Here is a 57,671-nt window from a genome sequence, read left to right as displayed (position 1 = left end):
TTCGGGATCGACTACAAATTGAATTCCACCTACCGGATGATGTTTCCAATATTTATATTCCACCTTCCACTATACAACCTTTAGTTGAAAATGCCGTGCAGCATGGTCTGAAAAATGTAGCAGATTATGCGAAGGTTGAAATATTGATGGAAAAAGTAGAAGGTGAGTTAAAGGTTTCCATTCGTGACAATGGCATAGGATTTCCCAAGCATATTTTGCCTATTGTTAGTCATAAGCCATTAGTAGGTGACCAAAGTGGAGGTACTGGTATTTACAATGTAAATCAGCGGTTAATCCAGCTTATTGGTGAGTCTGCTCGTTTACATATTCGAAATATACCTAGTGGTGGTAGCGAAGTAAGGTTTTCGATTCCAATTCCAAATGAACATGAAAAGGGTCTGGTGATGGGATGAATATTCGTACGATGATAGCGGAAGATGAATTAATGGCAAGAAGAGAATTGCTTTATTTATTACGAGATGAGAAAGATATAATTCTAACACCACATGCAGAGAATGGAGAACAGTTGATTCAATTATATTCCGAGCATCAGCCTGATTTAATTTTTCTAGATGTGGAAATGCCAGGTTTTACTGGGGTGGAGGCTGCTCGTTATATTACAGAGCAATCAGCTCAATCAAGTGTTGATACACCTATGTTTGTATTTACAACCGCTTATGATGAATATGCCCTTGATGCTTTTGAGATTGAGGCAGTAGATTATTTATTGAAACCCTATGATGAAGTGCGGTTTAAGAAGGCTATGACACGAATCCGGAAAAGTTTGTTAAGTAAAGGAAAGAAAACGGAGAATAAAGTAGGGAATAATAACCCAACTACTGCGAAGCTCCTAGTAGATGACGGGGAGCGAATGGTTGTACTTTCTCCAAATTCCATTTATTATGCTGTTCCTAATAATCGTTTGTTGGAAATACATACAAAAGATAAGGTTATCATGAGTAGGATGACTCTACAGGAGTTAGAGAATAGACTATCTGGGCATATGTTTTTCCGAGCGCACCGGAGTTATTTAGTTAATCTTAATCATATTTTAGAGATTACTCCGTGGTTTAATGGGACTAGTAATCTCACGATGAAGGATAAAAAGGGGACAATTATACCTGTAAGTCGGTCTGCAAGCAAAAGTATTTTGAATACGTTTAAGGTTTAGTTACGGGTAGAGTTATTATAAAAATGAGAGTGTTATAAAATAAATGTTAAAATTACACAATTTAGGAAGGAGTTATCAACTTTCTGTAGAATAAATAATTAATATTTACTATATTTAAAATTTTCGGAAGTTAGTAATTCAATAAAAGATAAATTAGGAAGGGGGAGTATGATGAACTTTGGAGATAGAATTAAACACTTCCGAACTTTAAATAATCATACTCAACAAGAAATGGCGAAAGGTATATGTTCTATATCATATTTGAGCAAGATTGAAAATAATGTAGTAAAACCCAATGAAGAGATTATCGAACTATTATGTACTAAATTAAATATTACGAAAAATGAACTTATAACAGAGGAAGAGCTATCTCAAAAAATGCAGACAGAATTAATGGAGTTAAGCTATTTAATTCGTCAAAAAAATCCTAATGTATTATCAAAATATGATGAAATAATAAAGCGATTCAGTAACTTAAATTCACCACAATCTGAATTAGTTAAACAGGTTTTTGGATTTCGTATTGCCTTATATAAGAATGATGGCACAAAAGCTACCTTTTACTATAATGAAATAATAAAAAATTCGACGTATCTACCCGATTGGATAGATTCTTATTACAATCGTTTTTGCGGGCTTTATCACTATATGTACGGCAACTTAGAAGAAGCAAAGTTTTACTACAAAAAGGCTGAAGAGAGCACTTCAATTGAGGAAAAAGAAGAGATTTATTATCAATTGGCACTAGTTTATAATAAACTTCGCGAACTTGGTCTGTCTACCTTTTATTTGCTTCAAGCACATGAGCTTTTTGTTAAAAAAATGGATTATGATTCATGCACTAATTGCAATATGTTATTAGGTATTAATTATCGAAGAATGGGTGAATACCAAAGAGCAATAGAAACCTTCAAAAAAATAATTCAGAAACCATCACCTAATACGGAAGTGGATTTAATAGGGAAAGCTTATCATAATCTTGGTCTCATCTATTCTGATTTGAGAAACTCTGAAAAAGCAATTAGCTGTTATGAGGAGAGCTTAAAGATAAAGAGTCATCCAGAATTAAAAGTAAATACTATGTATTTACTTTCTAAGGAATATTTACTACAGATTGATCGAAAGAACGCTATAAAATGGTACAAGTTAGGGAAAGAAGCGGCTCGAAAATTTAAAAATGAAGCATACATCATAAAATTTAATGTATTACATTATGAGATACTTGATTTAGTAAAAACAAGTGAATATGAACATTATATGACCAACGTTGCAATTCCCTTCTTTGAAAAAATAAAGGAACGACAGACACTTTCCGAATATGTTCAAAAACTAACACTTTATTACGAATCCATAAGGCAATATAAAAAATCATATTTATTATTAAAGGAGGTGAATAATTATGAAAAAGATTAAAAGGCTGACTTTTTTATTTTGTAGTTTAGTAGTTTTATTTGGAGTTTTCAACATCACTAATCCATTATCTTCTGATGATGACTATCCAGATCCGCTTAAGCCGTACTATGAAAAAGAGGTATAAGTAAGAAAGTATTAAATAGCAAAACAAAAGCAGGATAAGAACAATTGTTCTTATCCTGCTTTTGTTTTAGGTCATTATTATCACGGATTTTAATAGATAAATTTATATTGATATATTTTTTTCAAATAAGTAAATTTTGGGTTATTAAGTAAGGGAAAAACGATTTTTTTTCCCAATATCCAATGGCAGGGAAAACAAGATAGGTAATAGAATCTAATATTTAAGCTAGGAATAATAAAAATTCTAGTTAAATATATCTAAGGGGTTGTTAAATAATGAATGATCGGTTGTTATATCCTTTGTCATATAGTCAACAGTCCTTATGGTTAGATCTTCAAATGAAACTTGCTTCTCCTCATTATAACGAAGGTGGAGAAATTTATATTAATGGTTCACTAGATAAGGGACTTATTTCAAAAGCAGTAAACTATCTTATTGCGAATCATGAGATACTTCGAACTAGGATTATTAATAAATCGGACAATCCTATGCAGTACGTAGCAGAATGGAATGAGAAAGATATTCCATTCTATGATTTGACTTTATACTCTGAAGAAAAGCGTACAGAAGAATTAAATCGTATATTACATAGAGAATCGAGGTATAAGTTTGATTTTGAGAAAGAAAATTTTTTCCGTTGTACATTAATACAGCTTGAAAAGGAAAGATTTGTTTTTACTATAGTTGTTCATCACATCATTGCAGATGGTATTACCACTGGTCTAATTACTGATAAGCTATCGGAATACTACAACACCTTACTAAAAGGAGAAGATATAGTAGAAGGCCAAAAGGGTATCACTTTTAAAGATTTTGTTTATAGAGAGAGGGAATGGGTAGGAGGAAAAATTGCAGCGAAGCAATTAGCTTATTGGAAAAAAACATTAGATGGCTGTAGTAAACAATTAAAGTTACCCACTGACTTTGAACGTCCACAAAAAAAGACATTTGTAGGAAATAAAAAATATTTTACAGTTGAACCTATATTGTTTAACAAGCTAAAGGATTTTAGCCGTAAACAAAAAGTAACGCTAAACATGACCATTTTAGCTGGTTTGAGTACTCTCTACCATTTCTATTCAAATCAAAACGATATTTTAATAGGTACTCCAATAGCGAATCGGAATTGGGGTAACAATAAGCTCTTTGGTCATTTTGTTAATCCGGTGGTAATAAGGACTGATTTCTCACTTAATCCAACATTTGAAGAGTTAATTAAAATTACCAGAAAAAATACTTTTGCTGGCATAGCAAATCATAAATTACCGTTTATTAAAGTCGTAAGGGATTTAGGATTAAAGAGTGAAGGGTACTATACACCACTCATCCAAGTTATGTTTACATTTCTAAGTAAGATATTACCAAATAGCATCAACCTTGGGGGAATTGAGCATTTTTGGAAAATCCTAGATGCTAATACTGCAAAATTTGATATAGATATTACCTTTCAAGAATTTGAAAAAGAATTAACTGTAGTAATGGAATATGACACGTCACTCTTTAAACAAGAGACAATAACCAAAATGTATTACGATTTTGAAACCCTGTTAATGCGATTAATAAGTAATCCAGACAGAAGAATATCAATCATATTGGATGAATATGAAACGCAGAATTATTTAGACAATAAATTAAATTATATTTTCTAGGTACTCGGAGGGATAACATTGCCAAACCGTATTATGAGAAAGAACTCCAAAGAATATCAAAAAGTTATTTATGATTGGAATAATACTCAAACTGAACTAGGTAAAAGTAAATGTATGCATACATTATTAGAAGAACAAGTGTTGAAGTTCCCTACACGACCAGCTGTTGTGTATGAGGACGAAGTAATTACTTTTAAACAATTAAATGAGAAAGCTAATCAAGTTGCACACTTTTTGCAAAAAAGTGGTGTCCAAGTAGAGACTAGTGTAGCCATGCTTATGGAACGATCGATTGATATGATAATAGTATTATTTGGAATCTTAAAAGCAGGTGGGCACTATGTTCCTATGGATTTAGATTATCCACTGGAACGTCAGAGGGTAATTTTAGAGGATAGTCAATCAGATTTTATTGTTACACAAAGTAAATATAAAAGTAGATTTACGGATGAAAATAGAAAAGTTATTTGTATAGACGAAATTGAAAATAAGCTCTCTATGGAGAGTGATAAAAATTTGTCTATGGACGTGAAACCAAGTCATTTAGCCTATATTATATTCACATCTGGTTCAACTGGACGACCAAAAGGGGTACAAATCGAGCATGAATCTGTTTTCTATTTTTTCCATTCCTTTAATAGTAATATCTACAGACCTTCAATTGGTAAGATGAATGTAAGTTTAAATGCTCCTGTTGTATTTGACGCTTCAGTGAAGCAGATTGTTAGTCTTTTTTATGGTCATACGCTACATATCATCCCTAATAGTGTCAGAAAAAACCCAGAGCAATTCGTAACATTTATTAGAGAAAATTCAATTAACTTATTAGACTGTACGCCGTCGCATTTAAATGCGTTGATTCAAATGGGCCTATTAGACAACGAGAGATTTGTACCACAAATTATTTGTGTTGGTGGTGAGCCAATTGATAAGAAATTATGGGAAATTACTAGTAAATTTAGTAAAAGTGAATTCTATAATTTCTACGGTCCTACGGAATGTACGGTGAATTCTACTTTTGCACTAATTGAGGAAGGAAACGAACCTACTATTGGACGGCCTAAGGAGAATGTTAAAACGTATATATTAGATGGGCAGCTAAATCCTTTAGACATCGGATCTGTAGGGGAGTTATATATTGGAGGGAAGGGATTGGCTCGTGGATACACCAATATGGAGCTTACGAAAGAGCGGTTTATTAATAACCCGTTCTGTATAGGTGAGAAGATTTATAAAACAGGAGATTTGGTAAAATACACGAATGATGGTCAAATAATCTATATTGGTAGAAGTGATACACAAGTTAAAATAAATGGGTATCGTATTGAGCTTAATGAGATAAATGAGAAGATAAAAAGTCATTCCTTCATTAAAGATAGTGTAGTTCTAGATTATGTGAATAGTAACGGAGTTAAACGTATAGCAGCTTACTATATCTCGGATGGACCCTTGGAAATAGAAGAACTAAAGAACCATTTAAAGAAACATTTACCCCGTTACATGACACCAACTAGGTGGATAAAAATAGCCCGTATCCCCATAGACGTAAACGGAAAGGTTGATAAAAAATCACTTGTTAATCTCCTGTCTGAGTCACAAACAGAAATGGAATGGGATAGTGAATCTATTCCAAAATCTAAGATGGAGGTGTATCTAGCTAATATCTGGTGTAATATACTGGACCTTAATGAAGTAAATCTTCATACAGATTTCTTTGAAGAAGGAGGGGATTCGATATTAGCAACACAGGTTATATCTCAAATTAGAATGGATTTACAAATTGAAGTACCTGTAGAAACATTATTTGAGTATTCTACCATTGATGAGTTTTCCAAAATGGTAGAAACCAAATGCAATAGTAGTGTGATAGAGAATACAGAAATACCATTAGAAAATTTTAGACTCTCCTATGAAGATTATACATTATCCTATTCTCAACGAAGATTATGGTTTTTAGATAAGTTACATCCAAATAGTTCAGTCTATAATGAGTATTTTGCAGTTGAAATTAAGGGTACTTTAGATATATCAATAATGGGAAAAAGTCTTCAAAATGTAGTAAACCGGCATGAGATTCTTCGCACGACATTTTCTGAATTAGATGGGGAGCCTTATCAAGTAGTACACGCTAATCTGGAAGTTAAATTAAATGAGATAAACTTATCGAATATAGAAAATAATGACGCGATCGCAAAGGAGTTAATGGAAAAAGAAATAAGTACTGTATTTCAGTTGTCGGAAGGTCCATTAATTCGCTTTAATTTGATGAAAATGGCAAAAGATATCCATCTATTCTTTATTTCTGTTCATCATATTGTTTTTGATAGATGGTCTATGAATGTCCTTATTAGGGAGATAAGCGAGTTTTATAATTCAGCGTTAAATGGTAGAAATGCCGGTTTAGATCCTATTTTAATTCAATATAAGGAATACAATGCATGGAAAGAGCGTTGGTTTAATGGAGATAGAATGAAAAGTCAATTGGATTACTGGAAAACAAAACTATCTGGAGAGCTTCCCGTATTACACCTACCGACTGACTATTCACGTAAAAATATTCAAACTTACAAAGGTGCACGTGAAAAGATAAAAATACCTAACTCTGTTTTCAATGAGATGAAGAATCTGAGCATAAGGGAAAAGGTAACTCCTTTTATGAGTCTTCTAGCTGCATTTAACATATTATTGAATCGGTATACTAACCAGACCGATCTTCTTGTAGGAAGTCCAATTTCAAATCGAAATCATAAAGAATCTGAAAACTTGATAGGGTTTTTTGTTAATACAATTGTCTTTCGTACGGATCTATCGAAAGAACAAACTTTCAAAGAATTAATGTCTCAGGTCAAGAATTACGCGATCAATGCCTATTCTAATCAAGATTTACCATTTGAAAAGCTCGTTGAGGAGCTAAATCCTAACAGGGATTTAAGTCATTCACCAATATTCCAAGTTATGTTTGCATTTCAAAATACACCAATGTCCTCCTTCCATCTTACAGGTTTACAAACACATCCTTATGAAGTTACGAATAAGACAGCAAAATTTGATCTGACTCTATTTATTGAAGACGATGTCGATGGCATTTGGGCTAAATTTGAATATAATAGTGACTTATTTAAAAGAGAGACTATTAAGCGATTATTAGCTAATTATCTCTGTATATTAGAATCGATTATTAATCAACCAGAGAAAAAGATATCGGAGCTACAAATTCTTCCAAAGGATGAAAGAAAGCTACTAATGAAATTTAGTAGGGGAACAAATGAGGAAAATAATTATAGTAGCATTCACCATATACAAGGACTATTTAAGGATCAAGTGAATAAATTCCCTAATAATGTTGCAGTAGAATGTGAGAATAAGCAACTAACGTACAAAGAACTAGATGAAAAAAGCAATCAGTTTGCAAACTATTTAAAGGAAATGGGAATAGGAAAAGATTCAATTGTATCAATAAATTTAGAACGATCCATAGAACTTATCATAACAATTATGGGGACATTAAAAGCTGGCGCTGCTTATAACTTAATTGATATAAATTATCCTACCGAGCGTGTAAAGTATATGGTTATAGATTCGCATTCTCGTATTCTAATTTCTAATCATAGCAACATATTTAATGAATCAGAGCTTGGTGATGCGTTAATGGTCTTATCGCATAATAAATTAAAACAAGAAATAAATGGGTACTCAACGAAGGAATTAGCTTTACGGTATGATCCGGAAAGTCTTGCTTATATTAATTATACATCTGGTTCAACTGGTATGCCAAAAGGAGTAATGGTCACGCATAAATCATTATCTAATTACCTACACTGGGCAGTACATCATTATTACGATACAGGTGGATTTGGTTCAGTAGTGCATACTTCGATTAGCTTTGATTCTACTATTACAGTATTATTACCGCCTCTTTTAATTGGAAAAAAGGTAGTCCTAATACCGGAATCATATCACTTATATGAGGTATCTAAAAAACTGATGGAATATAGGGGAAGTAGTGTCTTGAAAATGACCCCATCCCATCTGAAAATTATCAATGAGGAAATTCCTTCTGAAGAACTTGTTGGACTTACTAACAAGATAGTTCTTGGAGGGGAACCATTACCAAAAGGAGTAGTTGATCATTGGAAAAAGTATTCTCCAAAAACTATTCTTATTAATGAATATGGACCAACCGAAACAGTGGTTGGTTGCTCAACATTTACTGCATCGGATTATAAGGGCAGTTACGATTATATCCCCATTGGAAAGCCTATAACAAATTCTAAATTGTATGTATTAGACAAGCTATTGAACCCAGTTCCAATTGGTGTGCCTGGGGAGTTGTATATAGGTGGAGTGGGAGTGAGTAAGGGTTATCTCAATAAAAGTACATTAACAAAAAACAGTTTTATTCACAATCCGTTCAGTACAGATGCTAGAGATAGATTATACAAAACTGGTGATATCGCTAAGTTTCAGGAAGATGGTAATTTAATTTTTTTAGGAAGAGAAGATTCACAAATTAAGATAAGAGGTTACAGAATTGAGCTTGGAGAAATCGAGGAGAACATAAGAAATTATTCTGCTATTAAGGATGCTATCGTAACGGTAGGTAAGGATTTTATGAATGAAAATGAATTGTTGGTTTACCTAGTGATAGAAAATAAAGATCCGTTCTCTATAACTGAATTAAAAGACTATTTGAAGAAATGTCTACCAGACTATATGGTTCCATCAAAATATATGATTCTAAAAGACTTACAACTTACGCCAAACGGAAAACTAGATTTAAAACGACTTCCTAAATTTGAAAGAATGGAACAAATTAATTCCAAATATATAAAACCCAGAACTCCAGAAGAAAGAACGATTGCGGACATATGGAGGGAAGTTTTAGGAGTACAATCTATTGGAATACATGATAACTTCTTTAAATTGGGAGGGCACTCCTTATTAGCAATCAAAGTTGCAACAAAGATAAACGTAGAATGTAACACAGATATTTCATTAATTAAACTATTTGAATCTCCAACACTTAAAGATTTAGCTGAAGAAGTATATAAGATCAGGAACACAAAACAACAGGTTCATTCGGAAGTTAAAATTGGTAGGATTTCTAGAAATCAGTTTGTTAGAAGATCAATTCAACGTTAGTTAGGAGGATATATATTTATGGATTTCAATGAATTGCACTTTGAAGTACCTGCATCTTATGCCCAAAAAAGATTGTGGTTTATCGATCAATTGAATCCTGATAAACCTGTATATAATGTTACGTTTGCATTTTCCTTAACGAACAAATTGGATATATTAGCACTTGAAAAAAGTATAAATAAAATTGTAGAGAGGCATGAAATTCTTAGAACTACTTTTATACAAAGGGACGGTGAGCCTTTTCAGTCAATCTCTCCATCTATATCTGTCCCATTCAATGTAGAAGACTGTACATTTTTTTCTCAAAGTCAAAAAAACGATAAATTGATAGATACTTTACATGGCGAATCACGGAAATCTTTTGACTTAGAAACGGGTCCGTTAATAAGGACTAAGTTATTGAAGATGGATAAGGAGCACTTTGTATTAATTATCGCTTTGCATCATATCATTTTTGATGGTTGGTCAAAAGAGATATTTCTCAACGAACTATCCGAGTTTTATAACATGTATACAGAAGGTTTAGAAACGGAAAAGTCGGAATTACCAATACAATATGCTGATTATTCAGTGTGGCAACATAATTGGCTTCAAGAAGAAAACATGGATCATCAATTGACATATTGGAAAGAAAAGCTTAGTGGAGAGTTACCTGTCTTAAACCTACCCTTGGACTATGCCAGACCCCGTGTTCAATCATTTGAAGGGGCTAAAAAGCAGATTGTATTATTGAAGGAAGTAAAAGATAAATTAATGCATTTCAGTAATCAAGAAGGTTGTACTTTATTTATGACACTCTTGACAGCCTATAAAGTATTTTTATATCGCATAACTGGACAAAGAGACCTATTAATTGGCTCACCAGTAGCGAACAGGAGTCAAAAGGAAACAGAAGACTTAATTGGCTTTTTTGTAAATACACTTGTTTTCAAAACAAGTATTGAGGAAAATAATACCTTTAAACAGTTAGTTCGGAAAGTTCGAGAAACATCTGTAGAGGCTTACCAACATCAAGAGTTACCATTTGAAAAATTAGTAGAAGAATTACAACCAAATAGGGACATGGGCCATTCCCCTTTATTTCAAACCATGTTTGTTATAGAGAATCAATCTCATTCCTTATTAAATTTAGCTAACATTAAGAGTGATGCCATTCCCATTGATAATGGTACCTCAAAGTTTGACTTAACCTTATTCGTTGATATTAATGAAGAAACAATTAACCTGAAGTTTGAATACAGTTTAGCAATTTTTAAAGATGAAACGATAGCCATTTTGTTGGATAGTCTAAAGACTCTTATAGAAGGAATTGTTGAAAATCCTAATGAGTTAATTTACAAGCTTCCAATCGTTTCGGAAGTCTATAAAGAAAAGCAACATAATCAATGGAGTAACCAAATTCAAATAGATCAAAAGGCAAAATGCATTCATCGATTATTTGAAGAACAGGTTATGAGAACTCCTCATCATGTAGCTGTTACCTATGAAAATGAAAGACTAACATACCAAGAATTGAATGAAAAGGCAAATCAACTAGCTCATTATTTAATAAAGCAACGGGTAAAAAAAGATACACCTGTTTGTGTATATATGGAGCGCTCAACTGATGTAATTGTTGCGATAATTGGTATCCTAAAAGCCGGTGGATGTTATGTTTTTCTGGATCCAGATCTGCCAAATAAAAGATTAGATATGATAATAGAGGATACAAGACCAGCATTAATTCTTACTAATAACTACACCATGATTCAAAATAGAATTGATTTTAACAGTGAAGTAGTGCTAATAGACAAGGAAGAATTGACTCATGAAACTACAGAGAATATTAAAGAAGCAGATTCTCTACAGCAATTAGCTTATGTTATTTATACCTCTGGTTCAACAGGAAGACCAAAGGGCGTGGCAATAGAACATTCACAACTTCTTAATTATTGTCAAGGTGTTTCTGGAAAAATAGATTTTCATAAAGATAGTAACTTTGCAATGCTTCAATCTTTTGCTGTCGATTTTGGTCATACAATGTTGTTTCCACCATTATTAAATGGCGGAAACATACATATCATTTCTAAAGAACTAATTTTTGAACCTAATTTATTATTAGATTATTTAAGTGAAAAAGAAATAGATTATTTAAAAATAACACCAACACATTATGCAGCATTACAAAATAAAGAAAATAATATTAGATTACTCCCTAGAAAAGCACTTATTTTTGGAGGGGAGCCACTTAGTAGAAAGCTAATTCAAGATTTACAGTTATTAGATTCTTCATGCACAGTATTTAATCATTATGGTCCATCTGAAACAACGGTTGGTGTATTAATTTATGAACTAACAAAAGAAGACATCCATAATACATCGTTACATGTACCTCTGGGGAAACCGATTCCGAATACACGGGTATATATTTTAGATGAACATTTACAGCAAGTTCCTACTGGGATACCTGGACAGTTATATATTGCTGGAGATTCGGTGGGAAGGGGATACATTAACAATAAAGACCTGACTAATCAATATTTCCTGTCTAATCCTTTTGAAGAACATTCAAGGTTATATAAAACCGGTGATGTAGTGAAGTATCTACATAATGGAAATATAGAATTCGTAGGAAGAAATGACAGACAGGTAAAAATTAGAGGACACCGCGTGGAATTAAATGAGGTAACCGCTGTTATACGTAAACATAAACAAATAAAGGATGTTGTAATAAAAACAGTTGGAGAGCAAGATAAAGAAATTGTTGCTTTCCTTGTTATAGATCAGGATAATCCATTGGATATTTCAAAGCTACAACATTATTATAGGGAAATTTTACCTGAATATATGATTCCAACAAGATTTATTGCTCTGGAAAAACTACCATTATTATCGAATGGGAAAGTAGATATAAAGTCATTAGAAGTTCCAGAAGAAAGTATGGAAAAAAATACGTCTAAAACCAAACCTAGAAATTCAACGGAACAACAGATTCATGAACTAATTAAAAAACTATTGGATAAAAATATAATAGATATTCATGATAATTTTTTTGAACTCGGTGGCCATTCCTTATTAGCTATTAAGTTCGCTTATCAGTTAAACGAAACCCTCGAAATAAATATACCAGTAAGGTGGATATTTGAGTATCCAACTATTTTTAGGTTGTCCCATCAGATAGAAAAATCTAAAGAAATACTTACTAAAAATAATAATTTAGAGATGATTCCAAGAGTAAGTCGAAGTATTCCACAAATGCTTTCGTATGACCAAAAGCGTATTTGGTTTATGGATAATTTAGAACCAAATAGTTCTTTATATAACGAATATTTAGCTTTAAGCATTAAGGGTTCATTTGAAATAGATATTCTCGAAAAAAGTATAAATCGAATTATCGATCGTCATGAAATTTTACGTTCAACCTTTGAGGATAAAGATGGGGAGCCACAATTAATAATACATGAGAATATAAGAATTGATATTGACTTTGTTGATTTGTCAAACCGAGAAGGAAATGTAATTTTAGATCAATTAATTATAGAAGAAATTGATAAACCTTTTGATTTACAAACGGGGCCATTAATACGGTGCAAGCTTATAAAAGTAGGTGAATTAGATTATAAGCTTGTCATTGTTATTCATCATATTATCTTTGACGGTTGGTCAATCAATATTTTATTAGATGAATTATCTATTATTTATGAGGAAATCCAAGCAAAAAAAGAACTTAGCTTACCTGAGTTATCAATCCAATATGCGGATTACTCTAACTGGCAAAATAATTTGTTTTCAGAGGAAAAACTTAGCGAAAAATTAGGGTATTGGGAAAAAAAGTTGGGTGGAGATTTGTCGGTTCTAAACTTACCAACAGATTATCCTCGCCCAAGTCTACCAAGCTATCGGGGTTCCAAAAAGAGGCTAAGACTTTCAAAAGAATTTAAAAATAAGTTACTTGAAATTGGAAGAAAAGAAGAAGCCACACCATTTATGGTGATGTTGACAGCTTTTAAAGTTTTACTCTATCGATATACAGGTCAAACAGATCTTCTTATCGGTACACCGGTTGCTAATCGTAGTAGAAGAGAAATTGAAAACTTGATTGGCTTATTTGTTAATACATTGGTCGTTCGTTCTGACTTAACACAGGAAATCAGTTTTAATGAATTACTGAGGCAGGTAAAAGAAACTACCCTTGAAGCTTTAGCTAATCAAGATTTACCTTTCGAAAAGTTGGTAGAACAATTACAACCAAATCGAGATATCAGTCATACACCAATTTTTCAAACCATGTTTGTATATAACAAACCAACCAATTCTTTACAAATAGGAGATGCACACTCTACTCCATACAAAGTAAATAGTAAGAATGCTAAATTTGATCTTACTCTGTATGTAAATGAAGAAGATTCAGGGTTGGATATCATATTGGAGTATAGTACTGATTTATTTAAGGATGAAACAATTACAAGAATGGTTCATCATTTCCAACAGTTATTAATAAGCATCTCAGATTACCCTAATGATAGTATCGGAACCTTAAGTCTATTATCGAAACAAGAAAGAAACAAACTGGTATACGAATGGAATCAGACAGAGGTATCGATTCCGAATAATGCTTGTTTACATGAACTAATAGAGAAACAAGTAGAACAAAGCCCAAATGCAGTTGCAGTCAGAATGGGGAGTAATTATATAACCTATTATCAGTTAAATAAGCGAGCGAATCAGTTAGCTAATTACTTAAGAGGATTAGGAGTCCAAACTAATATGCCGGTTGGTGTTTGCCAACACCGTTCCATTGAGTTAGTAGTTTCTCTTCTAGGCATTATGAAGGCTGGGGGGGCTTATGTTCCGTTAAATGTTGAAGGGCCAGAATCCCGTAATTTATCTATTCTAGAGGAATCAGGTGCCAGAATATGTTTGATAAACGAAGATATAAGGGCTAATAATTTAGCAGACATCAAGTTAGTAAATATAAAGGAAGCAAAAAGTGAATTAGAAAAAGAAGACAGCGGAAATTTATCCCTCGGGCAAAAATCTAATAGTTTGGTTTCTGTTTATTTTACTTCTGGTTCAACAGGGAAACCAAAAGGAGTAGCAAATCTTCATCAAGGATGGGTCAATAGGATGCTTTGGATGCAGCAGAGATATGGCTTACGAGAGGGAGAAGCAGTATTACAAAAGACCACCTTAACATTTGATGATTCCGCGGTAGAATTCTTTTGGACGTTGATGTTTGGTGGATGTATTGCACTAATGGAACCGGAATTACACAAGGACCCTAAAGCTATATTAGATTCTATAATCGATAATAGGGCTTCCTTTGTACAGTTTGTACCGAGCATGTTAACACTTTTTCTAGATGAGATATCTGAAGAGAATAAAGATAATCTTACATGCCTAAGAGAGGTCATATCCAGTGGGGAAGCTTTAATGCCTTCAGTAGTAGAAAAATACTTTTCAAAATTAAATGTAAATCTAAACAATCAGTGGGGAGTTACAGAAGTTTCAATTGATTCCACGGTTTATACAGTTAAGCCCAATCAAACCTTCCCAAAACATGTAATACCTATAGGTAAACCAATAGCAAATAACACTATCTACATCCTTGATAAGCGATTACAACCAGTTCCAGTTGGAGTTCAAGGAGACATCTATATTGGCGGAATTGGTTTGGCGGATTCGTACATTAATAACCAGGAAAAGACAAAGGAGTCGTTTATTGAGAATCCTTTTGTCCATAGTCAAAAGATGTATAAAACCGGGGATAGAGGATACTTTCTCACAGATGGTAATATTGTACTTTTGGGAAGAGAAGATGATCAAATAAAAATTAATGGCCAACGTGTTGAAATTGGTGAAATTGAAACAACTATCTCTAGCTACGAAAAAGTTAATAACTGTGCTGTTGTTGCAGTCAAAAAAGGAAGTAAATATGTATTGAATACCTTTTATACATTGGAAAATAGGGAGTCTATCGAGGGTTCTATAACACCAATTACAAATCATGAATTCAGAACATTCCTAAAAGATAGACTACCAGGGTATATGATACCCCATCATTTTATTTTGATGGAGGAACTTCCAGTGGGAACTAGTGGGAAAATTGACCGAAAGAGTTTACAGAGATTAGAAAATAAACATACGGAATATAACATGGATTTTATCGCTCCACAAAGTGAAATAGAAGCGAAGGCAGTGCAAATCTGGAAGGATATTTTAGAAGAAGAAATCGTAGGTGTTACAGATAACTTTTTTGAATTGGGTGGTCACTCATTAGATGCTGTAAGGGCAAATAAGAGAATGAATAGAGAATTAGGAATAAATATGCCTTTAATTGAATTTTTTAGAGATCCGACCATTAAGTCTATCTTGGACAATGCTTTAGTGTGGAAAGAAGAATCATTACCTCAGCTTTCTAGAGTATTAGAAGAAAATAAAAGGTACCCATTATCTCATGCACAGTTAAGACAATGGATTCAACATAAATTTGATCAGCAAAATGCTTTAGGATTTAAATATGTTGCAGAAATCAATGATGAAATCGATGTTGAAGCAATGAAGTTGGCTTTTAGGGAATTGGCCAAAAGACATAGTACATTGCGGACCATTTTTGAAGAGCATGAAGGCATACCATATCAAATGATAATGAATGTTATTCCAAATGAGTTAGAGTTTTACGATTTATCTTCTTATATGGATGAAATTAAGTATGCCAAATTTAAGAACCTACTTAATGAGTACTTAGCTACTCCATTTGACCTCGCAAAAGGTGGGCTAATTAAATTAAGACTATATAAGTTAAACGAAAAGCAATATGTATTGGTACGGAGAATTCACCATATTGCTTGGGATGGTTGGTCGCACAATATCATGATGAGAGAATTAGAGCATTACTATCAGCTATTTAAGGTAGACAAAGGTTTAGAAATGAAATCACCATTCCCTTATCAGTATGTGGATTATTCAGAATGGCAAAATCGACTTCTGTTAGAAGGGAAGTTAAATCATCAAAAAGATTATTGGATTAACAAACTAAATGGTTTTAATAGTCCTCCTAGATTGTCAAATGATGAAAATTTGGTGTTTGAGAAAATGGAACCACAGTTATTATCTTTAGATTCGGACGAAACGAAAACATTGAATGAAATATCAAAAAAATACGGTGTAACTCCTTATATGACTCTTTTAACGGTCATTAAAATGTGGATTTCCAAAGTAACAAAAGAGACGGATATAACGATTGGCTCACCATATGCAGGAAGAACGCAGCCAGAACTTGAAGAAATTGTAGGAATACTTAATAACCCTGTCGTATTACGGACTAATCTATCAGGAAATCCAAGTTTTATAGAGGCTCTGCAAAGAGTAAAGGAAACTGCATTAAACGGACAGGAAAATCAGGATTTCCCATTTGATATAGTTATCGAAGAACTGAAAAAAGGTAATTCGTTATATAACATTATTTTCATTTGGCAGAATGCAAGTGAAGCATTCCCTACCCTTGATGGGATGAGATTAAATCATTTTTCATTAAAGGACTACTTGGAAGGAGAAGATGTGCTAACGGAGTTACCAGAGGATCCATCTGTTCAATACGACTTATACATTCAAGTTACATCAAAAACAGAAACAAAAATAAAAACTTACTATAATTCTACTCGTTTTAGTAGTCAAACTGTGGAACGTTTTTTACAGGAAATTTATTCTACTTTAAAACAAGTATTGGAAAACCACCAAATTAGAGTAAACCAAATTGACTTAACGGAACAAGTAAATCTTGATGCAATTTTTTAAGAAGGGAGATTTATAATTGGATTATCTAGTGAAAGAGAATATTAGTGAACTGCAAATATTGCCTGTGACTCAAAGTAACCAGATATTTAAACAGTCTGATAAAGAATGGATCCTAATACAATATGAACTATCAGGTAAAGTCGATATTAACCAATTACAATTAGCATGGGACAAGGTAATAAAGTTTACTCCAATTCTAAGAAGTGTATATAAGGAAATTCAAAACAAATATTTTCAAATTATCTTAAAGGAACTGCCAAATGAAATAATCTACTATGATCTACATCAATGCCATTCAGAAGAAAAACATCAAAAGATAGAAGAAATGAATGAGCAAACTGTTCTAGTCATGGACATAGACAAACATGCCCCTATGAAACTTATACTTTATTACCTAGACAAGGAAGAATATGTTTTACAGTTACAAGTGAATTCTAAGTTACTAGATGAGCAAAGTATTCAAATCATTTTAGAAGACTTATTCAAATTTTATAGAGAAAACGATGGGTATGATAGCCAAAAAGACCATACTAGAAGCTCTTATAAAGAATATCAAAAATTTGTTTCTGAACAAGATTGGACAAATGGTAGACAGTTTTGGGACAGAAAAACCGAATCTATTGTTAATACATCTTTTTCAATAGAGCGTTTTTCAAAAAATAAAGTATCGTACAGGAATAGAAATAAGTCTAGACCTATTAGTGGGAAGCTCTCTCAAAAGTTTTCCAACTTAACAAAAGATGAAATATCAGTAATCTTACAAAGTGCGTGGGGAATACTATTACATTTATATAGCGGTGAAACAACAGTAGGTTTCCATGCAGCTACGAGTTGTAGACCGAATAGTATTCCTGATAGCGAAGGAAATATTGGATTGTTTTCACAACATGTACCTGTGGAAATGACAATCTACGGAGAAGAAAGTATTGTTGAAGTCTTGGATAGGATGAGAGGCCAATTACAGAAGATAAACAGGTATTCTTTTATCCCTGTTAATGAAGGACAACCAATCCATCATGAGTCAATAACTAGTTTGGTAACGATGAGTGAGTTTAAACCGATTGTTTTTGATGATGGAAAAATAAACGTACATCTTAAGGATATTATTAGAACGTGGCAACCTCCATTAGTACTTGAATTTAAGCGAGAACAAAATGAAGTACAGCTTCATTTTTCTCCACTATTGTATGATGAAAAAATGATGGAGAACATGCTAGCTCATTTCGTGACAATAATCAAAAAGTTAATAGAACAACCCAATGATTTCATAAAAGATATTTATATTCTATCTTCAGAAGAGGAACGATTGCTCTTTAGTTTTAATTCATGTTCAAGTGATTCAGTTCCTAAGAAATTTGCTCATCAAATAATTGAAGAAATGGCAGTTACTATTCCAAATAAAATCGCTATTGTAGAGAAATCAAGAAACATTAGTTATAAAGAGTTGAATGAAAAGGCCAATCAGTTAGCACATTGGTTTAGAGAACATGGGATAGGACGGGATGATCTTGTTGGAATATTCAGTAGCAGAAACATAGAAATGGTCATTTCTATACTAGCCACACTGAAAGCAGGAGCAGCTTATGTTCCATTTGATCCCGATAGCCCTGATACAAGAATACAAACGATGATAAAAGACTGTAATTTAAAAATAATGATGGCAACGAATTCGTTGTTGGAAAGAACCGTCAGCCTAATAAAAAACACAAAAACAGATACTATTTTTTGTATGAAAGGTCTTACGCCAGATGACACCATTACGGATTGGGGAAAACTTCAAAATTATTCAGTGCAAGATCCTACATGTATAAATAAACCGCAAGATCTGGCTAACATTTTCTTTACTTCTGGTTCAACAGGTAAACCAAAAGGTGCAATGGTAGAACATAGGGGAATGCTGAATCATTTGTGGGCAAAAATTGATTTGCTTGAATTAAATGAGGATTCAGTTGTCTCTCAAAATGCATCTCATTGTTTTGATATTTCAGTTTGGCAATTCCTTGCTCCATTAATGGTCGGAGGGCGTCTTCATATATATGAGAACAATATATCGAATAATCCATCCTCCTTATTTAAAAGTATTAAAGAAGATCGGATTACGGATTTAGAATTAGTTCCTACCATGATGGAAATGATGATTTCTACCATTAAAGATTATTCACCCCTTGATAAGAGTCTCCCTGAACTGAAGAATCTTATTTCTACGGGAGAAGCATTAAGTGCCGATTTAACCAAGGAGTGGTTAAGTACTTATGAAGGTCTACGTATAATAAACGCATACGGTGCTACTGAATGCTCAGATGATACAAATCATGAGGTTATTCAAAATCAACACGAAATTTCCAATACTGTACCTATAGGAAAGGTCATCCCAAACATGAATGCTTATTTACTAAACAGATATCTTAAGCCTGTTCCAATTGGATGTGTGGGAGAGATTTGCTTTTCGGGGATAGGAGTAGGAAGAGGCTATATAAATAATCCTGTTCAAACTAGAAAGGCCTTTATTGATAGTCCATTTTACTCGCAAGATCGATACAAGACACTTTATCGAACTGGTGATTTAGGGCGGTTTCTACCTGATGGAAGAATAGAATATCTCGGGCGGCTAGACCATCAAATAAAAATTAGAGGGCATCGAATAGAATTAGGAGAAATTGAGGCTGTTTTAATAAACCATGAAGATGTCCAAAAGAATCTTATTGTCAATCATCCTACTAGCAATGGAGAAAATAGTATTTGTGCATACATTGTAGCAGCTAAAGCGTTACAAAAAGATGATTTAACAAATTATCTGAAAGGCCAATTACCAGATTATATGGTCCCGGAACATTTTATTTTCATCGAGGACTTCCCGTTAAATGAGAATGGGAAAATTGATCGCAAAAGACTTCCTTCACCAAAGGATGTAAAAATTAATCGAGTAATCATGGAACCTCGTAATGATTTTGAGAGAACATTAACTCAAATTTGGTCTGATATCCTTGGAGTGTCCCAAGTTAGTATTGATGATGATTTCTTTAATCTGGGTGGTAATTCTTTAAGAGTTGTTCAGGTAAGAACTAGAATCAATGAAACGCTTAAGTTAAAGGTAGAGCTGGATAGCTTGTTTCGGATATCTAAATTAAAAGACTTGGCAGTTCATTTATCGGAATTGAAGGAAGAAAGTACCGAACCTATAAAGATCTCACCCGCACCTAAAAGTAATTATTATTCATTATCTAATGCTCAGAAGAGGATATGGTTTTTACACCAAATGAACCCTAAAGATACTTCGTATAATACTTATGGTAGCTATGAATTAAAAGGCGATGTAAATATTTCGCTAATTGTAAAAGTATTTAACCATTTAGTAGAGAGGCATTCTAGTTTAAGGACAGTATTTAAGATGGTTGATGGTAAACCAGTACAACAAATTAAAGATAATCTGACGATCGATATTCCTATTGTGAATCATATGCATCTAGATGAGAAGAAGCAAGAAATAGCACTATTGAAACTTGTAGAAGAGGCAGCGAGTAAGCCATTTGACCTTGAGAAAGGACCGTTAATAGACGGAATGGTTGTTAAGAGGGAGAAAGATTCGTTTATTTTGCTCGTTAGAATGCATCACATTATAACAGATGGATGGTCTTGGAAGATATGGGAAAAAGAGTTCTTAGAATGCTACAATGCCTACAAATATAACCGTTCAAGTCTTAGCAAACCTTTGCAGATTCAATATGTTGATTTTGCACATTGGCAGAGTACTTCCTTAGAGAATGGAGATTTCTCTAGTGATGAGGATTATTGGCTAGAAAAACTATCTGGTGAGTTACCTATACTTGAATTGCCTACGGATTATCCAAGACCACCTATACAAACTTTTGATGGTAAAACAAAGAGTATAGAGGTGAACAAGGAAACTTTCCAACAACTAAAAAACATATGTAATGAAACAGATAGTACACTTTATATGTCTTCCATCGCAATATTATCCGTATTACTAGCTAGGATTAGTGGTCAAAAGGACTTTATCATTGGTTCGCCTGTAGCAGGTAGACCAGAAATGGAATTGGAGAACTTAATTGGTCTTTTCATTAATACATTGCCGATTAGGTTACAGATACAAGGTAACCCTAAATTTAAGGACTTTCTCAAACAAGTAAAACAAGATCTCTTAGAAGCATATAACCATCAAAATTATCCTTTTGATGTATTAGTTGAGAAAATTAATCCAGATCGTGATTTGAGCAGAACACCAATATTTTCAGTGTTATCCCAGCTTAATCATTATGAGGAGAAAAATGAGGCTAGAGACTTTTCTTTTAAATCTATTTCATTTGAACGGAATACAACCAACTTTGACCTAGTTATTAATTTCTTAGATTTACAAGATAATTTAAAAATAGACATTCAATACAATGTAAATTTATTTAAAGAGTATACTATTGAACGAATGTTAACAAGTATCCAAGCCCTCATAGAGGAAATTGTTGAGAATCCAGACAAGCCAATTTATCACATTGGTCTAATTGATAGGGATCAATATCAACTCCTTGATGAATGGAATAACACAACTAGAGAACTTGATAGGAATGTATTAACCCATCAATTATTTGAAAGACAGGTTAGAAAGATACCAAATAAAACTGCGGTAATCTGTGATGGGCAAACATATTCTTACAAACAGTTAAATCAAAGGGCTAATGGAATCGCCCAATTGTTAAGGGGATATGACGTAAAAGGAGAAAATGTTGGTATTTGCACGGAAAGGTCAATTTATATGGTAGAGGCCATATTAGGAATCATGAAAGCTGGAGGAACATTTATACCTATTGATCCTACTCTTCCAGAAGAACGCAAACAATATATTATGCGTGATGCCAATATGAAATTAATCGTTACAGATTCTAATGAAATAATTTCAAACGGTGGATCTCCAATTACCATATTGAATATCCAAAACTCTCAACTACCTAGTGATCCATTCGTGAATTCTAAAATGGTTAGATACTCAGACCCTGCTTATGTAATCTATACATCAGGCTCCACTGGGAATCCTAAGGGTGTGAAAGTATCCCATCTATCCTTAGTAAACTTCCTGTTATCCATGAATGAAAAGCCTGGCATGAATGAGAATGATACATTACTAGCTGTTACAACATTTTCTTTTGATATTTCAATTTTAGAGATTTTATTACCATTGATAGTTGGTGCCCGAATCCAAATAGCTACCACAGAACAAACAAGGAATGGCGAATTATTAGCTGAATGTGTTGAAGAGTCTAAAGCAAATATTATGCAAGCAACCCCTGCTACATGGCGTTTATTACTTAAAGTTGGTTGGAACGGAAGTGACTATTTAGAAAAAATTCTCTGTGGTGGGGAAGCATTATCTGAGGATTTAGCAGAACAACTGATAACTAGGTGTGGTACCTTGTGGAATATGTATGGACCAACTGAAGCTACAATCTGGGCAACTATTAAAAGAATAGATAATAGTACCAATGTTAACATTGGTAGCCCAATAAATAATTACAAAATCTATGTACTAGATGAACACTTACAAAGAGTTCCTATTGGAGTAAAAGGAGAACTTTATATAAGTGGACTGGGAGTTGCAGAAGGATATTTAAATAAAGAACAATTGACCGAGAATACCTTTATCCATAACCCTTACGAAGAAGAAACGTCACATTTACGACTATATAAAACGGGTGATATTGTTCGATTAAATTCAGATGGTGAATTGGAGTATTTTGGTAGAAAGGATTTTCAAGTCAAATTAAGAGGATACCGTATAGAGTTAGAAGAAATTCAAAAAGTGCTATTAGGAATACCTGAAGTTTTAGAGGCTGTAGTACTGGTAACTAACAAAAAGGACGGAAATGAGCTGGAAGCGTATGTCGTGAAAGGAAACGAGATAAGTGAGGAAAAGATTCGTCAAACATTAATGGACAAGTTACCAGTATATATGGTTCCTGCTAGGTTTATAGAAATGGACAGTATACCGGTGAATAGCAATGGAAAAGTAGACCGGAAGAAATTGTCAACATATAGCCAAAAGATGTCGAAGAATACTTTCTATAAATCCCCAAGGAGTTTAATAGAATTTAAACTAATTGAAATTTGGGAAGATATATTAGGAATAAAACCGATAGGGGTTGATGACAATTTCTTCCTAATTGGAGGTCACAGCCTTAAAGCTGTAGAACTCATAAACCGAATCTATAACACATTTGGAATCAAGCTACCATTAACACTGTTATTTAAATCACCAACAGTAACGGACTTAGCCGTGCACATTAACAAAGGTGAGGAATTAGAAAGTAATAGTTTAGTCCAATTACAAAAGGGAACAAAGGATCTGGCACCGTTATATTTAGTTCATCCTCAAGGAGGAGGAGTTCTGAGTTATTATCACCTATCAAGGGCTATAGGTAGTGATTATACAGTTTACGGGCTACGAGCCATTGGTCATGAAACAAATGATAGACCTCTGAATACGATTGATGAAATGGTAGATAGATACCTTTTAGAGATAATAGAAAATAATAAAACCGGTCCTTATTATTTAGCAGGTTGGTCAATGGGTGGCGTTATTGCATATGAATTGGCAAATAGACTTGAACAATTAGGGAAAAAGGTTGGTTTATTGGGGCTGATTGACACACATTCAGTTTCAAAGCTAATTGGAGAAGAAAAAGAGGACAGGGGTTTTAGTTCCCCCCTAATACAATATGCAGCTTTAATGGGAATCGAAGAAGACTATAATCCATCTCTTAGTGAAACAGAGGGTTTAAAAATTCTACTATCTCATTCGATAAAAACAGGTTATTTGCCAAAGGATGCCAATATTTCTGATATGAAGCAAAGGGTGGATTTGATGATTAGTGGTTACCATGCATTAACAGAATATCAGCCTACTCAAAAGATTAAAAGTGATATAAATCTGTTTCGGGCAACTAAAACAGATAGGCTACCAATAGTGGAAGCTGAAGAATGGATCGATCACACGGATGGGAAAGTCCAAGTACATGATATTGACGGAACACATGATACGATTATCGGTACTCCACATGTATATACCATTGCGGATAGTTTGAGAGAATTATTAAAAAAGGACCAATCAAGGTTATCAAATATGGAGGTTATACGATGAATAGCAAAATATTAAATGTAAGTGTTAATGAGAATGTTAGGAATATGGATTTGCTAGTAGGTCATGGTTCCTCCTTTGGAACTTTTGGTGAATTGCTCCAAGGTGTTTTAGAGGAAACTCCTGCTGATTTCTTAGTTACTTTTCCAATTGATTTATATTCATATGCGGCCTTTACAGTAAGTCAAAATACAGATGATCTATCCGTAATACCAGCAGAAAAGAAAAAGTCAGTAAAACTTGCAAAGTTAATTTTAAATCATTACGGACTTCCATTGCGTGGTGAGCTGAAAATAAGAAGTGATATCCCGATTGGAAAAGGGTTAGCAAGCTCTTCAGCGGATTTAGTAGCAACAGCTAGAGCAATTGAAAATTGTTACGACTTTGTAATTCCCAAAGAGCAACTTGAAAAATTTCTATATGACATAGAACCTGGTGATGGTGTTATGTATGATGGTATTATTTCATTTTACAATAGGGAAGTAAAATTAATAAAATATTTAGGCTCATTACCCTCCTTGGTCATAGTAGGGTTTGATGAAGGTGGAATGGTAGACACAAGCGAGATAAATAACAATCCAAAACCATTTACATTATTAGAAAAAAAAGAATATAAAACATTACTAATTCAACTAGAGCATGCAATAAATAGTAGAAATTTAAAACAAGTAGGGGAGGTGAGTACGAAGAGTGCTATCCTAAATCAAAAACTTATTCCTAAAAAACACCTTGATAGTTTTGTAGAAATATGTAAAGCAGTTGATGGATTAGGAGTTGTGGTAGCCCATACGGGAACTTATATCGGGTTACTTCTTTCTTCGGAGGATAGACGATATAGCAGCCAGTTGGAGCAAGTACGGAATATGTTACAAAACCTTGTTGGAGAGTTACCAACAATATTTCATTCACTGGAATTTTAAAATTAGGAGGTGATAGTTTGATTACGAAACCAAAGTTAAGTAAGACAAATAAAATATTAGACGCGATTGGTAATACTCCAATTGTTCAATTAAGTAACCTATTTCCAGACCATAGGGTTATGGCCAAATTAGAAGGTATGAATCCAGGGGGAAGTATGAAGGACCGTGTTGCTTACTATATCATTGAAAACGGCATTAAATTAGGTTTAATAAATGAGGATACTCACATCATTGAAAGCTCTTCTGGAAATCTAGGTATCGCTATTGCAATGGTAGCTAAAATTTACAAACTTAAGTTTACATGTGTTGTTGATCCTAAAATTACAAGTACTAATGTGAAATTACTGAAGTTATTAGGGGCAAATGTAGTAATGGTAACGAATAAGGATGATTACGGTGGTTATCTTCATACCAGAATTGAAAAGGTGAATGAATTAAAAAATACTCTCCAGAATAGCTATTGGATCAATCAGTATGCAAATGAAAATAACTGGAAGGCACATTATTATGGAACTGCAACGGAAATGGTACAAAGTGAACATGAAAATATTGATTACTTTGTTACAACTGTAAGTACAACTGGAAGTATATTAGGATGTGCAAAAAAACTGATGGAACATTCGCCTAATATTAAAATAATTGCAGTGGATGCAGTAGGGTCCGTTATTTTTGGAGGAAAACCTGGTGATAGAATACTTCCAGGAATCGGATCAAGTAGAGTTCCAGAACTATTGGATGTTAATGTAATTGATAAACTGATATATGTAAATGATGAGGAATCTATTAATGGTTGTTATGAACTCTTAAAACAGGAAGCCATTTTTGCTGGAGGTTCGTCGGGATCTGCTATAGCAGCAATCCAAAAATTGAGTGCTGAAATTCCAATAAATTCAACTATCTATACTCTTCTTCCAGACAGGGGAGAGCGGTATATGGATATTGTATATGAACAAATGCTTGAATAAGTATCTTGATCTTCTTTTAAGGTGAGCTATGTAAACGGCTGTAACCAGAACTATGGAGCGAGTAGAACGGTTTTAGATGTCAGAATTATTAATATATTTAGATTGATTAGTGAGTTTTCAATAATATAACAAAAATAGGAGGTTTTAATGATGACAGTTATTAATAAATCGGAATATAAAGATAAATTGAGGGAGGTTATTACAGAAATAACAGGAATAAAAGATTTTAAAGATGATGATGTATTTACGGAATTAGGTATAGATTCTTTGACGGTACTTGAATTAATTCAAGAAATTGAGGATGAATTTGATATCCTTATTCCAGAAGAAACTATAGAAGAATATTTTACTGATTTTAATAGTGTTTATCAAAATATTATGAAACTAATGGATGAAAAAGAATAATATGGCCTATTAGTCTACTTGCTCTCATAATTCAAATTAATTTTTTTTCATTATCTAAGATTGAAAACCTGAAATAGAACTATATGTTATATGTTCATAATAGACTATATGAAATGAGGTAACTACTTTGTTGTATTTAAGTTCTCAAGATATGGAATCGATTCAGTTAGATTGGGTCAAGAATATAGAAGTCATAAAAAATACAGTTCAACTCCTTGGTAAAAAGCATTATGATCAACCTATTAAACCCTATTTAAAATTCGAGAATATTAGTAATCGTATTATTGCAATGCCAGCGTTTGTAGGAGGGGAAATAAACAAAGCAGGAATTAAGTGGATAGCTAGTTTTCCTGATAACATTAATATTGGTAAGAAACGTGCTCATTCAGTTACTATTTTAAATAGTGTGGAGACTGGTGAACCGATAGCGATGATAAATTCTCCTAAAATTAGCGGCATTCGGACTGCCTCCGTTAGTGGGTTGGTAATTAGTGAATTTCAAAAAGTTCGTAATAAAAAAGATATTACTCTAGGAATAGTTGGCTTTGGTCCAATAGGTCAACTGCATTTGCAAATGGTAACCACATTACTAGGCGATTCGATAAAGAAGATAAAATTATATGACTTATTACCAATTTCATACGATAATATACCCGAGAAAAGTAGAAAAAAGGTTGAGGTTGTAGAACAATGGGAGGATGCTTACGAAGACTCAGATATATTTATAGCTTCGACAGTTTCCGGTCAAGGCTATATCGATAAGAAGCCAAAAGATGGGGCATTATTACTTAATGTGTCATTACGCGATTTTTCTCCAGAGATTCTAAATTATACCAAATCAATAATTGTTGACGATTGGGAAGAAGTATGTCGTGAAAATACGGATATTGAAGTGTTTTATAAAAAGAATCTATTAAGAAAAGAAGAAACAAAATCAATTATAGAAATCATCTGTGAAGGAAAAATAAAAGAGTTTCCTGAGAACGATTCAATTATGTTTAACCCTATGGGGATGGCGGTATTTGATATAGCTATGGCTAGTAATTACTATGAATATGCTAAACATAATAAAATTGGAAAACAATTAGAATAAATCATGGGAAACTGAATCGGAAAAACAATAAAGCGGTAAGTATATAGATTTTACTTACCGCTTTACTATCAAGACACACATGAATCCTGAACCCAATCAATAAGAATTTATTTAGCTAGCCCTTCTTGTCTTACGCCTCCTATCCTAATCTTTTTGTACGCAAAGAATACAAATCCACATACTGACATTATTAATAATCCTGATGTTAAAAATACTCCACTTACCTCTATCCAAATGGCTAAAAGTGAGCCAATGGTTGGTGCGATAACCATCGCCCCGTTTACTAAGGCATTAGCAGAACTTGAAACTCTTCCCATTAGTTGTTGTGGTGTATGCAGCTGTAGTAAATATCCATAGCAGACTGAAATAGTTCCAATAGAAAGACCAATAATAAACCATATGGCTAACCATAAGGGAATTATTCTTGGAAGATAACCAAATCCTCCTAAGCCGGTTAAAATAAGCATTATACCTAAGAACAAAGCAGATATGGTTAGTATATTTAAATGGTTATACTTTCCACTCCACTGACCAATGGTTATGGCGCCAACCAGAGCACCCACTCCCACAATACTGATAAATATTCCGAAAACACTATCTTCTATTCCCATATCTTTTGCAAGTAAAACACCCAAACTATCAAATAAATATACTATAAAAAAAACAGTTCCGTTAAACAGAATAAGTATAAGAAGAGTCTTTTTATTTGATATAAATACAAGCCCTTCACGTAAGTCTTTCCAAAAGCCTTTAAATATTTTGTTCTTCTCTGTGGTCTCTTGTTTCTCCTTCTCCATTTTAGGAAGGAAAAGTAATAAGAGTGCGGATACTGTGTAACTAATAGAGTCAATTAAAAATGCCATCTGAGGTGTTGTAAATAGTAGTAAAGCACTTCCTAAAGCTGGCCCTATAATTTTGGAGCCATTTAAGGAGAGTTGACTTAGGGAACTTGCTTTTAATAATTGTTCTTTTGGAACAAGGAGTTTGATTGCACTTTGCCTTGCTGGATCAAAAAATGTTGTAAAGGTACCCCTAAATACAATTAGTATAAGTACTACATAGAAATTAGGAGCAAAAATTAAACAAAAAACTGTTAATGCTCGTAATAAATCTGAGACAATCATAACTGTTTTTAAAGGTAGTTTGTCGACGAATACACCAGTAAATGGACCAAGAATTAAACCAGGTAATCCAATCGAAATGGTTAATGATGCTAGTGCACCTGGTCCAAGCTCCCAGGAATAAGCGAATAATACTAGTAATGCAGTAAAGTCTAACCAGTTACCTAAATCGGAAATTACTTGTGCTGAAAAAAGGATACGAAATTTCTTTAATTTTAAAGGTTCAAATAGTGTCTTTTTCAAACTAATCACTCCTCATTATTCGTTTGATTAGTCAAAAAGTTTGATTGGGTAATCAATTTGATTGACTAATCAAATTTTAAAACAAAACAGGTATATTGTAAAGTGTTTTTCGGAATTTATTTGATAATTTATTCAATTGCCACAAATAGAAATTATGATTATAATGGTTTCATAAACCCTTTTAATTGGAGTTGTAAGAAGTGAACGAATTTGCTACGAAAAAAAATAGTAGAGAATTAAGGAAAAATATAATATTACATGAAGCAATAGCTCTATTTGCTGAAAAAGGATATTTTGCAACGACAATTTCAGATATTGCTAAGGAGGCTAATGTAAGCTTCGGGAGTGTCGCATATTATTTCAATAATAAAGAGCAGTTATTTGTAGAGGCGGTTACTGCTCCTTTCGCTGATGTGAAAAGATTGTTTGAGATGATTAATGAGGTAGAAGGAACACCTATCCAGAGAATTTCCAAAATGGTAAACAAGCAATTTATATCATTAACAGAACAACGCACACCTTTTCGCTTAGTACAATATGTTATTGGGCAAAAAGAGTTATTTCCTGAACTGGTAGAAAGAATTCTTCTGTTTTTTGATGAGTTAAAGGAAATTGTAAATCATACCATTGTTGAAGGGCAGAAAAAGGGGGAGCTAATAGAGATAGATCCGAATGTCGTATTTTCATCATACTTTTCCTACTTAAATGGTGTAATGCTAACCATAATGGATGAACCCTATCATCCAATTTGGAATGAGTTTGTATTACAAGGTATTAGATTGTTTGGACCTAGAGAGAATGTTATGGATCATTATCAAGAATGGATTCGTTAATGTGTTGAAACGTATTTGAGAGGGTGTGAAAATGTTAAAGGTTTATGCTGTGAAAATACCTGAAGAAATCAATGAAGAAGATTATCAAGTCCTTTTATCCTTTACTTCAATAGAAAAAAGAGAAAAGATAAAAAAAGTGAAACATAAGCAAAGTCTGTATCAGACCCTCATTGGAGATATAGTAATTAGGTTAATCATCCTGGAAAATAAAATAAGACTTTCAAATGAAGAGATTGATTTTGAATACAATCGTTTTGGTAAGCCTCGTTTAAAAAATGAAAGTAGTTTTATGTATAATATCTCCCATTCAAATGAGTGGGTTGTTTGTGTTGTTGATTCATGCCAAGTCGGAATAGATATTGAATACAAAAAGCCAATTGAGTTAAGGTATTTTGAGAAAGTATTCTCATTAGAAGAATTAATAGACATTAGGTCTAAGAATCCTTTCAATCAGCAAGAGTATTTTTATGATCTTTGGACCTTAAAAGAAAGTTATATAAAAATGATAGGAGAAGGCTTCTCCTACCCCGTTAGTTCTCTTACAGTTAAAAAAAATTCTTTAGTTGATATTCAACTAGTTAATTCAATTAACAACAGTAATCCATACTTCAAACAATATAACATTGATCCGAATTATACATTGTCTGTATGTGCTGAAAAAGAAGATTTCCCTAAGGAAGTAGTAATTTGGTCATTTTCTCGCATATTAGAAATATTAGCCTTTAGCAATACTAATTTATAGATCAGCACCTATAGTTTATAAGGCGTTCAAATAGAGCGCCTTTCTTTTGTACGTCAAGACATGGTGTCTATCTAGGTGGTGAAACTTCACTGTGGATGTAGTTCACATCTACTAGTCACTAGAGAAGCGAAAGGTACTTATCGAGAGGTAAGGGATGAAGGAAAATGTATTGATATGCTATATGATTGAAAGCGGTATTGGTGGGCTGACCTAGATGGAGCATAACAGGATTTTCAATAAAACACAGAGAATAGTAATTGTGATTTCAAAAAGAAGGGGAGGACATAAATGGAGGAATACTATTGGGATACTCAATTGGAGTATCTCAAAAGAACGAGAGATTTAAATTATAATGATGACTATTTAGAGTTTTTAGTAAGTAGAGTTTGGAAGATTTCTAAACCGGTACATATTATTGATTTCGGTTGTGGATATGGGTACTTGGCACTAAAATTATTACCGCTCTTACCAAAAGGATCCAAATATACAGGAATCGATAAAGGCCAACAGCTTATTAATAAGGCGATAGAATATTTTAAAAATCTACCTTATGAATCTGAATTTTTTGTAGCGGATTCGAATGAGATAGAATTAGAGGATAAGTATGATATTGCCGTTTGTCACGCTTTTCTATTACATATGTCCGAGCCAAAAAGTATGCTTCTAAAAATGGTAAACTCAGTCGTTAATCATGGAATGATAATTTGTTTTGAACCACATTGGATTTCGGGGATGTCGTCATATGAACTCGAAGGTTATGAACAATCACAAATTGTACCACTTGGTATACTACAGAAATTGTTCGAAGAGAGTTCAAGAAAAGCCGGATTGGATGGCAATATCGGAGTAAAATTACCTCAATATTTGTATGAACTTGGTGTGAAGAACATCGAGTGCAGAGTCAGCGATAAGGTGAATATCCTCCATCCTGATATGAATCAACAAGATAAGCAAAAATTGTTTTCTTCTCTTAAAGAAGAGGGCATAGGCGGGGAGCCTGTGAGTGAAGAACAGTTTATTGAGCGTTTATTAAAACGCGGGATCTCATTTAAGGAGGCACAGGATCAGTATGAGGCTGAACTCTTGTTTTCTCAAGTGTTTAACATGGATTCCTCTTTAATTTACGCCCCTAGCATGAAAATTACTTATGGAGAGATAAGAGGACAGTAACTAATTTTATTGGAGATAGGAGAAGAGGATGGAATCACTATTATTAGTTATGATTTTTGCTGGTGTATTTGCAATATATGATGCATTAAGGAAGGTTAATAATAACCTTCTTGTACAGACTGAAGAGATTAAGAAGATGCGAAATGAATTAGTAAAGAGTAATAGAAAGTATTAAAAATAGCAGGCGAATTGTTTTATTAATTCACCTGCTAAGAATTTTACTTACCTAGTTAATGGTCTTGGTGGTCTAACCGTGTCGTTACTAGCTACAGCAACCATTATCTCCACAGAGTTTTCACCGTATGTGACTGTTACTTTGGTGATACCAGGCGCTATACCTGTGATTGCCCCTGCTTCAGCTGATGCTATGTTTTCGTTAGATACTTCATATGTTGCTAATGCAGTTACATCTTTTTCTTTGCCATTTGCATCTACTTCTTTAATAGTTACATTACCTGTAGTGCCTACGTTTACTAGTATGACATCTGTATCTGAAACTAGTGACACATCTCCAGGTTCTGGGTCGCCGTCAACTACAGTTACATCTACAGTTACGGAATTATCACCGTAGGTAATCATTACCGTTGTTTCACCAGCGCCAACTGCTGTAATAACTCCTGCTTCAACAGTTGCAACGGATTCATCAGCTACAGAATAAGTTGCTTGAGCGGTTACATCTTCATTAGTAGAATCGTCGCCAATTGTAGTAGTTTGAGTTACTACAACTGAAGCTTCTTCCCCTTCTTTAAGGCTCACTTCTGAAGGATTGACAGATAGGCTAACTACTGGTTCTTCCTCTTGTTCAATTTCAAATTCTGCCATGCCACTATTTCCTGCAGCATCATCTACAAGAACGCTAACTTTTTCAGCACCTTCTGGTAGATCAATTTCAAATGAACCATCTTGGTTTAGTGTTAACGGTACAGCATTACCCTCAACGCCATCACTAGTAACTATATAAGACGCGCTAAGCTTAGTGTTTAAGTCATATTGAAGTCCATATGGCGTTAGGACATCAATATAATCAATGTATTTATCTGTTACTTGACCTGAAATTTTGCTTTCATTCACTTCCCCTGAAATTTCAGGGTCAGTTGATTTTACAAAAATTGGACCAACATAATCACCAATAACACCTTGTGCCGCTAGTGCTGTAAAATCAACGGTATATAAACCATCAGGAATATTAGTTAAGCCTTGAGGTGGAGCCCAAGGTCTGTATTGTCCTGTGATGCTTAATTGGTAAGATCCTGCGCCTAAGGAATTACCAGCATGTAGGTATCCGATATAACCATCGCCATAATATCCATCTGCAGGGTCTTCAATATTCCAAAGTTCAATATAGTTTGTTCCGACATCGCCAGTAATGGTAAAGTAAAGCATTGCTTGATCATTTACTCCATCACCATTAAAGGAAAGATCGGTTTCAGTGATCTCCATGTCTCTAATTTCCGTTGCTGCTTCTCCACCAAAATCTGCTGCAAATGGTAGGGATATATTATTTTCTCCACCATTAACATGGATATAGCCTAAAAACTCGTCGCCAATATTAGTATCTTGTGCACTTACTGTAAGTGTTACGTTTAATAGCTGTTCACCATTTGGTGCTAATGTAAAGGAAGGATTGTCAACACTCAATGTTGCATCACCAAATGACTTTGTCACATCGACCATCACATTGAAGTTTCCGCCTTCACCTTTTAGGTCTTTCACACGAATTTGCTTCGTTACTGAAATATCCTCAGCCAAGTCTTGCGGCCCAAATGTAACGGTTCCTTTTAGGTTTGGTACCATTTCACCACTATCATCAAGTCGTGCTTGATCCTCTGCATAAGCAAGTACACTTGGGAATGCAGCAGCATAAGCATCTACACGACCTGCTCCTTGAGCGAAGACATCATATTTTTCAGTGTCTAGAAGCTTTGCAGTATTTGAAAGAGCTACTTTTACATCAAACGGATCCCAATCTGGATTAGCTTGTAAAATTAGAGCTGCAATTCCAGTAATATGCGGTGCTGACATGGATGTACCTGTAAAGCGATCATATGACTGTTCATAGGTTGCATCTGGGAAATCCCACTTGTAAGCAGGAATAGAAGACATAATATTCGTACCTGGTGCAGTTACATCTGGTTTGATATCAAAGTTCGGTGTGGTTGGTCCACGTGAACTCGAATCATTCACTTCATCACCAGCAGACTGAGTGGAGTTGAAGTTGCCAAATGTGACAGTTCCCGGTCCTGTCTCAAGTGCATCGCGTATTGCTTCTCCATCTGTAACAGACATATCGATTGTTGGTATGAAGGCAAATGAATCACCTAAGAACACATTTGATATATCAGGTGCATTAGTTCCTCCTGAGAAGTTATGGATAATAGTTGCGACTGCACCGTTTTCCTTTGCATTGGCAATTTTATCTACAAATGCAAGTTCTCCACGGGAGATAAGGGCAACTTTACCTTCCACATCAATTCCTTCATAGTCTGCTTTATCACCAAATCCTGGGATGGCAACAAGCTCATACTCACCAACTAGTTGATCTACTAGGTTTTGTCCAAATGTTGTCCCCATGAATTTTAATTCCTTAGAATAGTTGTAATCATCACCAATAGTGACTGTTACTTCACCGTTGTGTTGTGTTTCTGGATTAGTCGTGTTACCAACAACAATTCCTAGAGGTGAAGTTCCAGGAGTTGTTACTGATCCACGGCCTGGACCAGAGTTACCAGAAGAGAGAACTGATATTACGCCTGCCATCATGGCATTGTTAATCGCATAGGACAAACTATCATTTTCTGAATTACTGCCTCCGCCTAGTGATAGGTTAATAACATCCATTTCTTCATTAACCGCATGCTCGACGGCTGAGATAATTCCAGATGTTGCTCCACTTCCGTATGCACCCAGAACGCGGTATGCATATAGATCAACTTCTGGTGCAATTCCTTTAATTCCGTATTCATTTGCTCCAATTGCAGCAATTGTTCCAGCTACGTGCGTTCCATGGTCCGTCCAGAAAGTTCGGCCGCTTGCATTAATTTCAGGCATGTGTGCCGGACGTTCTGCTGGAGAAGTTTCACGTGCATCATCATCTGCACGTTCACGATTATAATCAGCACTGCTTGCGATGAAGTTCTTTCCACCTTTATAGATTCCCTGGAACTCCGGGTGGTCTGGATCAATACCAGTATCTAGTACTGCTACCTTGATTCCATCTCCTTTGTATCCCTCGTCCCAAATTTGTTCAATCCCTAAGTGGTCGATACTTGTATTCATCTGTGTTTCGAATTCTTGTTCCTTCTTAACTACAGACGATGCTTTTTTCTTAAGAGAAGATGTATCTCTAGACTTTCGGATATCGTCGGCATAAACGATAGTGTCTGGTTCTACTAATGTAACGCCCTTAATATCTAATAGCTTGTTAAGGTCGTCTGCTTTTACTTCAGCAGCAAAACCGTTAAGTACTGTATCGTATTCAAAACCTTTATCGAATAGGATATTCTTAGCAGTCATTTCATTAAGTACACGACCACGCTGCTTATTAATTATATCGCGAATTTGGTTTACTTTAGAGCTGGATAAATTCTGGCCTTTAAGTTCAGCAATTCCCTGTTCTAAAGCTACAGGTTTCTCTGAAAGATGTATAATAACGGGAACCATTTCATTTCCTGATAACCCCCGTAAATCCTTGTGTAACTTAGGCATTCCTTCTGATGTAGCTAGTTGATTGGTAATTGCTTCTACCTTTTTCAACATGCTTTCTTCATTCGGTAGCTGATTCTTGAATGATTTAGAACCATTCAGTTCTGTTGCGGAAACAGGCAATACGAGTGAAAGCACCATCATAAAGGCTAGGAAACTACTAAATAGTTTTGTAAGCTTTCTTTTCTTCAATTAAATTTCTCCCTTCTCCTCTTTTCCGTCTGTGCCAGAGTAACGGAAATAAATAATATTTATCTACTTAAGTATGAAAATCTATTAATCGCAATAGAAAAATGAACGTGCTGTCATTCTCTTGATTAATAGATTTAATGTAAAGGAATCATCCCCCTTCCGTTTATTTTTCTAGGCATGTATTACTCACTTCTGTGTATTGTTCTTAATAAAGAACAATACAAACAAAAAAATGAAATGAAAATTATTTCATTTAATTGAATTATACAATAATATTAAGAAATTACAATAGAAAATAATTCTTTATTAAGAACTACGGGTGGATAATTAGGAAGAATCAATTGTTTCCTTTTGAATGATGTTGTACTCGTAGTATCAGGTTTTACGAGGAGTTTAACTTAAAGGGGATAGTTTTGTATAGTGAGATATGTTAAAATTATGAAAAATATAAACAATTTATTGGAGTAGAAAAGTTTAAAAAGGGAGGGGGGTCTTTTGGTTCGAAACAAGATTATTTCTAAAATCTTCTTGGTAGGAGCCACCATTATATTTATTGTGATACTGCTAATCATTAATGAAGAAATAATACAAAGTCAGAAGATGAAAAAGTAAACCATTCACTCTCTATTCAAAACCATTCAAACATAAAATCCAACCATTTACCCTAAATTAATATTATGAATGTCCAAAATTATTATACTATTTAGTAAGCGCTTACAACTAGTTTGAATTTTGGAAATAAGGGGGATGGATTTGTGGCACAACCAAAGCTTGTGAATGAAGAGAAGAATCATGTTGACTTTGAAAAGGTGGAGAGCAGTCCACAGTTTAAGAAATTAATGGAAAACAAAAAGAAATTTATTGTACCAATGACAATCTTTTTCTTAGTATTTTACTTTTTATTACCCATCTCAACATCTTATGGAACGTTTTTAAACACGCCAGTATTTGGTGATATTACTTGGGCTTGGGTATTTGCGGTTGCACAATTTGTGATGACCTGGGTTATTTGTTCGATCTATGTGAAAAAGGCTAATACCTTTGATAAAGATGCTGATCAAATTGTAAAAGAGCAGATTGAAAGAGGAGGTAAAGCCTAATGGATCCGGTTGTCATTATTCTGTTCCTAGCAATCGTTTTACTTACCCTAGTTATAACCTATTTTGCAGCCAAACGCACCAAATCAACCGGTGACTTCTACACGGCAGGTGGAGGACTTACTGGATGGCAAAATGGGCTTGCAATTGCTGGTGACTATTTATCGGCAGCATCCTTCCTTGGTATTGCAGGTGCAATTGCGTTAAATGGTTTTGATGGATTTTTCTATAGTATTGGATTTTTAATTGCGTATTTAGTGGTGTTACTTCTCGTTGCTGAACCACTTCGTAACCTTGGAAAATACACCCTTGCCGACATGATTAACTCTCGTTTTAATGCAAAGAGAGTAAGGGGAGCGGCTGCACTTAGCACCATTACCATTGTTCTTTTTTACATGATTGCGCAGCTAGTTGGTGCAGGTGCACTCATTCAACTTTTATTCGATATTCCATATTGGATTGCCGTTTTAATCGTTGGGGTTATGATGACGATTTATGTGTTATTCGGTGGGATGATTGCAACAAGCTGGGTGCAAATTACGAAAGCAGTCCTGTTAATGGCTGGCATGATCATCATCTCATTTATTGTACTCCTGAAGTTTAATTTCAATATTGGAGCAATGTTTACAGAGGTAAAAACAGCGACTAGTCATGGCGCAGATTACTTAAATCCTGGAATAAAGTATGATAATCCATTAGGTACCATTTCCTTAATGCTTGCATTGGTCCTTGGTACAGCAGGATTACCACATATACTTATGCGATTCTTTACGGTTAAGGATGCAAAGACGGCAAGAAGCTCTGTTATTACTGCAACATGGACAATTGGGATTTTCTATATCCTTACGCTTTTCCTAGGTTTTGGAGCAGCGATCTATGTTGGTCAAAGTGAGATCCTCGCAGCTAACCCTGGTGGAAACATGGCGGCACCATTACTTGCAGAAGCAATAGGTGGAAATATATTATTTGCCTTCATTTCTGCAGTAGCATTTGCGACTATTCTTGCAGTCGTTGCAGGTCTTGTGTTATCCGGTGCTTCTGCATTTGCACATGATATTTATGGGGAAATTGTAAAAAAAGGTAAGGCAACTGAGCGAGAGCAAATGCTAGCTGCTCGTTATGCGGCACTTGGAGTTTCCGTGCTATCGATTTTGTTATCATTAGGTGCGCAGTACTTAAATGTCGCATTCCTAGTTTCACTAGCATTCTGTATCGCAGCAAGTGCAAACTTACCAGTAATTCTATACACGGTATATTGGAAGCGCTTTAACACATCTGGTGCAGTTTGGGCATTATTGACAGGATTAATCTCGGCACTGGTACTTGTATCCATGAGTCCGAGTGTATTTTCACCAGTAGAAGGCACAGCTCTATTTGTAGGGAACCCAATCTTCCCATTAGATAACCCTGCACTAGTCAGTGTGCCATTAGGATTCTTGGGAGGATATCTTGGAACTATATTCTCTAAGGAATATGACTTTAAGAAATATGCGGAGGTTAAGGTTAGAGCAAATACTGGTTACCGTAGTTCTAATTAATAATTTTGGGGCGAAGCGCTGTCCATAATATGGGTAGTTGCTTTTCCTGTTTTAAGGATTTTCATGTATGTTAGCTAGTTTTTATAAATATAGTGATATTAATAGGGACTAATGAGGAGGAAAGATCATGAGTCAAGATACTATCGTATTAACCGAAGAAAAATTCGCAAGCTATCCACAGCAACCACATGGGGGAAAGTTGGTCGATCGAGTACTTAGAGGAAAAGAACGTGAAGAAGAACTAGACCGTGCGAAGCAATTACCAATGATTATGGTTGATTTAGAAGCAGTTATTACACTAGAAATGATTGCGACAGGTGTATTATCTCCAAACGAGGGATTCATGAATGAGGCAGATTATAAGTCTGTCTTAACAGAAGGTCGTTTAACAAATGGGGTTGTGTGGCCTGTTCCTCTAAGCTTCGCACCAATTGGTGATCGCAATAAACAAATTATCAAAGGTTTGTCTGTAGGTGATGAAATAGCATTAGCAGATGAAACAAAAGAGCCAGTTGCAATTATGAAACTAGAAGACATTTTCCATTATGATCGTGATTTCCGTGCGGAGCATGTATTTGGAACGAAAGACCGTAATCACCCAGGCGTTGATGCGATTTACCGTCGTATGGGAGATACAGCTTTAGCAGGTCCAATTACATTGGTGCGTCGCGTGCATTGGGGACCATTTGAAAGTATCCGGATGGAACCAAAAGACACATGGAAGTTATTTTATGAAGACAAGAAAATGAATTCAGTTGGTGGGTTCATTACTGGTGCGAACCCATTACACAGAGGTCATGAATATATTCACCGGAACGCACTGGAAGAAATGGATGGACTATTTGTGCAGCCATTAGTAGAAATGGCGAAACGGGAATATACAAGGCATGAATTCCGTATGTTATCATATCGTGCCGTACTGGAGGAGTATTATCCAAAGGAAAGAACAATGCTTGCTCCATTACGCGTGACATATATATTTGCTGGACCACGGGAAGCGGTTCTCCATGCATTAATAATGAAAAACTATGGATGTACACATGCATTGATCGGTCGAGATCATGCAGGTATTGGTGATTATTATGATAAATATGCAAGTCACTCTATCTTTGATGAATTTACACCAAATGAATTAGGTATTGATGTTCGCTTATTCCATGAGGTATTCTATTGCACACGCTGTGATTCTTCTGCGACAGAACAAACATGTCCACATGATCAGAAATATCGTATTAATATTTCTGGTACTGGTATTCGCGAGCTTCTTCGTTATGGTGTATTACCACCAAAGGAGATCGTACGTCCTGAATCTGCACGGATTGCCATGCAGGGAGTTCAACCTAAAGGTGTCGATAAAAATGGTTTAGCAATTAATCCAGTAGGTAAAACCATTAAAAGTATTTTTCCTTATTATCTAGAAAATACTCGTATTGGTGGTCCAAAACGTCGTAATGCCCTTGAGGTGGAACAGCTAACGATTGAGGATCTGGAGGCAGTTATAAACGATGTTCGAGAAAATGCAGACCGCATATATAAAGGAATCTTTGAGGAATTTAGTTATGTGACCGATAATCTGCGCAATGTTCAACCAGATTGGGTGGCAGAGGCTCGTGACGCGATTCGCCGCCAGCAAGAGATGGTTGTGGATAATTTAGAAGAGAAGGTTGATAAGGCTCTAGAGAAAGCTTCGGATGAGTTTATGTATCAAGATAAATCGGAGGCAGAGCGGGAATTAGACGTTGCAAAGCGTATTTTAGAGGATATTCCTGCACCGTTTCGTAAGGATGAATTGCAATATCGTACTTGGAATCCACTGCCGTATAAGCGTTATCGTGGTGGGGATGAGGAATAGGAGTAAATGTTAATCTAAGTTTAGGGGCAACTCGCAGTTTTATGGCGTGGTTGCTCTTTTTGCTTTTTTTGATGGTGGCGACAGTAGGAAGTCTGGGCTGGAATTGGATATGACGAACTTACTGAAGTAGAGAAGTTAATTCCTGAGGCGATGCTATGAAATCCTGAATTTTTGAATTTCTTTGCTGTGAATCATATCAACCGTAGGAAATAGTCCCTACTTTTGATTAAATACTATTTAAGGGGAAGTTTTTTAACGACAGGATTAAACAATTGGTGATATACTCCTTTTTGGACACTATAAGAAATATAACAACAATGGGAATGATACAGATGAAAGCAAGCTTCAAAATATTTTTACGTGATATTAAAAACATTGGTACAAACTGGGTCGCTGCGATTTTAATAGGTGGGTTAATTTTACTACCTTCCCTATACGCTTGGTTTAATATTGCTGCCTCTTGGGATCCATATTCTCAGACGGAGCAAATCCCAATCGGAATTGTTAATGAAGATGAGGGAGCGATTGTTAGGGATCAGGAAATACATGTTGGTGATGAACTAGTTGAATCCTTAAAAGAGAATAAATCGATGGGGTGGCAGTTTGTACATAGAAATGAAGCGATGGATAGGCTGGAATATGGCGACTATTATGCGGTTATCGTTATTCCAAAGAATTTTTCTGAAAGCCTAGGGACTGTAATTAGCGACCACCCGGAGAAAGCCGAAGTAGAATATTATGTAAATGAAAAAATAAATGCAATTGCACCAAAGATAACCGATAAGGGTGCAAGTGTAATAGTAGATCAAGTAACGCGTAAGTTTACTGCCACGGTGAATGGGGTTATTTTTGATAAATTTAATGAAATTGGCATTGAACTTGGAGAAAACTTACCGGACATAAAGAAATTCGAAGACTACCTGTTTACATTAGAGGAGAAACTCCCTGAAATCCATCGTATGCTCAATGAGACAATAAATGATGCCAATAGAGCAGACGAAATGATTCGGCAAGCTCAAAACTTTATCCCAGAAGCGGAAGATGCGACAGAAAAGGGGATGAATATAGTTGAGAATGCGAACGACCTATTGGACCAAACGGAGCAAAGACTGGATGAAATTGAACCGAAAATTGATGAAGATATCGCTAGAATGCAGACGATTGTAACGGAAACCAATGATTTTGTGCAACAATTAGAGGGCAATGTTACCGAGGAGAGTTCGGACAAGATTTCGGGACAGATTACTAATTCACAGGATTCCCTAAATAATATGGAAGAAGCTCTAAATGAACTAAAGAATACAGAAGGTAATTCGAACGAAACGAATGATACATTGGATCAAGCATTACAGGAAATTCAAACAATAAATGAAAATTTAACAAATGTAAATGAGCAGGTTAACAAGATAACAAATCAGGCTGCAGAATGGGAAAAATTACTTCCAAATCTAAAGGAAAACACATCCACGTTAAAAACTCAGCTGGATACTTTTGCTAAAGATTATCAAGAAGTATTTAAACCCAATATAAAAGAGAAAGTAAGCAGTGCAAAAGAGTCTGTATCTAGAGCTAAAGAAGTGCTAGAAAAGGTTCAGGCCACGATTCCAGAAGTAGCAGGAATGCTGAATCGAACCCAAGACAAACTTGCCAATGGTGAAGATGTTCTAAATGAAGCCTCCAATGAGTTTCCTTATATTAATGAAAAAGTGAATGAACTTGCAAACCGGATAAGAGAAATTCAAGGCGAAGTTGATATTAATGAGTTAATTAATTTACTTCGAAACGATCCAGAAGCTGAGAAAGGATTTTTTGAAGAGCCGGTATTACTAAATGAAAATAAGGTATTCTCCATTGCGAATTATGGTACAGGGATGACACCGTTTTATACGGTACTTGCTATTTGGGTTGGAGCTTTATTGTTAATTTCATTATTATCAACAGATGTTCATCATGATCGTAAGAATTTTACTGGTAGACAGGTATATGCCGGAAGAATGATGACCTTCTTAACAATCGGATTTTTACAAACTATCATCGTAACGTTAGGAGATATGTTAATCTTTCATGTGGAAGTACAAGAGCCAGTATGGTTTGTAATATTTGGCATTATATGTAGTGCTATTTTCATGATAATCGTGTATACATTAGTTTCTGTGCTTGGTGATGTTGGAAAAGCATTAGCAATTGTCTTGTTGGTTCTGCAAATTGCCGGATCAGGGGGAACTTACCCAGTTGTCTTGCTCCCTGAGTTTTTTCAATTTATCAGCCCATTTTTACCGTTTACGTATGCAATTTCGCTAATGCGAGAAGCGGTTGGTGGAATTATATGGGACAAGGTGTTTCATGATTTACTTTTCCTAGGAATATTCGGCTTATTAGCCCTTGTTCTTGGTGGAGGATTAAAAGAAGTGATTAATAAACAGACCGATAAGCTGAAGGAAAAGGCAAAGGAAACAGGATTGTTTCATTAGAGGACATTGTTATTTTGGACGGAAGTAATGGCCAGATAATGAGCTCACCCCAGGAGAGCATGTGCCCAAAAACGTGAATGATGCGCCCGGCCAGAAGCCCAAGCACCCACTTAATTCCATACCCTTATCCAATAAATAGAAGCTAACATATTTCACCCAAAATGAAGAACACTATAGGTGTGGAGGTGTTTTTAATGGGTAAAAAGAAGCTTAGTAGCGGTGGATTCAGTGATGAACAAGCTGTACGAAAAAAGCTTTCGAAGCAATTTGACCATGAATTTGCGAATGAGCCACTGACACCAAACGAAAAGTATAACAATAAGAAAACTAAAAAGCGTCAGTAATACGATTTTCGTGAGGTAAGGAGTTCATGCTATGCCACAAAGAGACACTGGAACAGAAACCACTCCACATCCGGATGGTAAAGAAGAAAGTATTATCAATGATTCTACAGGTACCCACATCGGCATGAATAATGGTAAGCGACGTGACACTGAATTTAGTACACTTACCGAAATTCATGATGAACAGCTAAAAAAGTTTGAGAAGATGATGCGGGGTAATCCTGTTAAAAACGAAAGTTGATTAAAAGCCAGTGGGACAGTTAACTGCCCATTGGCTCATACATAAATACATAACCTAACTAAACCTACCTTATTTATTACTCTTCTCTGTGTATGTAGGAATAAGGAAACTTTATTGTTTCCGTCCCATATATCCCACAGAATAAAAGATTGGGTTCCGTGATCCAATCTTTTTTAATTTTCATTTATGAATATCAGAAGAGAATAAATTTAAAGAGTATTCAAATGAATTAGTTATCAAATAGTGTTAATATTATATTGTGATTTTCAGCTAATAGATCTTGTAGCTTTTATCCTTAAATAAGGTAGTTAGGGGGGAGTATTATGAAAACAAATGAGAAAACCGTTCACTTCACGAAAGAGTTTGTAAATATAGATGGTCATAGAAATGGGGTATTTATTGAGTCAACGAATGACGAAAATCCTGTACTCTTGTTTCTGCATGGAGGACCTGGATTCCCACAGTATCCGATTATTAAAAAGTCTGGACTTACATGGGAGAATGATTTTACGGTTTGTTACTGGGAACAAAGAGGTACAGGAATGTCATACAACGCTTCGACACAAGGTGAGCTTACATTAGAAAGGTTAATTTCAGACGCATTAATCATAACCAACTATCTGAAGGAAAAGTTTAATAAACAGAAGATTTTTGTTTGCGGGCACTCCTTTGGAACATTACTCGGGGGTGTTATTGTTAGTCGATGTCCTCAGTATTTCCATGCATATATTGGTGTTGGGCAATTTGGTAGGCATTATGAATCCAACAAGCATACTTATGACTTCTTATTGGAGACAGCGATTAAACAAGGGGACAAAAAGGCAGAGAAAGATATCCGTTCCGTTACGTTTGATAGAGATTTTTATAAAAATCAGGGCTATCGAAGAATATTAGGGAGATATCTTAATAGGTATGGTGGTGGAGCAAAAAGAACGGGATATTCCAATAAGCAGGGAATTAAAGATTTCTTTACTTGTAAGCAATATACATGGAAAGAACGTTTTAATATTCTAAAGGGGATTTTTTTCAGTTACAATGCGTTATCTGAAACAATTGCAAAAGCAGATGCTACAGTACTTGCACCTCATTTTAAAGTTCCCGTTTTTATCATGCATGGTTCGTACGATTATCAAACATCTTACATAGAGGCAAAACGGTTCTATGAAAAAATAGTAGCTCCATCAAAAAAATTCTATACTTTTGAAAATGCCGCACATTCTCCTTTTATAGAAGAAAAAGAGAGATTTATACAAATTCTAAAAACGGATGTGTTGGGTCTTAGTGGTAAAGTTGTGCAAGAGACTAGCTCCTTTAACGAAAAGAAGAGCAAAATATGAACGAAATCATTTGAACATTATATGGTATTTGTATTAAGTATCCAGTTTAGCATGAAGAAAGGCTGAAGGACTAATCCTCCAGCACCAGTGCAACAAGTTGATCTCCCACATCTAGCACGAGTTTATCTTTAAAGGTAACGAAAACGATGTTGCCATTTTTCTTCCTAACACATAACGGTGTACCGCTTAGTGACATATCCTCTTTAAGGACTGTCTTTTTCTCTTCTATTTCAATATTTATGATTTTATAACCAATGTTGATCTTCTTATTTAATTCTGGAAAAGTATCTTCTTTGCCAAATAGTAGGTTGGCTTTAAGAGAAGGTGGGACTTTGCTTTCCTTTGTTTTATGATGATTAATTGGTAGAGCAAAAATATTTTTATGGCCAAACTCAGGAATATATGATTGACATACTAACGCATTATAAGCTGCGTCCCCTGTCATGGATAGAATCATGTCATAGGATGTCATGTCAATGTCAAATTCACTTTGTTCTGATAAGATTTCCCCATGGTAAGTTGCAATTCCTAAATTACTAGCTTGATTCAAGCGAGAGTCTGAGGTGTCTGTAATCAAGACTGGTGTACCCATTGCTTTCAAGTGGTTTGCAAAAGCGATAGAAAAACTACTCGCCCCAACCATAATGACTCCGGTAGAATCCGTATTGGCTAAGCCTAGTTTGCGTGCAATTGGTCCAATTGAAAAACCATGTGCACACACCGTAATAAAAACTAGTGCTAAGGTTAAAGAGGTTAACAGGGAGGCATTGGGATAACCGTCTTCCATCAGTAGCCCTGCAAAATATCCCGAAACCGTAAGTGCAACAATTCCTCGTGGCGCTATCCAGCCGACTAATGTTTTCTCCTGTAATGTCAATTCCGTTCCAATAGTAGAAATCCATATTGATAATGGCCGTACAACAAGTAGCATGACCAAGACAAACGTAAGGATTGGCCAAGTAAAGACTTCAAAAATGGTCTCTCTGGTAAGGGATGCTGTTAGTAAAATAAAGACAGTAGAAGTCAGCATCACGGAGATGTTCTCCATGAAGTGATTAATGCTACTTATTGAATGAACATACTTCTTCGTTCTTGCTAATGTAAGCCCCATTATAGTTACTGCTAACATGCCAGTTTCATGCATGATGGCTTCTCCAATGGTAAAGCAAATTAATACGAAACAAAACGTGATAGGTGATTTAAGATATTCTGGAAACCATCCTTTTCCTGCCAGAAAACTAACAAGTATACCAATCACAATCCCAACTATCACTGCTAGAAATGCATCCATAAAGAAAGGAATGAAATCTTGGTAGCTGAATGATTCAACTGAAGTGATTTTTATAATTTCATAAGCAAAAAGAGCGAGTAAGGGACCGATTGGATCAACAATAATCCCTTCCCATTTCAATACGGAAGAAACCCGTGAAGTTAATTTTGCCTGCCTTAACAAGGGAATGATGACAGTCGGCCCGGTTACAACAAACAGGCCACCAATGATAAAGGAGATTTCTAAACTAAGTCCGGCAATATAGTGTGCAGCTAAGGAACCGCCAATCCAAGCGATAAACGTACCAAAGGTGACAATTCGAAAAACAGACTTAGAAATTCCTTTTAGCTCACGGACATCCAGGCTTGTACTACCTTCGAAGAGAATTAAAGCAACTGCAAGAGAGATAATTGGGCTATAAAGCCCCCCAAGTGCTGCTTGTGGATTAATTAATCCAAACACCGGTCCGATTATTAAACCAGCTACCGACATAATGACAATGGATGGCCACTGTATCCTCCAAGCCAACCACTGTGAAAAAATCCCTAGAGAAATGACGATCACAATACTAATGAGTGCAAATTCTGTATGAATATCAATCACCTACCTTGATGTTTATGTAGTATGGATTACAAGCTATTCTAAGTTATATTGTTTACTAGGATTTTATTATTATGTTTTAATAATGCCGTAATTATTTAAATATAATAGGGCGATTCCAAGTGAGGAACCGCCCTTAAAGATATATCCTATCTATTTAAAACGCTGCAGTCCAACCACCATCAGCTGTAATAACAGTACCATTGACAAAGCTTGACTCATCAGATGCAAGGAATAATGCCACTTGAGCAATTTCCTCCGGTTGTCCTATACGAGGAATGACGCCTTGTACAACTTTTGTACGTTCCATACCAAATGGGTTTACATTCTTCATAGAAGCTGAAATATTTGTTTCTACAGCACCAGGGGCAATCGCATTACAACGGATGCCTTTTTGAGCATACATGAACCCAGTGTTTTTCGTTAATCCAATAACAGCATGTTTAGATGCCCCATATGTAGCACCAGCATGAGCACCATTTAATCCACCAGTTGATGCAGTATTAATAATGTTTCCTTTACCTTTTTCCAAGAAAATAGGTAGTGCTTTACGCATTGCACGCATAACACCTTTTGTATTGACATCAAATATCATATCCCAACGCTCATCTAGGATATCCCCAACTGGTTCAAATCCATCCATGATTCCAGCATTGTTTACTAAAATATCTAAAGTTCCAAATTCCGCAACGGCAATATCGATCATGTTATCAATATCTTCCTGTTTTGCAACGTTTACTTGAACGGCTTTGGCTACTCCGCCATTCTCGGTAATGCCTTTCACTACTTCTTCAGCACCATCTAGATTTAGGTCTGCTACTATTACTTTCGCACCTTCACGTGCATAAATTTTAGCAATTGCTTTTCCCATACCAGATGCTGCTCCTGTTACGATCGCTACTTTGTCTTGTAATTTCATTCTATTTTCCTCCTTTAAACTTGAAAAAATATAATGAACATGTGTACATTAAAATTATAAGATAGGATGACCAAATAAACAAACAACGGAAAATCCAAAAAACGTTGCGTAATCAACACTTCACTAGGATTGTGTTGATTAAGGAGAGTGAAAATGTTGAAACATGATCTCAGAGTAATCAAGACACAAGAGAGTTTAAGGCATGCCTTGTTAGAATTATTGAAGTCAAAGCCACTAGAGGCTATATCGGTAGCGGAATTATGTCGTTTAGCACAAATAAATCGCGGGACATTTTATTCGCATTACAAGGATGTACATGAAGTCTTTAAGCGGTATTTAGAAGTAATCGTAGAAGATTTCAGAAGGGCTTATGAAGAGCCATATATTAAAACGAGATTTAAGATTGAAAATATCTCTGCTAGTATGATAGAGATTTTCCATCATGTAAAAAAATATCAGGATTTCTATCAGATTGTCTTTGACCAACGTATCCCAATGATGTACTATTACTTGCTGTTTGATACCGTCCGTACCTTTATGAAAGAATCTTTAGCTAAATCATACATTGATGCTACTGATCGGGTCCAAGTAGATTATCTATTAAGCTATCAAACGAATGCAATCCTCGGTTTATTAATGGAATGGAATCGTCAGGGTTATATGACACCTGCTGAAGAATTAAACAAACAACTCATTACAATACTGTCGTTTAATAGTCCGTTTCGAGGGGGCGATAGGTGATATAAGTCTATTTCTTGAACCACACCCGAGTGTACCATATCATTAGTAGATAGCTTTTATTTTTTAAAAAAATAAGTTCGCTTTGTTTCAAGCGAACTCTCTTGTACTAACTAGGTATGTATTGATTACTTCCAGGAAGTTTCTTTATTTCATTCCATGCTTTAATCGCTTCATCACGACTTTTCCCTTTATTGCTAGGATCAGCGAAATAGTCACGAACGAATCGGTTGTATTCAAATTGGGGTGCAATATTTTTCTTGTAGGAAGGATCTTTCTTCCGATCTTCTTCCTCATACCAAGCATTCACGACATCTCGGTACGTTTTTCCAATATTATTTTTTATATAGTTTTGAATAAATGTTGAGAAGTGGAATTTTGGTATCACGGTCTTGAAAAATGCTCTTACATCTTGACTACACCGATGGTTTTCCGTAATGACTGTATCAAGAGTTAATTCTGCTTGTGGCATTGTTTTCATAGGTGATGTAGATTTTCTGATAGGTTTAATTATTTCACCTGTACGAAGGAATGTTTTTATTCTATTGGTAAGTTCAATTTTCGAGCCTGAGGTACTTATCCCATTTTCTCTGCAAAAGGATTGCAATTCTTCTTTCAACCAATAATAATCTTTAAAACTTTCCAAGTTAATAACTTTCGTCAAATTAGGTCTCAAACTAATCCCCTCCGTGAACCCACTAAAGTAAGTAGTTGTTGGTACTAGTTTAGCATAATATGAATACTATTGATACATAAAATAGAATATTTGTTCTGTTTTTTGGTCTGGGAATCGGGTACATAGTTTAATTCCTAGACCTTAGTTATGCCTCCGTTAGACTAGATGATTGAGTGCTGAGCCAGTGAACCTGCCCTAGACCACTATAGTTTCTCTTTAAGTAAAATCTTCTCTAGTTCTCCTGCTGGAACTGGTCTGCTAAATAAATATCCTTGTCCAATGATATCCTGGTTACTGATTTTGAGTAGTGTGGTTAGTTGCTCTTCATTTTCAATTCCTTCGACTATTACAGTCAAATTAAGATTGGACCCTATATTCATGATGGTTTTGACCATTGCAATATCTTTTTCAGTTATGTTTATAATAAATGATCGATCAATCTTGATTGCATAAATAGGTAAATCTTTTAATACAGAAAGGGAGGAATAGCCTGTTCCAAAGTCATCAATCGCAGACTGTACGCCCATTTTTTGTAATTCATGTAGAATTCTAGTAGTGTCTACAATATTCTGCATAATACTTTCTGTAATTTCTAATTCAATGCTGGCGGGATTAACCCCAGTTTGTTCGATTATTTTTTTTACATTGTTGAGAAAATCCTTATGTTGAAACTGTCGTACGGAAACATTGATACACATTAATAGATCATCATGGCCATTTTCCTGCCACTGTTTCAACTGTTGACAAGCATTATATAAAACCCAATTACCGATGGGGACAATCTGTCCAGTATCTTCTGCTAACGGAATAAATTCGTCTGGTGCAAGTACTCCCAGTTTTGAATGTTTCCAACGTAATAAAGCTTCAGTACCGATTATCTTTCTAGATTGTAAATTCACTTTTGGTTGGTAATGAAGGAGGAGTTCATTATTGGTTATAGCTTGACTTAGGTCATTCTCAATCTGCATTTTTCTAGCCATCTTTTTATTTAATTCGGGACTAAACACTTCATATTGGTTTCTTCCCTTACTTTTTGCAAGGTACATTGATGTATCCGCATTTTTTAGTAACATTTCACTAGTAGAACCATTTTCCGGAAAAAGGCTTATCCCTATACTAGGGGTAATTGATATTTGATATATATTTACTGCTAAGGCTTTTGAAAATGTTTCTAATATGCTTTCCGCAATTCGTTTACAAAAGTTCTCTGAAGCATCCTGGAGAATAATGATAAATTCGTCTCCACCAACACGGTATACTCGACCGGTAGTTGGAACAGATTGTTTCAGTCTGGTGGAACATTCCTGTAATAGCTGATCACCAATTCCATGTCCGAGTGTATCATTAATATTTTTAAATCGGTCAAAATCCAAGAGCATAATTGCGAACTTTTTCTGATTTTCGTTTGCAAATTTAATTAAAGCTTTAATATCTTGTTGATAACTAGCTCGGTTAAGTAACCCAGTAAGTTTATCATGATAAGCATGATACCAAAGGTCATGTAATAGATTACGTTGCTGTTTTATCATTGATATTTGTCTAATGACAATAAATATAATGGATAGGACCAGACCAAGTACTAAGGCATTCCAATTCCAGCCTGTACTTTGCATGACAAGAAAAGCCAGAAAGATAACACTAACATTTAGTAATAAGCCGTTGTCACTATGCTTGGGGTAGGAATTAGAAATCCATTTTATATCATCTGAAAATATTTCGACTTGGAAATTAGTGTAGCCTAGCAATAGGATGGCCAACGTCCAAAGAGGATCAATCATACCGCCATTTTCATATTGATGATTGATTAGCGAATGAATGTAAAGCGTATCGGTTATGATTTGGACCAAGAAACCTAGAGAAAGGTAAAGGAATGCTTTATACTCCTTTGTATATCGAGTCATATAAAAAATATTGATGGCTAAAAATGCAATTCCTATATCGAGAATTGGATATAAAATATAAACGACCACAAGAGATTGATGTTCATCGGAGAGTTCAATTATTGGGTTGATCAAATAGTGATAACTAATGGAGATAGCGGCTATCATAAATATTAAAATATTAAATAGAAACGGCCCCATAGACAGCGAGTGGTATAGTAACTTTAACTTATATATTAGAGCAAATAAGAAAAATACATATCCCGATAACCATAGAACAAAAGATAGATCGGGATAGCCAGTTTTACCATTGACTAGAAGGTTGAACAACCAGAACAAATTGGATAAGAGAGGCAGTGATATTCCTGTACTTAATAAGATAATAAATATTCTATGGTCAGTTGATAGAATTCGAAAGGGTCTGTATAACCAATAAATTGAAACAGCGGCACCGATTATTGGAAATAGCGATCCACCTAATATTCGCATCCATGTATGATCTGCATAGAAACATAACCAACCATAAAAGGCAGCAAGGTAAAAGATAATAAATAGGGAGGCATTTCTTTTTTGTTTGTTCATTACCGGTCCACCACTCTCATAAAAGGTCTACATGATTAGTATTTAAGAAAAGAGTGTGACTATACCATAACGCATACCAAAATAAAAAAGATAGTGAGGGAAATCCCTCACTACCATCTACCTAACATTATCTATCTTGCAGTTAACCCACCATCCACGACAAATTCAGCTCCAGTGCTATAGCTTGATTCGTCTGATGCAAGATACAGTACTAAATTCGATACTTCTTCTGGTTTAGCGACGCGTCCATTTGGAATATATTTCGCAAATTCATTGATTGCTTCTTTGGAATCTTCTTGTACAATCATTGGTGTTTCAATGACACCTGGGTGAACAGAGTTCACACGAATACCGTAATGAGCTAGACCTAGTGCAGCAGCTTTTGTCATGCCACGAACAGCAAATTTCGTATCTGTGTACCCAATAGCTCCACCAACAAGACCATTGATAGAAGAAATATTCACAATGGATCCACCATCTGCTTTTTTCATGGAAGGAATCACAGCTTTCATCCCTAAGAACACGGAAACTTGGTTAATATCCAGGATTCTACGGTACTCTTCCTCGGTAGTTTCCTCAATAGATTTATTCATACTTATACCAGCATTATTAACCAAGACATTTACTGGTCCAAATTCCTTTTCAGTTAGAGCGATTACCTCTGCCCAATTTTCTCCTTTAGTTACATCTAGTTTTATAAATCTTACATGCTCACCAAGTTCATTTGCTAAAGCTTGTCCGTCTTCTTCCAGAATATCAGCGATCATTACTTTAGCGCCTTCTTTAACGAATAAGCGAGCATGGGATGCGCCCATTCCGCGAGCTCCACCAGTAATAATTACAACTTTTCCATCTAATCGTTTCATGTGAAAATCTCCCATCTAATTGTTCTTTTGAATTCTATCGTCAATGCCTTGCAGTAATTTCTCTTGGATAGTGAGATATTGATTAATCTCTTCCTCCGTCAGTTCTTGAAAAAGGTCTACAAACATTTTTTTCCCAATCTCCTGTGCCTCTACTAATGCTTTTTCCCCAGTTTCTGTGATGGATAATTGATTAGCGCGTTTATCTTGTTTAACATCTAAACGATCTACAAACTCTAAATTCACTAACTTGTTTGCAATATTCGTCATGGCTCCCTTGGTATAGCCAAGTGTCTCAGCCAATTCTACTTGTTTTTGCGGACCTTTTTGTCGTAATTCACTTAAAACAAGAATTGGCGATATTCCTAGTGGGTAGGGATATTGCTTTGTAAACTGAATAATATTATGATTATTCATCTTTTCGATTGCGTGAATTAATTTAAATATATTTGCTTGTTCCACATTCGCCCTCCAATTGAATTATTTTAGGAAGCTTGGCCAGGAATGTACTGAGAAACAAAATAGTTTAGTGTTAAACTACTTTTGAATATAGTTTAACACTAAACTATATTTTTTGGTAGTGATATAACTGTCAATTAGTTAATATAATTGATAGTTTACATGGATTACTGGTTTTGATGTGAATTCAAAAAAAGAAGTAGCCGCACACACCTAGTTAAGGGGACGGTTACTTCTTTCTATTTAAAAGAACAAGAGTTGCAGATGGTGTTACCGATGCTGATCAAAAAGAATCTGATTCCCATCTGGATCTTCAATTGTAAAATGTGCAGGACCTTCTGTTGATTCATCTGCCTCCGTTTGGAATGTAATGCCTTTTGCTTTAAGCTCTTTTTGAATTTCGCGAACGTCTGTGAAAGTGTCCAGATTCTCGGCATTTTGGTTCCAACCTGGATTAAAGGTTAGGATGTTCTTATCAAACATAGCCTGGAATAGGCCGATTACCGTATCGCCATTTTTTATGATTAGCCAATTTTGTTCAATGTTTCCACCTAGCGTCTCGAATCCGAGTGCTTCGTAGAACTCTTTTGATTTGTGGATGTCTTTTACTGTTAGACTGATAGAAAATGCTCCTAGGTTCATGATTTGTCCTCCTTGGTTTGGATATGTACTTGTAATGATTATAGCAATAATTTCATTAATTTAGGAGGTAATCTTTTTTTAACTAATTTCTACCTAGAAATTGAAGATCTTCTTTTGTTAATTGCTGTCCGTTTATCATTAGTTTTGTCTCTTTAGACAACTTCACTTGTCCATCCACTAATTCTTTCTCTGTTAAAATACTTGGGATTCGATAGTCAATTAGGTTTCCTGCTAGATCATAAAATAAGTAGCCTTCTTTTTCATCATAGATAAAGGAATTAATTTTCATATTAGGTGTAATGAACAAGGTTAGCTTTTCTTTGTCATTCCACATCATTTTGATGAGGATCTTTTTCTTCGTTTTCTTTTCTACTAGAGCCTTCCAGGTAGTAAGTGGGATTGATTCTTGCATGTGATTTCCTCCCTGTGTTATTAATGACTGACTATTCTTTGATAATAGTTTGTGCCAAAATCTAATTATGTAATGGTTTTATAATGTATAATTATAGCAAAGATTTGAAAATCGTTTAACAGGTTTTAAGTGGAAGCCTTTATTTTCGTGACTATTTGATATAATAGTCTAGAAATGGAAAGGGGGTATTGGAATGTCCAAACATGGAAAAAGAAGTAAAGTATGGCGGATAATTGGCTTGGTTGTAGGTATTATCGTTCTTATTTGGCTTATCATTTTCTTATTCCCAGTTACCGAAAATACAGATTTACATAAGTTTGACCGGGGTCGACCACTCGTTATTGCCCATGGTGGTGGAAACCATCTAGCACCCTCCAATACTTTAGCTGCTTTCACCAATGCACATGCATTAGGTGTTGATGTTTTGGAATTTGATATTCATATGACAAAGGATGGCTATCTAGTATCGATTCATGACCCAACTGTTGATCGTACGACAAATGGAACGGGTAAAGTGAATGATATGACATTGGAAGAGGTTCAAGCATTAGATGCAGGAATGAATTTCAAAGATTTAAATGGAGAATACAGTTACCGTGGCCAAGGGGTATATATCCCAACTGTAGATGAAATATTCTCAACCATTGATGATCCTGATATGCTGTATACCATTGAAATCAAGGACTCCAATGACCCTGAGTTATATCAGGAAATGAGCGAGAAATTGTGGGAGTTAATACAGGAATATAGCTTAGAAGAAAATGTTATCATTGCTGCATTTGACCACTCTATCATTGATATGGTACTGGAAGCGTCCGACGGAGATGCACTTGTTAGTGGTGGAAGGGATGAAATCACTAAGTTTGTCGTGTTCCATAAGTTGTTCCTAAATAGCCTGTATCAACAACATGTCCATGCACTCCAAATCCCTACGGAAGATAGTAATATTAACCTTGTGGATAAGAAGCTAATTCGAGGTGCACATAATAGAGGCATGGATGTCCATTATTGGACGATTAATGATCCAGAGACGATGGAGGAACTAATCGAATTAGGAGCCGATGGAATCATGACGGATCGTCCAGACCTGATAATCGAGTTATTAGAAAAATAAGTAGGGAGGAAGGTTACATGGAAACCCTTCCTCCTTTTTCTATAGCGTACTATTACTTTACTATTGGATATTTAATAGTTTGATTAGTTTTATGACCTGTTCCTCATCACCAGTGTCGATAGCCACTAACTCGGTATTATCAATCAACTCCTGGTAAAATTCTTCACCGGCAGGGTATTGACCATCCCAACGCAATGGGACCTTATAGACGTTTATCGTGCCATCCCCATTGCCACTATACGTTACAGAACCATCGACTAAGCGACTGCCTGCTAACTGGATAACATCTTCTGGGTAGGTTAGACTGGTTTCATCATCAGGATTAAGTGGTGTACCAGCTGGTATATGATGGACATTCAATTCATCTAACTCTTGATTAGGACCAAGCTGTAACCATACTCGAGCGTATTCAATTTCTTGAGAAGAGTATTGAGACAGGGCATCTTTGTTTTCTTCTGTATTATTTTCAGATGAGGATGATTCTGTATCTTGATTCTCTGATTCTTCGGTGGTGCTATCTGATTTCTCTTCCTCACTGGAAGAACTGCTCTCATCTGTTTCGGTTGTATTTTCATCAGATGATTCTTGGGCAGAACTGTCTTCTGAGGAATTAGACGTAGAATCATTTTTATTATCTCCACAGCCTGCAAGTAACCCTACTAGGATTAATAGTGCAACATTCATATAAAGTATCTTCGATAGCTTCTTCATTTGTTAGATCATACCTTTCATTGATGTTTTAGGTAATTCTCATAGATTATAAACCTATCGCAGAATTTTTACCATTTTTTGCTTGGTGAACCGTTAAATTCATTCTGTGGTGTAGAGGAATCATAGAGTTTGGGTTATGGTAGAAATAAGGTGATTCTAGAGAAACTAGGAAGTGATAGACATGAAGGGGAATATGGGGTTAAAAATATTTCTGATTAGTTTAGGAATCCTATTTTTAATAATAGTAACGGTAATTGCTATTTTTATTGCCAAATTTACTTTGTTCGACCGGGAAAAGTCACTTGAGAATATGATGGAAGTTTATCTAGCGAACAAGTACGGGGAAGAATTGAAAATAGATATTGTCCATCTAGAGGGTTCCAATACAAGGAACATGAGGAAATGTCTTCAAACAATTATTGGAAGAAATACTTTGCGATATATTTAAGGGATGAATCTGGGTATCGTTATTCTGTAGATAATGATGGGTTTAGTGATGAGGATTTGAGGGGGAATGTTGGAAAGGTGATAGAGCAGATGTCTGAAGATCGGTGATTGTGGATTTTTAATGGTGCGGGGATTTTTGTAGATAGGTTTGCTACATTGGCTTTAGGTATTAAAGGTAGTTTTTTTGTTACGATATAAAGATAGAGTGATTGGTTATGTTGTGTTGTTGATCATGGCTGTTATTTTTATTCCTGAGGAAGTTATTTCAAGTAGATTATAGGCATGGGGGAAATATTCTTACATATCTATCAGCATACCAGAGTAATATATGGAAAATGTAAAACTATACTATTAGTACTTAAAAGTTATGATAATATTAAAGATAAACAAAGTATAGAAATTTTACCAGTGAATATTGTATCAAATCAAAATAGATAATAGAATAGTAGAAAAGAACTAAAAATTAACAACTTCATTTAATTAAAAAGTAAAGATGGTGAAAAAAATGAAAACTCAAGAAGTACAGCCAAATGTTGCAAATTTCGTTAAATCCTTAAGGGATATTGGTTATACATTTGAAGTTGCAGTTGCAGATGTCCTTGACAACAGTATTACTGCTAAAGCTAATAATGTAAAAATATTTTGTATTCCATCTCCAAGTCTGTCATTTGCCTTATTAGATGATGGTAATGGTATGACGAATGGTGAGCTCGTTGATGCTATGAGATTAGCAACAAATGACCCGGATTCTTCCAGAGAATCAGATGACTTGGGGAAATTTGGTTTAGGTTTGAAAACCGCTTCATTTTCTCAGTGTACTAAACTAACTGTATTATCTAAGAAAAATGAAGTAATCTCTATTAAACAATGGGACTTAAAATATATATCTGAATCCAATAGGTGGTTTTTAATAACTCCAACAATTAAAGAGTGTGAGAATAATCCTCTTTATAAAGAACTAAAGAAACAAGATAGTGGAACCTTGGTAATATGGAATGGAATAGATACATTTACAAAGGATGACATTTCCGAAAAATTAGATACATTAAGAGATCACTTATCGTTGGTATTTCATCGTTTTTTAGAAGGAGTAGTTCCTGGAAAAAAAGCTTTAAATATTTATGTGAATAATATACAGTTGAAACCATTTAACCCATTCAACCCTAAACACATTGCGACTCAACAATTGTTGCAGGAGAAAATAAGATATCGTGACTCAGAAATAAATATTCAACCTTTTATTTTACCTCATCACTCTAAGCTTTCACAATTAGAATTTGAAAAATATGCTACCAAAGATGGTTATACAAAATCTCAGGGATTTTATTTGTATCGCGCCCATCGTCTTTTAATATACGGTACTTGGTGGGGGATGCATCGAATGAAAGATGCCCATAAACTAGTTCGTATTCGTATTGATATACCAAATAATCAGGATCAGGCTTGGGGAATTGATATTAAGAAATCCACAGCAAACCCAGTCAGTGAAATAAAAAGTGATTTGAAGAGAATCATTCAACAAGTTACTGTAAAAGGTTCAAGACCATACACTGGTAGGGGAAGAAAAATAGAAGATAGAACTACTACTCGGTTTTGGGAACTTAAAGCGAATAATGACAAAATACAATTTACGATAAATAGAAATCATCCTATAATTCGAGAGTTAGAAGAAGGTC

Annotated in this window: 38 protein-coding genes (2 of these 38 only partly in view); 27 read left to right on the top strand and 11 right to left on the bottom strand. The window is 35.0% G+C overall.

Annotated features, from left to right (window positions below; all coding sequences use genetic code 11):
• From TY11_RS18585 to TY11_RS18535, 12 genes are all read left to right on the top strand, one after another.
• Nucleotides 1-413, top strand: the end of a protein-coding gene (locus TY11_RS18585; RefSeq protein WP_042149791.1) for a LytS/YhcK type 5TM receptor domain-containing protein. The gene continues 1,357 nt to the left of window position 1, outside the view; only the last 413 of its 1,770 coding nucleotides appear in the window; its start codon lies beyond the left edge, outside the window; it ends in the stop codon at nt 411-413.
• Complete coding sequence (locus TY11_RS18580; RefSeq protein ID WP_042149789.1) at nt 410-1,171, top strand: LytR/AlgR family response regulator transcription factor; 762 nt, start codon at nt 410-412, stop codon at nt 1,169-1,171. Before TY11_RS18585 ends, TY11_RS18580 begins: the two co-directional genes overlap by 4 nt.
• Nucleotides 1,172-1,342: 171 nt before the next feature.
• Nucleotides 1,343-2,584 (top strand): helix-turn-helix transcriptional regulator, encoded by a 1,242-nt coding sequence (locus TY11_RS18575; protein ID WP_042149786.1) that lies wholly within the window; start codon nt 1,343-1,345, stop codon nt 2,582-2,584.
• On the top strand, nt 2,571-2,708 hold the full coding sequence (locus TY11_RS20550) for a hypothetical protein (protein WP_155982739.1): 138 nt from the start codon (nt 2,571-2,573) through the stop codon (nt 2,706-2,708). The genes TY11_RS18575 and TY11_RS20550 overlap by 14 nt, the downstream gene beginning before the upstream one ends.
• Before the next feature lie 275 nt (nt 2,709-2,983).
• The gene (locus tag TY11_RS18570) at nt 2,984-4,357 is read left to right on the top strand and encodes a condensation domain-containing protein (RefSeq protein ID WP_042149783.1); all 1,374 of its coding nucleotides are present in this window, start codon (nt 2,984-2,986) and stop codon (nt 4,355-4,357) included.
• A gap of 18 nt (nt 4,358-4,375) precedes the next feature.
• Complete coding sequence (locus TY11_RS18565; RefSeq protein WP_042149780.1) at nt 4,376-9,499, top strand: non-ribosomal peptide synthetase; 5,124 nt, start codon at nt 4,376-4,378, stop codon at nt 9,497-9,499.
• 18 nt (nt 9,500-9,517) lie between these two features.
• Complete coding sequence (locus tag TY11_RS18560) at nt 9,518-17,275, top strand: non-ribosomal peptide synthetase (RefSeq protein ID WP_042149777.1); 7,758 nt, start codon at nt 9,518-9,520, stop codon at nt 17,273-17,275.
• Between the two features lie 16 nt (nt 17,276-17,291).
• Nucleotides 17,292-24,419 (top strand): amino acid adenylation domain-containing protein, encoded by a 7,128-nt coding sequence (locus TY11_RS18555; RefSeq protein WP_042149774.1) that lies wholly within the window; start codon nt 17,292-17,294, stop codon nt 24,417-24,419.
• Nucleotides 24,416-25,336 carry a GHMP family kinase ATP-binding protein gene (locus TY11_RS18550; protein WP_231495879.1) on the top strand — a complete coding sequence of 307 codons (921 nt, stop codon included), beginning with the start codon at nt 24,416-24,418 and terminating at the stop codon, nt 25,334-25,336. The genes TY11_RS18555 and TY11_RS18550 overlap by 4 nt, the downstream gene beginning before the upstream one ends.
• A 20-nt stretch (nt 25,337-25,356) precedes the next feature.
• Nucleotides 25,357-26,301, top strand: coding sequence for a 2,3-diaminopropionate biosynthesis protein SbnA (sbnA, locus tag TY11_RS18545; protein WP_231495892.1), 945 nt, complete (start codon nt 25,357-25,359; stop codon nt 26,299-26,301).
• 150 nt (nt 26,302-26,451) lie between these two features.
• Entirely contained in the window at nt 26,452-26,706 is a 255-nt protein-coding gene (locus TY11_RS18540; RefSeq protein ID WP_042149768.1) for an acyl carrier protein, read from the top strand.
• A gap of 127 nt (nt 26,707-26,833) precedes the next feature.
• The gene (locus TY11_RS18535; protein WP_042149764.1) at nt 26,834-27,799 is read left to right on the top strand and encodes an ornithine cyclodeaminase; all 966 of its coding nucleotides are present in this window, start codon (nt 26,834-26,836) and stop codon (nt 27,797-27,799) included.
• Nucleotides 27,800-27,906: 107 nt separating this feature from the next.
• On the opposite strand, the gene TY11_RS18530 is transcribed toward TY11_RS18535, so the two are convergent.
• Nucleotides 27,907-29,163 carry an MFS transporter gene (locus TY11_RS18530; protein WP_042149761.1) on the bottom strand — a complete coding sequence of 419 codons (1,257 nt, stop codon included), beginning with the start codon at nt 29,161-29,163 and terminating at the stop codon, nt 27,907-27,909.
• Nucleotides 29,164-29,363: 200 nt separating this feature from the next.
• On the opposite strand from TY11_RS18530, the gene TY11_RS18525 reads away from it, so the two are divergent.
• The 4 genes from TY11_RS18525 to TY11_RS20730 all read left to right on the top strand — a co-directional run bounded on the left by TY11_RS18525 (nt 29,364) and on the right by TY11_RS20730 (nt 32,083).
• Nucleotides 29,364-29,996 (top strand): TetR/AcrR family transcriptional regulator, encoded by a 633-nt coding sequence (locus TY11_RS18525; protein ID WP_042149758.1) that lies wholly within the window; start codon nt 29,364-29,366, stop codon nt 29,994-29,996.
• Nucleotides 29,997-30,027: 31 nt separating this feature from the next.
• Nucleotides 30,028-30,738 (top strand): 4'-phosphopantetheinyl transferase family protein, encoded by a 711-nt coding sequence (locus TY11_RS18520; RefSeq protein WP_042149755.1) that lies wholly within the window; start codon nt 30,028-30,030, stop codon nt 30,736-30,738.
• A 288-nt stretch (nt 30,739-31,026) separates the two neighbouring features.
• Complete coding sequence (locus TY11_RS18515; protein WP_042149752.1) at nt 31,027-31,908, top strand: methyltransferase domain-containing protein; 882 nt, start codon at nt 31,027-31,029, stop codon at nt 31,906-31,908.
• A 28-nt stretch (nt 31,909-31,936) separates the two neighbouring features.
• Nucleotides 31,937-32,083 carry a hypothetical protein gene (locus TY11_RS20730; protein WP_197025122.1) on the top strand — a complete coding sequence of 49 codons (147 nt, stop codon included), beginning with the start codon at nt 31,937-31,939 and terminating at the stop codon, nt 32,081-32,083.
• A 47-nt stretch (nt 32,084-32,130) separates the two neighbouring features.
• On the opposite strand, the gene TY11_RS19930 is transcribed toward TY11_RS20730, so the two are convergent.
• Complete coding sequence (locus TY11_RS19930) at nt 32,131-35,802, bottom strand: S8 family serine peptidase (RefSeq protein ID WP_052345900.1); 3,672 nt, start codon at nt 35,800-35,802, stop codon at nt 32,131-32,133.
• Between the two features lie 755 nt (nt 35,803-36,557).
• On the opposite strand from TY11_RS19930, the gene TY11_RS18505 reads away from it, so the two are divergent.
• From TY11_RS18505 to TY11_RS18475, 7 genes are all read left to right on the top strand, one after another.
• Nucleotides 36,558-36,902 (top strand): DUF485 domain-containing protein, encoded by a 345-nt coding sequence (locus TY11_RS18505; RefSeq protein WP_155982738.1) that lies wholly within the window; start codon nt 36,558-36,560, stop codon nt 36,900-36,902.
• Nucleotides 36,902-38,437, top strand: coding sequence for a solute symporter family protein (locus TY11_RS18500; RefSeq protein WP_042149749.1), 1,536 nt, complete (start codon nt 36,902-36,904; stop codon nt 38,435-38,437). Before TY11_RS18505 ends, TY11_RS18500 begins: the two co-directional genes overlap by 1 nt.
• A gap of 127 nt (nt 38,438-38,564) precedes the next feature.
• Nucleotides 38,565-40,289 (top strand): sulfate adenylyltransferase, encoded by a 1,725-nt coding sequence (locus TY11_RS18495; protein WP_042149746.1) that lies wholly within the window; start codon nt 38,565-38,567, stop codon nt 40,287-40,289.
• Between the two features lie 332 nt (nt 40,290-40,621).
• Entirely contained in the window at nt 40,622-42,760 is a 2,139-nt protein-coding gene (locus tag TY11_RS18490) for a YhgE/Pip domain-containing protein (RefSeq protein ID WP_042149743.1), read from the top strand.
• 194 nt (nt 42,761-42,954) lie between these two features.
• On the top strand, nt 42,955-43,104 hold the full coding sequence (gene sspO / locus TY11_RS18485) for a small acid-soluble spore protein SspO (RefSeq protein ID WP_042149740.1): 150 nt from the start codon (nt 42,955-42,957) through the stop codon (nt 43,102-43,104).
• Nucleotides 43,105-43,135: 31 nt separating this feature from the next.
• Nucleotides 43,136-43,345: a hypothetical protein gene (locus tag TY11_RS18480; protein WP_042149738.1), complete on the top strand. Its 210-nt coding sequence runs from the start codon at nt 43,136-43,138 to the stop codon at nt 43,343-43,345.
• A gap of 323 nt (nt 43,346-43,668) precedes the next feature.
• Nucleotides 43,669-44,682 (top strand): alpha/beta fold hydrolase, encoded by a 1,014-nt coding sequence (locus TY11_RS18475; RefSeq protein WP_042149736.1) that lies wholly within the window; start codon nt 43,669-43,671, stop codon nt 44,680-44,682.
• 70 nt (nt 44,683-44,752) lie between these two features.
• Here TY11_RS18475 and TY11_RS18470 read toward each other — a convergent pair whose 3' ends face one another.
• Together TY11_RS18470 and TY11_RS18465 are read right to left on the bottom strand one after the other, a co-directional pair.
• Nucleotides 44,753-46,555, bottom strand: a complete 1,803-nt coding sequence (locus TY11_RS18470; RefSeq protein ID WP_231495878.1) for a cation:proton antiporter — start codon at nt 46,553-46,555, stop codon at nt 44,753-44,755.
• A 154-nt stretch (nt 46,556-46,709) separates the two neighbouring features.
• Nucleotides 46,710-47,471, bottom strand: coding sequence for an SDR family oxidoreductase (locus TY11_RS18465; protein WP_042149734.1), 762 nt, complete (start codon nt 47,469-47,471; stop codon nt 46,710-46,712).
• Between the two features lie 153 nt (nt 47,472-47,624).
• On the opposite strand from TY11_RS18465, the gene TY11_RS18460 reads away from it, so the two are divergent.
• Entirely contained in the window at nt 47,625-48,212 is a 588-nt protein-coding gene (locus TY11_RS18460) for a TetR/AcrR family transcriptional regulator (RefSeq protein WP_042149732.1), read from the top strand.
• A 106-nt stretch (nt 48,213-48,318) separates the two neighbouring features.
• On the opposite strand, the gene TY11_RS18455 is transcribed toward TY11_RS18460, so the two are convergent.
• The 6 genes from TY11_RS18455 to TY11_RS18430 all read right to left on the bottom strand — a co-directional run bounded on the left by TY11_RS18455 (nt 48,319) and on the right by TY11_RS18430 (nt 53,723).
• A complete protein-coding gene (locus TY11_RS18455) occupies nt 48,319-48,885 on the bottom strand; it encodes a DUF6434 domain-containing protein (protein ID WP_042149729.1) in 567 nt (188 codons plus the stop codon).
• A 203-nt stretch (nt 48,886-49,088) separates the two neighbouring features.
• On the bottom strand, nt 49,089-51,347 hold the full coding sequence (locus TY11_RS18450) for a putative bifunctional diguanylate cyclase/phosphodiesterase (protein WP_042149727.1): 2,259 nt from the start codon (nt 51,345-51,347) through the stop codon (nt 49,089-49,091).
• A gap of 131 nt (nt 51,348-51,478) precedes the next feature.
• Nucleotides 51,479-52,213 (bottom strand): glucose 1-dehydrogenase, encoded by a 735-nt coding sequence (locus TY11_RS18445; protein WP_042149725.1) that lies wholly within the window; start codon nt 52,211-52,213, stop codon nt 51,479-51,481.
• A gap of 15 nt (nt 52,214-52,228) precedes the next feature.
• A complete protein-coding gene (locus TY11_RS18440; protein ID WP_042149723.1) occupies nt 52,229-52,672 on the bottom strand; it encodes a MarR family winged helix-turn-helix transcriptional regulator in 444 nt (147 codons plus the stop codon).
• 267 nt (nt 52,673-52,939) lie between these two features.
• Entirely contained in the window at nt 52,940-53,311 is a 372-nt protein-coding gene (locus tag TY11_RS18435; RefSeq protein ID WP_042149720.1) for a VOC family protein, read from the bottom strand.
• Nucleotides 53,312-53,393: 82 nt separating this feature from the next.
• Nucleotides 53,394-53,723, bottom strand: coding sequence for a hypothetical protein (locus tag TY11_RS18430; protein ID WP_042149718.1), 330 nt, complete (start codon nt 53,721-53,723; stop codon nt 53,394-53,396).
• 193 nt (nt 53,724-53,916) lie between these two features.
• Here TY11_RS18430 and TY11_RS18425 point away from each other — a divergent pair, with 193 nt between their 5' ends.
• Nucleotides 53,917-54,837 carry a glycerophosphodiester phosphodiesterase family protein gene (locus TY11_RS18425; protein ID WP_052345899.1) on the top strand — a complete coding sequence of 307 codons (921 nt, stop codon included), beginning with the start codon at nt 53,917-53,919 and terminating at the stop codon, nt 54,835-54,837.
• A gap of 60 nt (nt 54,838-54,897) precedes the next feature.
• On the opposite strand, the gene TY11_RS18420 is transcribed toward TY11_RS18425, so the two are convergent.
• Nucleotides 54,898-55,548: a YdeJ family lipoprotein gene (locus TY11_RS18420; RefSeq protein WP_042149715.1), complete on the bottom strand. Its 651-nt coding sequence runs from the start codon at nt 55,546-55,548 to the stop codon at nt 54,898-54,900.
• Between the two features lie 402 nt (nt 55,549-55,950).
• Here TY11_RS18420 and TY11_RS20545 point away from each other — a divergent pair, with 402 nt between their 5' ends.
• Both TY11_RS20545 and TY11_RS18410 read left to right on the top strand, forming a co-directional pair.
• Nucleotides 55,951-56,103: a hypothetical protein gene (locus TY11_RS20545; protein WP_155982737.1), complete on the top strand. Its 153-nt coding sequence runs from the start codon at nt 55,951-55,953 to the stop codon at nt 56,101-56,103.
• Nucleotides 56,104-56,500: 397 nt separating this feature from the next.
• Nucleotides 56,501-57,671, top strand: partial view of an ATP-binding protein gene (locus TY11_RS18410; protein WP_042149710.1) — the 5' portion only. The gene runs 257 nt beyond the window's last position; the window shows 1,171 of its 1,428 coding nt (coding positions 1-1,171); it begins with the start codon at nt 56,501-56,503; its stop codon lies beyond the right edge, outside the window.

Origin of the sequence: Paucisalibacillus algeriensis (assembly GCF_000577245.1) — a bacterium.
In the GTDB taxonomy this organism is placed as follows: Bacteria; Bacillota; Bacilli; order Bacillales; family Amphibacillaceae; genus Ornithinibacillus.
The sequence above is the reverse complement of the archived record's forward strand: the minus strand, read 5'-3'. Positions and strand labels throughout refer to the sequence as shown.

Excerpts from the sequence above, each read along its gene's own strand:
- TY11_RS18580 (WP_042149789.1), top strand. The coding sequence starts at position 410 with ATGAATATTCGTACGATGATAGCGGAAGATGAATTAATGGCAAGAAGA.
- TY11_RS18575 (WP_042149786.1), top strand. The coding sequence starts at position 1,343 with ATGAACTTTGGAGATAGAATTAAACACTTCCGAACTTTAAATAATCAT.
- TY11_RS20550 (WP_155982739.1), top strand. The coding sequence starts at position 2,571 with ATGAAAAAGATTAAAAGGCTGACTTTTTTATTTTGTAGTTTAGTAGTT.
- TY11_RS18570 (WP_042149783.1), top strand. The coding sequence starts at position 2,984 with ATGAATGATCGGTTGTTATATCCTTTGTCATATAGTCAACAGTCCTTA.
- TY11_RS18560 (WP_042149777.1), top strand. The coding sequence starts at position 9,518 with ATGGATTTCAATGAATTGCACTTTGAAGTACCTGCATCTTATGCCCAA.
- TY11_RS18550 (WP_231495879.1), top strand. The coding sequence starts at position 24,416 with ATGAATAGCAAAATATTAAATGTAAGTGTTAATGAGAATGTTAGGAAT.
- TY11_RS18540 (WP_042149768.1), top strand. The coding sequence starts at position 26,452 with ATGACAGTTATTAATAAATCGGAATATAAAGATAAATTGAGGGAGGTT.
- TY11_RS18520 (WP_042149755.1), top strand. The coding sequence starts at position 30,028 with ATGTTAAAGGTTTATGCTGTGAAAATACCTGAAGAAATCAATGAAGAA.
- TY11_RS18515 (WP_042149752.1), top strand. The coding sequence starts at position 31,027 with ATGGAGGAATACTATTGGGATACTCAATTGGAGTATCTCAAAAGAACG.
- TY11_RS20730 (WP_197025122.1), top strand. The coding sequence starts at position 31,937 with ATGGAATCACTATTATTAGTTATGATTTTTGCTGGTGTATTTGCAATA.
- TY11_RS18500 (WP_042149749.1), top strand. The coding sequence starts at position 36,902 with ATGGATCCGGTTGTCATTATTCTGTTCCTAGCAATCGTTTTACTTACC.
- TY11_RS18495 (WP_042149746.1), top strand. The coding sequence starts at position 38,565 with ATGAGTCAAGATACTATCGTATTAACCGAAGAAAAATTCGCAAGCTAT.
- TY11_RS18490 (WP_042149743.1), top strand. The coding sequence starts at position 40,622 with ATGAAAGCAAGCTTCAAAATATTTTTACGTGATATTAAAAACATTGGT.
- sspO (WP_042149740.1), top strand. The coding sequence starts at position 42,955 with ATGGGTAAAAAGAAGCTTAGTAGCGGTGGATTCAGTGATGAACAAGCT.
- TY11_RS18480 (WP_042149738.1), top strand. The coding sequence starts at position 43,136 with ATGCCACAAAGAGACACTGGAACAGAAACCACTCCACATCCGGATGGT.
- TY11_RS18475 (WP_042149736.1), top strand. The coding sequence starts at position 43,669 with ATGAAAACAAATGAGAAAACCGTTCACTTCACGAAAGAGTTTGTAAAT.
- TY11_RS18465 (WP_042149734.1), bottom strand. The coding sequence starts at position 47,471 with ATGAAATTACAAGACAAAGTAGCGATCGTAACAGGAGCAGCATCTGGT.
- TY11_RS18460 (WP_042149732.1), top strand. The coding sequence starts at position 47,625 with ATGTTGAAACATGATCTCAGAGTAATCAAGACACAAGAGAGTTTAAGG.
- TY11_RS18450 (WP_042149727.1), bottom strand. The coding sequence starts at position 51,347 with ATGAACAAACAAAAAAGAAATGCCTCCCTATTTATTATCTTTTACCTT.
- TY11_RS18445 (WP_042149725.1), bottom strand. The coding sequence starts at position 52,213 with ATGAAACGATTAGATGGAAAAGTTGTAATTATTACTGGTGGAGCTCGC.
- TY11_RS18435 (WP_042149720.1), bottom strand. The coding sequence starts at position 53,311 with ATGAACCTAGGAGCATTTTCTATCAGTCTAACAGTAAAAGACATCCAC.
- TY11_RS18430 (WP_042149718.1), bottom strand. The coding sequence starts at position 53,723 with ATGCAAGAATCAATCCCACTTACTACCTGGAAGGCTCTAGTAGAAAAG.
- TY11_RS18425 (WP_052345899.1), top strand. The coding sequence starts at position 53,917 with ATGTCCAAACATGGAAAAAGAAGTAAAGTATGGCGGATAATTGGCTTG.
- TY11_RS18420 (WP_042149715.1), bottom strand. The coding sequence starts at position 55,548 with ATGAAGAAGCTATCGAAGATACTTTATATGAATGTTGCACTATTAATC.
- TY11_RS20545 (WP_155982737.1), top strand. The coding sequence starts at position 55,951 with ATGTCTTCAAACAATTATTGGAAGAAATACTTTGCGATATATTTAAGG.